Annotated in this window: 50 protein-coding genes and 6 pseudogenes; 34 read left to right on the forward strand and 22 right to left on the reverse strand. The window is 58.7% G+C overall.

Going from position 1 to position 55833, the window contains the following annotated elements:
• The 6 genes from G3O00_RS08985 to G3O00_RS09010 form a co-directional block, all read left to right on the forward strand.
• On the forward strand, window positions 1-262 hold a 262-nt coding region (locus G3O00_RS08985), incomplete at its 5' end, for a DUF3156 family protein (protein WP_206142749.1).
• Window positions 263-325: 63 nt separating this feature from the next.
• Complete coding sequence (locus G3O00_RS08990; protein WP_122949567.1) at window positions 326-1264, forward strand: helix-turn-helix domain-containing protein; 939 nt, start codon at window positions 326-328, stop codon at window positions 1262-1264.
• 166 nt (window positions 1265-1430) lie between these two features.
• Window positions 1431-2639: a porin gene (locus G3O00_RS08995; protein ID WP_011354545.1), complete on the forward strand. Its 1209-nt coding sequence runs from the start codon at window positions 1431-1433 to the stop codon at window positions 2637-2639.
• 339 nt (window positions 2640-2978) lie between these two features.
• On the forward strand, window positions 2979-4217 hold the full coding sequence (locus G3O00_RS09000; RefSeq protein WP_041493231.1) for an ABC transporter substrate-binding protein: 1239 nt from the start codon (window positions 2979-2981) through the stop codon (window positions 4215-4217).
• Window positions 4218-4251: 34 nt separating this feature from the next.
• Window positions 4252-5121 (forward strand): sugar ABC transporter permease, encoded by an 870-nt coding sequence (locus G3O00_RS09005; protein WP_174932658.1) that lies wholly within the window; start codon window positions 4252-4254, stop codon window positions 5119-5121.
• The gene (locus G3O00_RS09010) at window positions 5118-5978 is read left to right on the forward strand and encodes a carbohydrate ABC transporter permease (protein ID WP_041493502.1); all 861 of its coding nucleotides are present in this window, start codon (window positions 5118-5120) and stop codon (window positions 5976-5978) included. Before G3O00_RS09005 ends, G3O00_RS09010 begins: the two co-directional genes overlap by 4 nt.
• Before the next feature lie 32 nt (window positions 5979-6010).
• On the opposite strand, the gene G3O00_RS09015 is transcribed toward G3O00_RS09010, so the two are convergent.
• Window positions 6011-7033 carry a LacI family DNA-binding transcriptional regulator gene (locus G3O00_RS09015; protein ID WP_206142750.1) on the reverse strand — a complete coding sequence of 341 codons (1023 nt, stop codon included), beginning with the start codon at window positions 7031-7033 and terminating at the stop codon, window positions 6011-6013.
• A gap of 6 nt (window positions 7034-7039) precedes the next feature.
• Between G3O00_RS09015 and G3O00_RS09020 the strand changes: the two genes are divergently transcribed.
• Window positions 7040-7960, forward strand: coding sequence for a phosphatidylinositol-specific phospholipase C (locus G3O00_RS09020; RefSeq protein WP_206142751.1), 921 nt, complete (start codon window positions 7040-7042; stop codon window positions 7958-7960).
• 6 nt (window positions 7961-7966) lie between these two features.
• On the opposite strand, the pseudogene G3O00_RS09025 reads toward G3O00_RS09020, so the two are convergent.
• Together G3O00_RS09025 and G3O00_RS09030 are read right to left on the reverse strand one after the other, a co-directional pair.
• Window positions 7967-8923 (reverse strand): annotated as a pseudogene (locus G3O00_RS09025) (alpha/beta fold hydrolase).
• A gap of 56 nt (window positions 8924-8979) precedes the next feature.
• On the reverse strand, window positions 8980-9591 hold the full coding sequence (locus tag G3O00_RS09030; RefSeq protein ID WP_011354552.1) for a LysE family translocator: 612 nt from the start codon (window positions 9589-9591) through the stop codon (window positions 8980-8982).
• 88 nt (window positions 9592-9679) lie between these two features.
• Here G3O00_RS09030 and G3O00_RS09035 point away from each other — a divergent pair, with 88 nt between their 5' ends.
• On the forward strand, window positions 9680-10207 hold the full coding sequence (locus G3O00_RS09035; protein WP_206142752.1) for a GNAT family N-acetyltransferase: 528 nt from the start codon (window positions 9680-9682) through the stop codon (window positions 10205-10207).
• 42 nt (window positions 10208-10249) lie between these two features.
• Here the strand turns inward: G3O00_RS09035 and G3O00_RS09040 are convergent, their stop codons facing one another.
• Complete coding sequence (locus G3O00_RS09040; RefSeq protein WP_011354554.1) at window positions 10250-11167, reverse strand: LysR family transcriptional regulator; 918 nt, start codon at window positions 11165-11167, stop codon at window positions 10250-10252.
• A gap of 118 nt (window positions 11168-11285) precedes the next feature.
• Between G3O00_RS09040 and G3O00_RS09045 the strand changes: the two genes are divergently transcribed.
• From G3O00_RS09045 to G3O00_RS09055, 3 genes are read left to right on the forward strand one after another with little or no spacing between them, the layout of a single operon-like run.
• Window positions 11286-12473, forward strand: a complete 1188-nt coding sequence (locus G3O00_RS09045) for a M20 aminoacylase family protein (RefSeq protein ID WP_206142753.1) — start codon at window positions 11286-11288, stop codon at window positions 12471-12473.
• A gap of 60 nt (window positions 12474-12533) precedes the next feature.
• Complete coding sequence (locus G3O00_RS09050) at window positions 12534-13706, forward strand: porin (protein WP_206142754.1); 1173 nt, start codon at window positions 12534-12536, stop codon at window positions 13704-13706.
• 13 nt (window positions 13707-13719) lie between these two features.
• Window positions 13720-15012 (forward strand): MFS transporter, encoded by a 1293-nt coding sequence (locus tag G3O00_RS09055; protein ID WP_174932639.1) that lies wholly within the window; start codon window positions 13720-13722, stop codon window positions 15010-15012.
• Between the two features lie 100 nt (window positions 15013-15112).
• On the opposite strand, the gene G3O00_RS09060 is transcribed toward G3O00_RS09055, so the two are convergent.
• The 3 genes and pseudogenes from G3O00_RS09060 to G3O00_RS09070 form a co-directional block, all read right to left on the reverse strand.
• The gene (locus G3O00_RS09060) at window positions 15113-16174 is read right to left on the reverse strand and encodes an alkene reductase (RefSeq protein WP_206142755.1); all 1062 of its coding nucleotides are present in this window, start codon (window positions 16172-16174) and stop codon (window positions 15113-15115) included.
• Between the two features lie 82 nt (window positions 16175-16256).
• Window positions 16257-16565, reverse strand: coding sequence for a helix-turn-helix transcriptional regulator (locus tag G3O00_RS09065; RefSeq protein WP_011354559.1), 309 nt, complete (start codon window positions 16563-16565; stop codon window positions 16257-16259).
• Window positions 16566-17346: 781 nt separating this feature from the next.
• Window positions 17347-17685 (reverse strand): annotated as a pseudogene (locus tag G3O00_RS09070) (DDE-type integrase/transposase/recombinase); the annotation flags it as partial.
• 219 nt (window positions 17686-17904) lie between these two features.
• On the opposite strand from G3O00_RS09070, the gene G3O00_RS09075 reads away from it, so the two are divergent.
• Window positions 17905-19365 (forward strand): MFS transporter, encoded by a 1461-nt coding sequence (locus G3O00_RS09075; RefSeq protein WP_206142756.1) that lies wholly within the window; start codon window positions 17905-17907, stop codon window positions 19363-19365.
• A gap of 175 nt (window positions 19366-19540) precedes the next feature.
• Here the strand turns inward: G3O00_RS09075 and G3O00_RS09080 are convergent, their stop codons facing one another.
• Window positions 19541-20035, reverse strand: a complete 495-nt coding sequence (locus tag G3O00_RS09080; protein ID WP_346778960.1) for an AraC family transcriptional regulator — start codon at window positions 20033-20035, stop codon at window positions 19541-19543.
• A 938-nt stretch (window positions 20036-20973) separates the two neighbouring features.
• Here G3O00_RS09080 and G3O00_RS09085 point away from each other — a divergent pair.
• Complete coding sequence (locus tag G3O00_RS09085; RefSeq protein WP_241025052.1) at window positions 20974-21276, forward strand: DUF3331 domain-containing protein; 303 nt, start codon at window positions 20974-20976, stop codon at window positions 21274-21276.
• Between the two features lie 469 nt (window positions 21277-21745).
• On the opposite strand, the gene G3O00_RS09090 is transcribed toward G3O00_RS09085, so the two are convergent.
• Window positions 21746-22045, reverse strand: a complete 300-nt coding sequence (locus G3O00_RS09090; protein ID WP_206142759.1) for a hypothetical protein — start codon at window positions 22043-22045, stop codon at window positions 21746-21748.
• Between the two features lie 478 nt (window positions 22046-22523).
• Here G3O00_RS09090 and G3O00_RS09095 point away from each other — a divergent pair, with 478 nt between their 5' ends.
• The 5 genes from G3O00_RS09095 to G3O00_RS09115 all read left to right on the forward strand — a co-directional run bounded on the left by G3O00_RS09095 (window position 22524) and on the right by G3O00_RS09115 (window position 25562).
• Window positions 22524-22985, forward strand: a complete 462-nt coding sequence (locus tag G3O00_RS09095; protein WP_241025048.1) for a 2,4'-dihydroxyacetophenone dioxygenase family protein — start codon at window positions 22524-22526, stop codon at window positions 22983-22985.
• Between the two features lie 68 nt (window positions 22986-23053).
• Window positions 23054-23386 (forward strand): nuclear transport factor 2 family protein, encoded by a 333-nt coding sequence (locus G3O00_RS09100; RefSeq protein WP_206142760.1) that lies wholly within the window; start codon window positions 23054-23056, stop codon window positions 23384-23386.
• Window positions 23387-23459: 73 nt separating this feature from the next.
• Complete coding sequence (locus G3O00_RS09105; protein WP_206142761.1) at window positions 23460-24275, forward strand: SDR family oxidoreductase; 816 nt, start codon at window positions 23460-23462, stop codon at window positions 24273-24275.
• Between the two features lie 48 nt (window positions 24276-24323).
• Complete coding sequence (locus tag G3O00_RS09110) at window positions 24324-25121, forward strand: SDR family oxidoreductase (protein WP_206142762.1); 798 nt, start codon at window positions 24324-24326, stop codon at window positions 25119-25121.
• 45 nt (window positions 25122-25166) lie between these two features.
• On the forward strand, window positions 25167-25562 hold the full coding sequence (locus tag G3O00_RS09115) for a VOC family protein (protein ID WP_206142763.1): 396 nt from the start codon (window positions 25167-25169) through the stop codon (window positions 25560-25562).
• Here the strand turns inward: G3O00_RS09115 and G3O00_RS09120 are convergent.
• Window positions 25559-25978 carry a transposase gene (locus G3O00_RS09120; RefSeq protein ID WP_206142764.1) on the reverse strand — a complete coding sequence of 140 codons (420 nt, stop codon included), beginning with the start codon at window positions 25976-25978 and terminating at the stop codon, window positions 25559-25561. The two genes, G3O00_RS09115 and G3O00_RS09120, sit on opposite strands and share 4 nt — an antisense overlap.
• A gap of 47 nt (window positions 25979-26025) precedes the next feature.
• Between G3O00_RS09120 and G3O00_RS43285 the strand changes: the two are divergent.
• A pseudogene (locus G3O00_RS43285) lies at window positions 26026-26331 on the forward strand (IS3 family transposase); the annotation flags it as partial.
• Between the two features lie 198 nt (window positions 26332-26529).
• Here the strand turns inward: G3O00_RS43285 and G3O00_RS09125 are convergent.
• Together G3O00_RS09125 and G3O00_RS09130 are read right to left on the reverse strand one after the other, a co-directional pair.
• Window positions 26530-27489 (reverse strand): helix-turn-helix domain-containing protein, encoded by a 960-nt coding sequence (locus G3O00_RS09125; protein WP_206142765.1) that lies wholly within the window; start codon window positions 27487-27489, stop codon window positions 26530-26532.
• Between the two features lie 1002 nt (window positions 27490-28491).
• A pseudogene (locus tag G3O00_RS09130) lies at window positions 28492-28809 on the reverse strand (winged helix-turn-helix transcriptional regulator); the annotation flags it as partial.
• Between the two features lie 196 nt (window positions 28810-29005).
• On the opposite strand from G3O00_RS09130, the gene G3O00_RS09135 reads away from it, so the two are divergent.
• The 7 genes from G3O00_RS09135 to G3O00_RS09165 all read left to right on the forward strand — a co-directional run bounded on the left by G3O00_RS09135 (window position 29006) and on the right by G3O00_RS09165 (window position 37580).
• A complete protein-coding gene (locus tag G3O00_RS09135) occupies window positions 29006-30013 on the forward strand; it encodes an NAD(P)-dependent alcohol dehydrogenase (RefSeq protein ID WP_206142766.1) in 1008 nt (335 codons plus the stop codon).
• Between the two features lie 810 nt (window positions 30014-30823).
• A complete protein-coding gene (locus G3O00_RS09140; protein ID WP_206142767.1) occupies window positions 30824-31303 on the forward strand; it encodes a hypothetical protein in 480 nt (159 codons plus the stop codon).
• A gap of 487 nt (window positions 31304-31790) precedes the next feature.
• Entirely contained in the window at window positions 31791-32393 is a 603-nt protein-coding gene (locus G3O00_RS09145; RefSeq protein ID WP_206142768.1) for a TetR/AcrR family transcriptional regulator, read from the forward strand.
• A gap of 334 nt (window positions 32394-32727) precedes the next feature.
• Complete coding sequence (locus tag G3O00_RS09150) at window positions 32728-33627, forward strand: alpha/beta fold hydrolase (RefSeq protein ID WP_206142769.1); 900 nt, start codon at window positions 32728-32730, stop codon at window positions 33625-33627.
• Between the two features lie 46 nt (window positions 33628-33673).
• Window positions 33674-34543, forward strand: a complete 870-nt coding sequence (locus tag G3O00_RS09155; RefSeq protein ID WP_206142770.1) for an MBL fold metallo-hydrolase — start codon at window positions 33674-33676, stop codon at window positions 34541-34543.
• Window positions 34544-34904: 361 nt separating this feature from the next.
• The gene (locus G3O00_RS09160) at window positions 34905-36245 is read left to right on the forward strand and encodes an MFS transporter (protein ID WP_206142771.1); all 1341 of its coding nucleotides are present in this window, start codon (window positions 34905-34907) and stop codon (window positions 36243-36245) included.
• A 168-nt stretch (window positions 36246-36413) separates the two neighbouring features.
• Window positions 36414-37580, forward strand: a complete 1167-nt coding sequence (locus G3O00_RS09165) for a porin (RefSeq protein ID WP_206142772.1) — start codon at window positions 36414-36416, stop codon at window positions 37578-37580.
• A gap of 1039 nt (window positions 37581-38619) precedes the next feature.
• Here G3O00_RS09165 and G3O00_RS09175 read toward each other — a convergent pair.
• Together G3O00_RS09175 and G3O00_RS09185 are read right to left on the reverse strand one after the other, a co-directional pair.
• Complete coding sequence (locus G3O00_RS09175; protein WP_206142774.1) at window positions 38620-39363, reverse strand: SDR family NAD(P)-dependent oxidoreductase; 744 nt, start codon at window positions 39361-39363, stop codon at window positions 38620-38622.
• Between the two features lie 1020 nt (window positions 39364-40383).
• The gene (locus G3O00_RS09185) at window positions 40384-41115 is read right to left on the reverse strand and encodes an OmpW family outer membrane protein (RefSeq protein ID WP_206142776.1); all 732 of its coding nucleotides are present in this window, start codon (window positions 41113-41115) and stop codon (window positions 40384-40386) included.
• A gap of 270 nt (window positions 41116-41385) precedes the next feature.
• Between G3O00_RS09185 and G3O00_RS44095 the strand changes: the two genes are divergently transcribed.
• Window positions 41386-41649 carry a hypothetical protein gene (locus G3O00_RS44095; protein WP_346778963.1) on the forward strand — a complete coding sequence of 88 codons (264 nt, stop codon included), beginning with the start codon at window positions 41386-41388 and terminating at the stop codon, window positions 41647-41649.
• 203 nt (window positions 41650-41852) lie between these two features.
• Here G3O00_RS44095 and G3O00_RS44100 read toward each other — a convergent pair.
• From G3O00_RS44100 to G3O00_RS09200, 3 genes and pseudogenes are all read right to left on the reverse strand, one after another.
• Window positions 41853-42056, reverse strand: a pseudogene (locus tag G3O00_RS44100) (hypothetical protein); the annotation flags it as partial.
• 134 nt (window positions 42057-42190) lie between these two features.
• Window positions 42191-43192, reverse strand: a complete 1002-nt coding sequence (locus G3O00_RS09195) for an NADP-dependent oxidoreductase (RefSeq protein WP_206142777.1) — start codon at window positions 43190-43192, stop codon at window positions 42191-42193.
• 109 nt (window positions 43193-43301) lie between these two features.
• Complete coding sequence (locus G3O00_RS09200) at window positions 43302-44099, reverse strand: SDR family oxidoreductase (RefSeq protein ID WP_206142778.1); 798 nt, start codon at window positions 44097-44099, stop codon at window positions 43302-43304.
• A 260-nt stretch (window positions 44100-44359) separates the two neighbouring features.
• Between G3O00_RS09200 and G3O00_RS09205 the strand changes: the two genes are divergently transcribed.
• From G3O00_RS09205 to G3O00_RS43920, 4 genes and pseudogenes are all read left to right on the forward strand, one after another.
• Window positions 44360-44947, forward strand: coding sequence for a TetR/AcrR family transcriptional regulator (locus G3O00_RS09205; RefSeq protein WP_206142779.1), 588 nt, complete (start codon window positions 44360-44362; stop codon window positions 44945-44947).
• 34 nt (window positions 44948-44981) lie between these two features.
• Window positions 44982-45074: pseudogene (locus G3O00_RS43910) on the forward strand (AAA family ATPase); the annotation flags it as partial.
• Window positions 45075-45313: 239 nt separating this feature from the next.
• A complete protein-coding gene (locus G3O00_RS44105) occupies window positions 45314-45520 on the forward strand; it encodes an ATP-binding protein (RefSeq protein WP_346778961.1) in 207 nt (68 codons plus the stop codon).
• Window positions 45490-45564, forward strand: a complete 75-nt coding sequence (locus G3O00_RS43920; RefSeq protein WP_346778962.1) for a hypothetical protein — start codon at window positions 45490-45492, stop codon at window positions 45562-45564. The genes G3O00_RS44105 and G3O00_RS43920 overlap by 31 nt, the downstream gene beginning before the upstream one ends.
• A 418-nt stretch (window positions 45565-45982) precedes the next feature.
• Here G3O00_RS43920 and G3O00_RS09215 read toward each other — a convergent pair whose 3' ends face one another.
• The 3 genes from G3O00_RS09215 to G3O00_RS09225 all read right to left on the reverse strand — a co-directional run bounded on the left by G3O00_RS09215 (window position 45983) and on the right by G3O00_RS09225 (window position 48554).
• Window positions 45983-46669 (reverse strand): response regulator transcription factor, encoded by a 687-nt coding sequence (locus tag G3O00_RS09215; RefSeq protein ID WP_206142780.1) that lies wholly within the window; start codon window positions 46667-46669, stop codon window positions 45983-45985.
• A 267-nt stretch (window positions 46670-46936) separates the two neighbouring features.
• On the reverse strand, window positions 46937-47572 hold the full coding sequence (locus G3O00_RS09220; protein WP_206142781.1) for an alpha/beta hydrolase: 636 nt from the start codon (window positions 47570-47572) through the stop codon (window positions 46937-46939).
• 205 nt (window positions 47573-47777) lie between these two features.
• On the reverse strand, window positions 47778-48554 hold the full coding sequence (locus G3O00_RS09225) for a hypothetical protein (RefSeq protein WP_206142782.1): 777 nt from the start codon (window positions 48552-48554) through the stop codon (window positions 47778-47780).
• A gap of 444 nt (window positions 48555-48998) precedes the next feature.
• Here G3O00_RS09225 and G3O00_RS09230 point away from each other — a divergent pair, with 444 nt between their 5' ends.
• A complete protein-coding gene (locus G3O00_RS09230; protein ID WP_206142786.1) occupies window positions 48999-49976 on the forward strand; it encodes a GlxA family transcriptional regulator in 978 nt (325 codons plus the stop codon).
• Between the two features lie 1086 nt (window positions 49977-51062).
• Here the strand turns inward: G3O00_RS09230 and G3O00_RS09235 are convergent.
• The gene (locus G3O00_RS09235) at window positions 51063-51395 is read right to left on the reverse strand and encodes a DUF4148 domain-containing protein (protein ID WP_206142783.1); all 333 of its coding nucleotides are present in this window, start codon (window positions 51393-51395) and stop codon (window positions 51063-51065) included.
• Window positions 51396-51453: 58 nt separating this feature from the next.
• The gene (locus G3O00_RS09240) at window positions 51454-52257 is read right to left on the reverse strand and encodes an alpha/beta hydrolase (RefSeq protein ID WP_206142784.1); all 804 of its coding nucleotides are present in this window, start codon (window positions 52255-52257) and stop codon (window positions 51454-51456) included.
• A 608-nt stretch (window positions 52258-52865) separates the two neighbouring features.
• On the opposite strand from G3O00_RS09240, the gene G3O00_RS09245 reads away from it, so the two are divergent.
• Window positions 52866-53582, forward strand: a complete 717-nt coding sequence (locus G3O00_RS09245; RefSeq protein WP_206142787.1) for an IS6 family transposase — start codon at window positions 52866-52868, stop codon at window positions 53580-53582.
• Window positions 53583-54346: 764 nt separating this feature from the next.
• A partial coding sequence (locus G3O00_RS09250) for an ESPR-type extended signal peptide-containing protein (protein WP_277399263.1) occupies window positions 54347-55833 on the forward strand: 1487 nt, incomplete at its 3' end.

The raw sequence follows: 55833 nt of genomic DNA on the forward strand, positions 1-55833 counted from the left end.
TGGATTCGTCGACACGCTGGCCAGGCTGGTGGCCGAGCCGTCGCTGGCCGACGCGCTGCGACCGCTGCACCTGACCGACTGCACGATCGACGCGCACGATGGCCGCTGGACGCTCGCGATCGTGCCGTTCGGCGGCAGCGAGGTCGTGAACCGGATGCCGTCGTTCCGCCGCTACGTCCGCCTGACGGGCGAGCAGGCCGCCGCGCTGTCGGCGGCCTGTCTTGCGTTCGAAACCGCACTACGCAGGATTTTGCACGGGTAAGCTGTGGCGTTGCGCGCCGGGGAAGCCCGGCGGCCGCGTTTAGGGGTTTTACCGGAGATGCCGATGCTGTTCCAGTCACGCTCACACGAAGACGTGCACGATCACGGGCTCGCGATCGCGGGCTGGCATCAGGTCTACCGCCAGATGACGCCGGGCCGCTTCAAGGGCACCGTCACGCAGGTGCTGTACGACGATTTCCACTTCTTCCGCGAAACGACCAACCGGCGTGTCGCGCAAACCGGGCTCGCGCCGGCCGGGCGCACGTCGCTCGCGGTGCCGCTGTCCGTGCCGCTCGCGGGCACGTTCCAGGGCCAGCCCGTCGACGGCTATGCGCTGCTCGCGCTGCGCGCCGGCGAGGATTTCGAATTCCACACGCCGGAAGGGATGGGGCTCGTCGGGATCAGCGCGGCGTCCGACATGGTCGACGAGCTGTGCGAAGCCGAATTCGGCGCATCCGGCGCACGCAAGCTGCGCCACGTGACGCGGCTGTCCGACGAGCAGGGTGTCGCGCTCGGCGTGCGGCTGTCGGCGCTGATCGACGAGGCGCAGCGCAACCCGGGCCACCTCGAATATGCGGCCACCCGCAAGATGTTCCGCGACGCGATGCTCGGCATGTTCCTCGACGCGCTCGAGCAGGGCATCGGCGTCGAGCGTCGCGACATCACGCACGCCACCTATAGCGACATCGTGAGCCGTTGCGAGAAGCATCTGCGCGACCGGCCCGAAGAACCCGTCACCGTCCTCGAACTGTGCCGCGCGTTGCGTTGCAGCCGCCGCACGCTGCAAACGAGTTTCCAGCGCGTGGCCGACGTCACGCCGGTCGGCTATCTGCGCACGATCCGGCTGAACGCGGTGCGCCGCATGCTGCGCACGACGTCCGTGCAGCAGCTCGGCGTCGGCGAGGCCGCCGCGAGCTGGGGTTTCACGCACCTCGGCTATTTCGCGCGCGAGTATCGCGACCTGTTCGGCGAGCTGCCTTCCCAGACGACGCGCCCCGAATGATGCACGCGCACCGCGACGCTGCCGTCGGGCACCGTCGCGGGCAATGCGCGCCACTGTTTGCCGATTTGCGATAGAGGTCCTGAATTTTCGCTGGATAGAGTCCTGTCACCCATATCGATAACCCCATCGATCTGCACTGCGAATCGATGACAACAGAGGGCGGGACATGAAGATCGGACGACGACTGGCCGCGGCTGCGGCGACGCTGGGCTGCATGCACGCACACGCGCAGACCACGGGCAGCGTGACGCTGTACGGCACCGTGGATACCGGCATCATCTACTCGACGAACCAGCAGTTCACGCGCGCCGACGGCAGCACGGGCGGCGGCCATGCATGGCAGATGGGCGGCGGCAACCTCGTGCCGTCGCGCTTCGGCTTCCAGGGCGCCGAGCCGCTCGGCGGCGGGCTCAATGCGGTGTTCACGCTCGAGCAGCAGTTCCTGTCCGCGAACGGGCAGGCGCTGCAGGGCGGCACGGCGTTCAGCCGGCAGGCGTGGGTCGGGTTGCGCCAGGACGGGATCGGCACGCTCGGCCTTGGCCGTCAATACGACTCGTACACCGACATGCTCGGCGCGTACGTGTCGAGCAACAACTGGGCGACGCCGTACGGCTCGCACCTCGGCGACGTCGACAACCTGAACGCCGCATTCAACTTCAACAACGCGGTGAAGTTCACCAGCGCCGATTTCAACGGCCTCACGTTCGGCGGCACGTTCAGCTTCGGCGGGCAGGCCGGCGATTTTTCCGCGAAGCGCGGCTATGCGGTGGCTGCGACTTATACGCGTGCGCCGGTCGCGTTCTCGGTCGGCTACCTCGACCTGCACCAGCCGCTCGACGCGGCGCTCGGCGGCGCGAGCGGCTACATCGGCGATTTCGCGTGCAGCAACCCGGGCGCGATGTACTGCCTGCTGCAGGACGCCGGCTCGATGCGCGCGTTCGGCGCGGGCGGATCGGTCACGTTCGGCGATGCGACGATCGCGCTCACCTACACGCATACGCGCCTCGGCGACAGCCGCTATTTCTCGACCACCGCGCAGCCGCGCACGCAGGCGTTCACGTTCGACATCGGCGAATTGAACGCCACGTACATGTTCACGCCCGCGCTGCAGGGCGGCGTCGCCTATATCTTCAACGCCGCGCATACCGACGGGCGCGGCACGACGCGATTCCACCAGGTGAACGTCGGCACGAACTACAGCCTGTCGAAGCGCACGGCGCTGTATGCGGTCGCGATCGGCCAGATCGCGAGCGGGAAGGGGCTCGGCACCGACGCGGACGGCAACGCGGTGAACTACGCGCAGATCCCGGTGCTCGCGAACAGCAACTCGAGCCGGCAACTGGCGGTGATGGCCGGGATTCGCGTGAACTTCTGACCGTCTGCGGCGCTGGCGCCGGTCCATCGATGGAAAGCGATGCTTGAAAAAAATCGCCCGTATGCTTAACTGAACGGGCGAGATTGATGGAAACCCAATATCGCGAGCCATGGCGTGGAAGGTCGGGAGCGGCTTTCCCGCCATTTTCATCAGGAGCCGGATCGTTCTGTCCGGCGCACCTTACGCGTGTCCCGGATTGCCCGGCTTGCCGCTTGCCACAATACCTTCACGGTCGACGTGAACAATGGCGACGCTTCAGGCGACCCGACGTGTCGCCCGCGTTGCACACGTGTGCAACGAATGGTTGTCCCGCTACAAACGCCGATCGAGAGAGACCACATGACCCTGCTGAGCCGCCTGCGCGCGCTGTCCGCCGCCCTTGCGCTATCCTTCGCCGCCACGCACGCCGTTGCCGCGGATCTCGTCATCGCAGGCCGCGACGACATCTACGGCAAGGGGCTGGCCGACGCCGTCGCCGGTTTCAACAAGCTGCACCCGGGCACCGAAATCGAGCTGCTCAAGCTGCCGAACGCAAACCTGTACCAGAAGCTCAAGCTGTCGATGCGCGAAGGCACCGGCGCATACGACCTCGTGATGATGGACGACACGTGGGCGCCCGAATTCATCGGCAACGGCTGGCTGAAGCCGCTGCCGGCGTCGCTCGCGGATGCCGATCTCGTGCCGTCCACCGTCGCGCTCGGCCGCAACGCGGCCGGTGCGCTGTACGCGCTGCCGATCGTCGGCAACGTCGAGATGTTCGCGTACCGCAAGGACCTGCTCGCGAAGTACAAGCTGCAGCCGCCGCGCAACTGGGACGACGTGCTGAAGATCGCGCAGACCGTCGGCGGCGCGGACAAGAGCGTGTCGGGCGTCGTGTTCCGCGGCACGAAGGGCAACCCGGTCGTGACGGGCTTCCTGCCGATCCTGTGGGCCTACGGCGGCGACGTGTTCGACCATGCCGGCAACGTGACGATCGATTCGCGCGAGGCGCAGGCCGCGCTGAAGACCTTCCTCGCGCTGAAGGCGTCGGCGCCGAAGGACGTCGACGTGTACGGCGCGGCGGAAGTACGCGATGCGCTGCAGCGCGGCACGGCCGCGCAGTCGATCGAGGTGTGGCCGGCGTGGGTGCCGGCGCTCGACGATCCGAAGCAGTCGCGCGTGGTCGGCCAGATCGCGCTGCAGCCGCCGCCGGGGCAGACGGCCGGCCCGGCGCCGATGCTCGGCATCTGGCAGATGGGCATTCCGAAGGACGCGCCGCACGCGAAGCTCGCGCAGGATTTCCTGGCTTACCTGACTGCACGCGACACGCAGACGCGCCTCGCCGGCATCGGCATTCCGCCGACCCGCCGCAGCGTGTTCAACGATCCGGCGCTGGTGCGCCAGTACCGCTGGTATCCGGATCAGCTGAAGGCGCTCGAAGCCGGCCGTGCGCGGCCGCGCGTGAAGGACTGGCAGCAGGTCGAGAGCATTCTCGGCGACCAGCTGCAACTCGCGCTGACCGGGCAGGCCGCACCTGACGCCGCGCTGCGCCAGGCGCAGCAGAAGATCGCGCAGGCGACGGCCGCGGCCGGCAAGTGACGGCTCGCCTCGAACCCTTGCCGGGAATCAGCGCATGAAACCCTTCGGCCGCAGCCTGCCGTTCGTCGCGCTGCTCGGGCCCGCGCTGCTGGTGCTCGCCGCGCTCGCGCTGTATCCGGTCGCGCAGGTGCTGATCGACTCGTTCTGCCAGGTCGACTATTCGGCCGGTCGCCGCGCGTTTGCCGGGCTCGCGAACTATCGCGCGGTGCTCGGCGACGACGCGTTCACGGCCGGCTTCGGCAATACGCTGCGCTTCACGATCGTGGCATCGCTCGCCGAAGTCGCGCTGGGCTTCGGCCTCGCGCTGCTGTTCGTGCGCGCGTTTCCGGGCCGGCGCATCGCGCTGCCGCTCGCGATTCTGCCGATGATGCTGTCCACGCTGGTGTGCTCGGCGATCTGGCGCAACTGGCTGAATTTCGACGGCTTCCTGAACTCACTGCTCGCCGTGTTCGGCATCGAAGGCGTGCGCTGGCTGTCCGATCCGCATCTCGCGCTGTGGTCGCTCGCGCTCGTCGACGTGTGGCAGTGGACGCCGATGGCGTTCCTGATCGTGCTCGCCGGGCTGCAGTCGATTCCGCAGGAGCTGTACGAAGCCGCGCGCACCGACGGCGCGAGCGAGTGGCAGTGCCTGCGCGACATCACGCTGCCGCTCGCGGCGCCGCAGATCGGCCTCGCCATGCTGCTGCGCTCGATCGACACGTTCAAGCTGTTCGACAAGGTCTATGCGCTGACGGGCGGCGGCCCCGGCAACGCGACGCAGACGCTGTCGACCTATATCTACGACACGGGCTTCCGCTTCTTCAACGTCGGGCCGGCGAGTGCCGCGTCGGTGCTGATGCTCGCGGCGTCCGCGCTGCTGGTCTCGGGGTACGTATGGCAGACGGTTCGCAAGCGGCGCGCATGACGGCGCAACCCGCAGGCATCACGGGCGCACGCATGGGCGCCGCATTCGGTCGCGCGATGCCGTGGGCACTGCGCATCGCCGCGCTCGCGCTGTTGCTGCTGCCGTGTCTGTGGATGGCCGGCGCGGCGTTCATGCCGACGCTCGAACGCCTCGATCATCCGTTGCGGATCTGGCCGGCCGCGCCGACCTTCGAGCATTTCGCATCGGTGTGGTCCAACGGCATCGGCGCGCCGCTGTTCAATTCGCTGCTGGTCGGCTTCGGCACGACGCTGCTCGCGCTGGCGCTCGCGTTTCCGGCTGCGTATGCGCTCGTGAGGCTGCGGTTTCCGGCGCGGCTCGACCTGCTGTTCCTGGTGCTCGTGCTCGCGTTGAAGCTGATGCCGCCGATCACGATCGCGGTGCCGCTGTTCGCGCTCGCGAAGCGGCTGCACCTGCTCGATTCGACGCTCGGCCTGATGCTCGCGTACCAGATCTACGCGCTGCCGATGGCGATCTGGATGCTGCTCGCGTTCGTGCGCGACGTGCCGATCGAATACGAGGAAGCGGCCTGTATCGACGGCGCAGGGCTCGCGCGGCGGCTCGTGCAGATCGTGTTGCCGTTGTGCGCGCCGGGGCTGATCGCGACCGCGATCTTCGTGTTCATCGCCGCGTGGAACGAATTCCTGATCGCGCTGCTGTTCGTGTCGACGCCGAGCCGCTTCACGCTGCCGCTCGCGATTGCCGGCTACGTGACGGAGAACGGTATCGACTGGGGCGACCTGATGAGCGCCGGGTTGATGGCGTCGCTGCCCACGCTGGCCGTGGCCGGCTATGTGCAGCGCTACCTGTTGCGCGGATTCGCGGGCGGGCTGAAGTGACGCGCGGCGACGCCGCGCCCGAATCCCCCTTGTTACGCGCAACTGGCCCGCACCACCTGCGTGACCGGCACGATGCGGGTGCGCGACGGGCCGTCGAACGTCTGCATCCGGTCGGCGAGCAGCTCGACTGCCGCCTGCGCGAGGCCGCGCGTGTCCTGCCGGAGCGTCGTGAGCCGATAGGCGTCGTATTCGGCGGCCGGGATGTCGTCGAAGCCGATCACGCGCACGTCGTCCGGCACGCGCAATCCGAATTCGCTGCGCGCGACGTCGATCACGCCGAGCGCGAGCAGGTCCGACGAGCAGAACACGCCGTCGGGCCGCTTGCCGTTCGCGAACAGGTGCCGTGCGGCTTCGACGCCGCTTGCATGCGTATCGGATGGCGTGTCGAGCACGTGCGCGAGCGTTGCATCGAACGCGTCACCGCGCCCGATCGCGTGCTCGAACGCGGTAGCGCGCGACTGCGCGCTGTAGCTCGCACCGCGCGGCCCGACGAACGCGAGCCGGCGTGCGCCGGCCCGCACGAGCCGCTGCGCCGCATGGACGGCGCCCGCCGCGTTGTCGCTGACGACGATGTCCGCGCCCGGCAGGTTCGCCTCGCGATTGATCATCACGACCGGGATCCGGTGTTCGAGATACTGCTGCGCGACCGACAGCGGCGGCGACGCGGACGTCATCACGAGGCCCGCGATCCGGTAGCTGAGCAACTGTTCGAGCGATTGGCGGACCTGGCGCGGATCTTCCGCGTTGGTCACGAGCGGCGTCAGCGCGCGCTGCCCGAGCGCGGTCATCAGGTCCGACAGCAGCCGCGCGCGAAACGGATTCTCGAACCCGGCCGTCACGACGCCGATCATGCTGCTGCGCTGCGTGATCATGTCACGCGCGATCAGGTTGACCTGATAGCCGAGCGCGCGGGCGGCGACCATCACGCGTTCACGCGTCTGCGGGGCGATGCTCGCCGTCGGCGAGAATGCGCGCGACACCGCGGAGCGCGACACGCCGGCGCGCGCCGCGACATCCGATGCCGTGACCCACGGCTTTCTTTCCTTGTCATTCATCGATTCATGATCCCTTCGAGCCACGATACGTGCATGCCGCTCGCCGACTGGATGTCGGCGCTCGACGATGCGCGGCTGCTGCATACGCTGACCCTACCGGGCAGCCATGACACCTGTGCGTATACCGTCGACGATTTACTCGTGCGCACCCAGCGTGCGCCGCTCGATGCCCAGCTCGCGCATGGCGTGCGGCTGCTCGACATCCGCTGCCGGCACGTGCGCGATGCGTTCGACATCCATCACGGCGGCATCGCGCTCGGCATGACGTTCGACGACGTGCTGGCAACCTGCGCGCGCTTTCTCGACGCGCATCCGCGCGAATGCATCGTAATGTCGGTGAAGGATGAATGGCCGGCGCACGCGTGTACGCGCAGTTTCGATGCGACGTTCGACGCGCATCGCGCGCGGCATCCGCGGCTGCGCTGGCATGCCGGCGGCACGCTGCCTGCGCTCGGCGACGTGCGCGGCGCAATCGTACTGCTGCGCCGCTTTCGCAGCAGCCGGCCGCTCGGCATCGACCTGACCGCGTGGCCCGACAACGCGACGTTCACGATCGATCACCCCGATGGCGCATTCGTGATCCAGGACGAATATCGCGTGCCGGTGGCCGCGTCGATCGGCTGGAAGTGGCGTGCGATCGATGCGCTGCTGACGGACCTGCCGTTGCCGGACAGCGGCCGCTGGGCGATCAACTTCTGCAGCGGGACCGGAATGGGCGCGAATCCGTCGGTGGTCGCGCACGGCGACGGCAGGGTGCGGGGCATTCATGCGCGGCTGGCTGCACGGCTGCGCGAGCAGCCCGGCCCGTATGGCGCGATGCTGCTCGACTTCTGCGATGACGATGACTGGGCGCTGGTGCGCGCGCTGATCGCGTGCAACGACCATGCGCCGGCGCAGGGTGTGTGGCGCAAGACGTTTCGCTGCTAGCGGAGATTAGCGAAGATTGGCGCTGAAGAACGCGAGCGCCTTCGCGTCGAGCGTTTCGTGGAAGGCCGCGCGATCGAACCCCTTCGCATCGGTACAGACCTCAGGCTAGACGCGCGCCAGCTGTTCGGGGCACGGCGCGAGAAACGCGAAATGCGCGGAGTTCGGCACGACGTGGAATTCCGGTCGTTGCGGCAGCATGTCGGCCAGCGCGGGGACCGTTTCCGGCTCCACGCCGTCGCCGCCCGCTTCCGAACCCCACAGCTGGATCGGCGCGTGCACGTTCTTCAGCGTATCGGCGCTCGGGAATTCGTTCATCGGATCGGCGATCACGTAGGCCTTGATCCGCGGATCGTGCGTCAGCGGCTGGCGCGGCAGGTCGTGGTCGCGGATCTGCTTGCAGATCAGCCAGGTCGGATCCGGGCAGGCCACGTGCGCGTGCACGAAATCCGGATTGGCGCCGGCCAGCACGAGGCCCGTATAGCCGCCGCGCGAGAAGCCGAAGAAGCCGATCCGCGCCGGATCGATGTGCGTGGCGTCGGGCGCGTTGGCCAGCATGTAGTCGACCAGGCGCTTGATGTCGTCCGGCCGCTCGACCAGTTCCCTCAGGTCGGCCGCGCGGCTCATATCTGTGTGCGTGTCGCCGGGATGGTTGATCGCCGCGACGACGTAGCCCGCATCGGCGAGCGTTTCGGCGAGGTCGTGATGCCCGAAGTACGTGCCGGCGTGGCCGTGCGAGATCACGACGAGCGGCAGCTTGTCGCCGACGGTCGGGCAGTTGCGTTGCCCTTTCAGCACGAACGGGCCGATCGTGAGCGATTGCGCGGGAGCTGCGCACGGCGTCCAGATGGCCGCGCGCAGCTCGGGGCCGGCCGCGTCGGCCGGGATCGTGACGAACTTGATGCCGGCCGCGTGCGCGACCGTGGTGGACAGGCAGAGCAGGACAGCCGAAAGCCAGGTTTTCATGTCGATTCCCCGGGCAGTGGAGCGGGCGCGGCGCGACGTGCGCCGGACAGATGCGCTCAGCGCGTTGCGATCATCACCGCCGCACCGGCCATCGCGGTCGCGCTCGTGCGGTTGGCGACCCGCTTGGCGCGCGCCGACGTCAGGAACGCCCGTGCGCGTGACGCCAGCAGCGACCAGAAGCAGTCGGCGAGGATCAGGACCGCGAGCATCGTGCCGATCAGCTCGGCCCATGCGGTCACGCCGACGTGCGTGAGGTCGACGATGGTCGGCAGCAGCGCGAGATAGAACACCATGATCTTCGGATTGCCGAGCGTGACGAGCATGCCCGCGACGAACATGCGCCACGGCGACTGGCCGCGCGGCAGGTCGTCGGCGCCTGCTTCGGTCGGCGCGGTCCACATCTTCCACGCGAGGAACAGCAGGTACGCGACGCCGAGCAGCTTCAGCACGATCAGGCCGGCCGCGAACGTGTGCGCGAACGCGGACAGCCCCGCGACCGCGAGCGTGAGCCACAACGCTTCGCCGAGCCACATGGCGGCGAGGAACGGCAGCACGTCCCGCACGCCGTTCGTCAGGACGCGCGCGACCAGCGCGGCGACGCTCGGCCCGGGGGTGCCGGCGGTGACGAGCAGGGTGACAGCGAAGACGGCGAGCGCGGACAACGTCATGACGAACCTCGTGGGTGGGGGCGTTCGAAACGTATGAGGTTTCGATTATAGTGACGACCGTTCCAGACTGCCTGCCTGAATTGCCGTCATGACTGCATCGATCCTGATCCGTCCCGCCACGCGGGCAGACGCGGCCGCAATGGCCGCCGTCGAAGTCGCCGCCGCGCAGCGGTTTCGCGAAATCGGCATGACCCATATCGCCGACGCCGAGCCGACCGATGCGGCGGCCGTGCTCGTCCGTATCGACGACGGCCGCGCGTATGTCGCGATCGATCCGCAGGGCACCTGCGTCGGGTTTGCGTTCTACCGGTTGCTCGATGCGCAGCGGCTTTATCTGGAAGAGCTGGATGTCGCACCGTCGCATGCCGGACAGCGGATCGGCGCGCGCCTGATCGAACAGGTGACGGCGCGGGCGGCGCAGGAAGGGATCGCGGAGGTCGTGCTGTCGACGTTTCGCGAAGCGCCGTGGAATGCGCCGTATTACGCGCGCCTGGGTTTCAGCCTCGTCGACGACGCCACGCTCGACGACACGCTGCGTGCGATCCGCGCACACCACGTGTCGCTCGGGCTCGACGAGACACTGCGCGTGTTCATGCGGATGCGCGTCCCGGGCTGACGCAGTCCCGGCGAGTCGCGGTGCAGGCGGCGCGACCGGGTGTCAGCGCAATGCCGGGCTTCCGGTCGCCGGCAGCGACGCGAACGCAGCCTCCACGTGCGCCAGAAAGTCGGACGCGGGCCGCGTCAGTTGCAGGCCGGGCGGCGTGAGCCGGTACAACTGAAGCGGTGGCGGCGACATCGGCAACGGCAGCGGCGTCAGCTTCTGGCCGAACACGGTTTCCGCGAGCGACAGCCGGGTCCACGAGAAAACCGCATCGTTGGTCATGAGCAGGCTGTAGAACAGCGCATACGACGTGCAGCGCGTGATGCAGCGCGGCGGGGGCAGGCCCGCATGCGCATGCAGGTCGCGGATATACGTGGGGAAGTTGTCGCTTGCGTCGGCGTGGATCCATTCCGCGTCACGCAGCGCCTCGAGCGATGTCGCGCCCGCGAAGCGCCCGTTCTCGCGGGTGACGAACGCGGTGTCGAACGTGCGGATCGCCCTGATGTCGACCGACTCGGCAATGGGGCCCGTGACGGCGACGAAGGCGAGATCGAGCGTGCGATTGCGCAACTGTTCCGTGAGCAGGTTGAACGTCAGTTCCCGAAGTTCGCATTCGACGTTCGGCCAGTGGCGGCGGAAGGCGGCGTAGGCTTCCGCAAAGCCCGTCACCGCGACGATCGGCGTGAAGCCGATCACGAGCCGCCCGTCACGCAACCCCTTCATGTGCGCCATGTCCTCGCTCGCCCGTTCGAGCTCGCGCACGACGGCCTGGGCGCGCCCGAGCAGTGCGTCGCCTTCCGGCGTCGGCACCACGCCCCACGGTTTGCGCTCGAGGAGCGTTACGCCGAACTCGTTTTCCAGTTCCTGGATCGCCTTGCTGATGGCCGGCTGCGTGACGTGCAGGGTCCTGGCCGCGGCCTTGATGCTGCCGGCCGTCGTGACCGCGACGAGTGCGCGCAATTGATGGATTTTCATGATGCGGAAGATATTACCAAAAGTTATCCGCATCAAAATTCGTGAGTTTTTTGACCCGAAACGCGTCTCTATGCTTGGCCGGGACGGTCGCGAGGCGGCCGATTCCACGGAGCCATCCATGACGCAGAACCTTGCTCACGTACTCGCGGCGATTCGCGAGTCGGAGTCCCGATTCGTTGCGATCCGCCGCGATATCCACGCCCATCCCGAACTCGGTTTCGCCGAGACCCGCACCGCGCAGCTCGTCGCCGAACAGTTGACCGCATGGGGCTACGACGTGACGACGGGGGTGGGCGGCACCGGCGTCGTCGGCCAGTTGCGGCGCGGCGCGTCGGTGCGCTCGCTCGGCCTGCGCGCCGACATGGATGCGCTGCCGATCGAGGAGGCGACGGGGCTGCCGTATGCGAGCACGGTTGCGCGCACGATGCACGCATGCGGCCACGACGGTCACACGGCGATCTTGCTGGCCGCGGCCCACTACCTTGCCGAACAGGGCCGTTTCGACGGCACGCTCAACGTGATCTTCCAGCCGGCCGAGGAAGGGCTCGGCGGCGCAAAGCGGATGATCGACGACGGTCTGTTCGAACGTTTCCCGTGCGAACGCGTGTATGCGCTGCACAACGCGCCGGGCGTGCCGGTCGGCCATTTCGCGTTGCGCTACGGGCCGATGATGGCGTCGTCCGATTCGGTGACGATCACCGTGACGGGCAAGGGCGGGCATGGTGCGATGCCGCAGCTCGCGAGCGACCCGATCGTCGCGGGCGCGCACATCGTGACCGCGCTGCAATCGATCGTCTCCCGCAACGTCGACCCGCTGAAGCCGGCCGTCGTGACCGTCGGCACGTTCCATGCGGGCACCGCCCCGAACGTGATCCCGGAAACGGCGACGCTGCAGTTGTCCGTGCGCGCGCTCGACGCGACCACACGCGACGAAGTCGAGGCGCGGATCCGCCGGATCGTCGACGCGCAGGCGCAGGCGTTCGGGATGACCGCGCAGATCGAATACCAGTCGATCTCGCGTGTCGTGGACAACGACCGTGCGGCGTCGGATCTCGCGGTGGAGACGATCGCGGCGCTGGCCGGCGAAGGCGCGCTCACGCTGTTGCCCGATGGCGTGATGGGCAGCGAGGATTTCTCGTGGATGACCGAATGCGCACCGTGTTGCTACGTGCTGATCGGTAACGGCGTCGATTCCAGGGGCGGATGTTCGGTGCACAACCCGCATTACGACTTCAACGACACCGCGCTGAGCTGGGGGGCGGCCTATTTCGCCGGTATTACCGAACGCTTCCTGAAGGCGGACTGACGAAGGCGCAACGGAGACGCGCTGGCCGGACATGGGTTGACTTGACGATAAGGATAACGAATGAAGAAGCGATTTGCACTAGGCGCGGCCTGTCTCGCACTCGGCGCCGGCAACGCGCGCGCCACGCCCTATCAGGACGTGTTGCTGGCGGCGGTGCCCGAGTACAACGGCCGGATGACGGAGGGCGTCGCGCTGTATGGTTCGCTCGACATGGGGATCAACTACCAGACGGTCGGCGGCCGTTCGCTGTGGCAGACGCAGAGCGGCGGCGAGTGGACCTCCAAATTCGGCTTCTTCGGTCGCGAGAACCTCGGTGGCGGCTGGCGCGCCGAGTTCAACCTCGAAAGCGGTTTTCTCGCGAACAGCGGCGCGCAGCAGGATGCGCAATCGACGTACAACCGGCAGTCGTGGGTCGGCCTGTCGTCGGACAGCTACGGGCGGCTGCGTCTCGGCAAGCAGATCGGCACGGCGCTGCCGCTGTTCATCGACGTGTTCGGCACGGTGGGCACGAACTCGGTCTATACGTGGCTGGGCGCGGCAGCCGTGCAGACGAGCCGCGGCGTCGGCTACAACTCGGACCTCGGGCCGGGCGCGACGCAATTGCCGGCGCGCGTCGACAACGCCATCACGTACCGTACGCCGATCGTCGCGGGCACCACGTCGCTGATGTTGATGTACGCGCCGAGCAACGTGGCCGGGCGGGCACCCGCGGCGTCCGCGCAAGGCGCGCTGCTGCAGTGGTACAACGGCACGACCTATCTGGCCGCGAGCTACAACCAGGTGTGGGGCGTCAACGGGGCGAGCACCGTGCGCAACGACCTGTACGGGCTCGGCGCCGTCTATGACACCGGGCGGATCGTGCTGTCCGCATCGTTCAACCAGTACGCGCCGAAGCTGGCCGGCGACGGCATCGCGCGCGTCTACACGCTCGGCGCGATCGTGCCGTTCGGCGTCAATGCGATTCGCGCGTCGGTCGTCTATCGCGATACGTCGGGCGTGCGCGACGCGGCCGGCCAGCCGGCCAGGGATTCGGCCCTCGGTGCGATGCTCGGCTACGACTACTTGCTGTCGAAACGCACGGGCCTCTATGCGCGCGCGGGGTTCATCCGCAACTACGGCATCTCGACCGTGTTGCTGAACGGCAATCCGCTGCCGACCGAACCGGGCGGAACGACCCCGCGTACCGGGACGACACCCGTGACGCTGTCGCTCGGCATGTATCACAACTTCTGAACGGGAATTTCCGATGCATACCCTGAATCGCACGGCCGCTGCGCCGGTCGAAGCCGGGCCGCGCGTAACGCGCCGCACGGTCGTTGCGGCCGCACTCGGCAACGGGCTCGAATTCTTCGACTTCACCGTCTACAGTTTCTTCGCCGCCCTGATCGGCAAGTTGTTCTTTCCCGCGTCGAGCGATGTAGGCGCGCTGATGCTGTCGCTCGCGACGTTCGGTGTCGGGTTCGTCGCACGGCCGCTCGGCAGCGTCGCGATCGGCGCCTATGCGGACCGTGCCGGACGCAAGCCCGCGCTCGTGCTGACGGTCGCATTGATGGCGCTCGGCACCGGGATCATCGGCTTCGCGCCGACCTATGCGCAGATCGGTATCGCCGCGCCGCTGCTGATCGTCGTCGGGCGTCTGCTGCAGGGTTTTTCGGCGGGCGGCGAAGTGGGGGCCGCGACGACCCTGCTGATGGAGTCGGGTGACACCGGCCGGCGCGGCGAGCGGGTGAGCTGGCAGATGGCGAGCCAGGGCGGTGCGACGCTCGTCGGCGCGTTCGTCGCGCTGACGCTGTCGCGCGCACTGCCGCCCGACGCGCTGCACGCGTGGGGGTGGCGCGTCCCGTTCGTGCTCGGTCTGCTGATCGGCCCGGTCGGCTTCTACCTGCGGCGCCATCTGGACGATACGCTGCCGCACGCAGCGGCCGGCGCACCGCGCGAGCGTGCGCGCATTCCGTGGCGGCAGGTCGTGGCCGGCACGCTGCTCGTGATCGGCGGCACGTCGACCACCTATACGATCGTGTTTTTCCTGCCGTCGTTCCTGACGCTGACTGTCGGCATGCCGGCATCGGTGTCACTGCTGTCGGGCTGCGCGGCCGGTGCCGTGCTGCTGATCGGTTCGCCGTTCGCGGGACGGCTCGCGGATCGCGTGCGCCGTCGCAAGCGGCTGGTGGGCGTGACGGGCGTCGCGTCGGCCGTGCTCGTGCTGCCGGCGTTTTATGCGATGAAGATGTGGCCGTCGGTGGGCACCGCGGTTGCGGTCGTGATCGTGCTGATCGGCTTGATGACGCTGTCGAGTCCCGCCGGCTTCGTGATGATCCTCGATGCGTTTCGGCCCGAGGTGCGGGCGATGTCGCTCGGGATGATCTATGCGCTCGGCGTGACGATTTTCGGCGGGTTCGCGCAACTGATCGTCGGCGCGATGTGGCGTGCGACCGGCAGCTTTTACGCGCCTGCGTGGTATGTGCTGGGATGCAGTGCCGCGAGCCTGGTCGGTCTGGCGCTGTTCGCGGAAGCGTCCGGCGTGGAAGGCAGGCGGTGAACGGGCGGGGCGGACACGTGACGGGCCCGCCCGGTGATGGTGTGCGCGACGAACGGACGGGCGGGGCCCCTCCGTTCATCGCGCATGGCGTGCCGTGCGATCAGGCCGCGTCGCTCAGCGCCGGGTAATCGGTATAACCCGTTTCGCCTTCCGCGTAGAACGTTTCCGGCACCGGCTTGTTGAGCGGCGCGCCGAGTTCGAGGCGGCGCGGCAGGTCGGGGTTCGCGATGAACAGCTTGCCCCATGCGATCGCGTCGGCGTTGCCGCTTGCGAGCGTGGCCTGTGCGGTGTCGAGCGTGAACTGCTCGTTCGCGATCAGCGGGCCGCCGAACGCTTCCTTCAGGCGCGGGCTCAAGTGGTCGCCCGAATACGACTCACGCGTGAAGATGAACGCGATCTTGCGACGACCGAGTTCGCGCGCGACATAGCCGAACGTTGCCGCCGGATCGGAATCGCCCATCGTGTGCGCGTCGCCGCGCGGTGCAAGGTGCACGCCGACGCGGCCGGCGCCCCACACGTCGATCGCAGCGTCGACCACTTCGAGCAGCAGGCGTGCGCGGTTCTCGATCGGGCCGCCATACGCATCGGTGCGGCGATTGGTGCTGTCCTGCAGGAACTGGTCGAGCAGGTAGCCGTTCGCGCCGTGGATCTCGACACCGTCGAAGCCGGCCGCCTTCGCGTTCTCCGCGCCTTTGCGGTATGCGGCGACGATGCCCGGGATTTCGTCGAGTTCGAGTGCACGCGGCGTCACGTACGGGCGCTGCGGACGCACGAGGCTCACGTGGCCGCCCGCGGCGATCGCGCTCGGCGCGACCGGCAGGTCGCCGTTCAGGAACACCGGGTCGGAGATCCGGCCGACGTGCCAGAGTTGCAGCACGATGCGCCCACCGGCCGCATGCACGGCCTGCGTCACCTGTTTCCAGCCTTCGACCTGCTCGTCGGACCAGATGCCGGGGGTGTCCGCGTAGCCGACGCCCTGCGGCGTGACCGACGTCGCCTCGGTAATGATCAGGCCGGCCGTTGCGCGCTCGGCGTAGTAGCGGGCCATCAGGGCGTTCGGCACGCGCGTCGCACCGGCACGGGAGCGGGTGAGCGGCGCCATCACGATGCGGTTCGGCAGGGTCAGGTCGCCGAGGGTGACGGGATCGAACAGTGTGGGCATGGCAAATAACCTCTTCACGAAAGGCGGGAAACCGTCGCGTCATGGGCGACAGCGCTCCGCATGGCCGGTTCGGCCGTGTTGACTAGAGTTCGCGGCGCAAGGCGTCGTGAAATGCGTCGATGACGGCCTCGTTGCGCTGAAAGAACGCCCACTGGCCGATCCGTGTCGACGTCACGAGCCCCGCGCGTTGCAGCGTCGCGAGGTGCGCGGAGACGGTCGATTGCGACAGCCCGCAGCGCGCGTCGATCTGGCCCGCGCAGACGCCGTGTTCATACGGCAGCGTCTGGTTCGGGAAATGCTCGCCCGGCGTTTTCAGCCAGTTGAGGATCTCCCGGCGCACGGGGTTCGAGAGCGCTTTCAGGATCGCGTCGATGTCGAGTTCGGTCGGCATGGATAGGTTGGGTGTGTCGGTCGGGCAATAAGGTATCGTCGATGGGCGAATCTTATATCGTTAACTGACGATATGTTTGAAAGCATTGCTGGCAATGGGGTTGATAGCTGTCGACATACAAAAAAGATCGTACTTGGGAGACGTGAGCGGAAATGTGCAAAAAAGGCCGCACTTCACATTTCACAATATGAAAAATTGACGTAACAGATTGATGCTAATGTATTTTATGTCTCGCTGCGTCAGGTGGGCTTGAGTGTCGGCAGGAGGTGTGAAGAAGTTACCCATCGAGGAAGGTGGTAAGTATTTCTAAGTTGATGTGCGCACTAAGTCGATGTGGCAAGGGAAAGCGATATCCTTTCACGATGCTTTCTGATTGGGGTGGGGTGGAAATCGACTCAAGGCGAGCAGGGTGAGCAACCTGGCGTCGGCGCTCTCTCCGCGGGTGACAGCAGACGAAGGGCAGGGCATGGATGAACGGGACCCCGACCGCAGGGAGTGGTTCAACATAGACACCGGTTGGAATGGCGACAGACCTGCAGAGCCGCGTGACACCTCGTAAAAGTTGTGACGCTCAATCGCGAGAACTGAAGGGACGCATAGCAGGGGCTACGTTACCTTTCATTTCGGGACATCGCGCGAGAGTCCTTCGCTCGTGGTGCGCTTCCTATGGTATTGGGTGCTACCGCCTGCTGCGATGGTGCACCTGGCGAGCGCATCGCTCCTCACCTCGTCAACTGTTGTATCCACTTCGACGGACGACCCATGAAACACCTCCTGGATCAAGGTGTTGCGACGACCGGTTGAATTCGCCTTGACTGCCCCCATCCGAATGCAACAGTAATCCGGGCCCGGGTTTACGTTGCCAGTATGCGTTGCGTAATGCCTGGCAGACCGGATAGGCATTGATTCGCTCCGACATTGACCAACCGAAGATACGCCTGCTTGCGAGAACGAGGATCGCAGCGAGAAACGACTAGCCTTCGTCGGTGGCTACGAACGTGATGTCACTCACCCACGCGTGGTTCAACTGCCGGCCATTGAAGCGCCGACCCAGCAGGTTCGGCGCCACGGGCAGTCGATGTGTCGAGTCCGTCGTGACGCGATACGGCTTCTTGCTGACCGATGCTCTCCGACAAGCGCACCGCCTCCACCTTGAATTCCCGCGTGTTTTGTCTTCTCGGCACCGCTTTCTCTGCCGTCCCGTCCTCCTACAGCCAAAGAGTCATCAAGCTTCTTGCTGTACGTGGAATCGAGGCACGGTCACATCCATATTTGTTCGTTTAACTAACTGAAATGTCATTAATTTGGAACGATAAAGGGTATTCCAGTAGTGTCTCAAATGACGCTGCGATTGTCCTTCTTGGCGTTGCTCTGGTACGTCGGTCAAGGTGAATATCGCTACGCCGCCCGCAAGCGGGAGACACATACAGGCACGACGCGAAGCGGCTTCAGAGGTTGGTTCGACACCGAAAACCAAATAAGCGGAAAGACTCAAGGAGTTGATATGACATTCGCAATGGGGTCCAGCAGCGACGTCTCGATGCGTACCCAAGCAAGATCGTTACACGCCACTGTGATTGGAAACGTGCTCGAATGGTTTGACTGGACCATTTACGCCACCTTTTTGCCGTACATTGCGAAGGCTCTTTTTGCTCCAGGCGAGCAAACGACTGCCTTGCTGCAGACACTCGCGATATTTGCGGCAGGTTTTCTGGCAAGGCCAATTGGCGGAATCGTTTGTGGCCGTCTTGCCAATAAATCCGGCCGGCGAATTAGTTTGGTGGTCAGCATGACGCTGATGGCTCTCGGCAGCCTGTTACTTGCCGCGACACCGTCATTTTCCAGAATCGGCGTCCTCGCTTCCGTTTGGCTACTCATTGCCCGCCTGATTCAAGGTTTTGCTCATGGCGGTGAGACTTCGGCGTCGTACACATACGTCAGCGAACTGGCTCCGTCGAGTCGAAGGGGGCTGTGGTCGAGCAGTGTGTTCGCTAGCTCGACCCTCGGCGTCATCATTGGAAGCCTGTTTGGCGTTCTTCTGACTCAAAATCTGCGTGCTGACGAGATGGCCACGTGGGGCTGGAGAGTGCCGTTCGTGCTTGGCGCATTTTTGGGTCTGTATGCTTACTATCTGCGCCGAAATTCGATCGAAACGCATACTGTCAAAGATGTCGTTGCGCGACTCGCGCAGCCCGCTATCAAGGATCGTAAAAGAGCTTATATCAGTACCTTTAAGCTCTTCATTCTGTTGGGTGCGAGCAGTGTCGCCTACTACACTTGGCTCAGTTTTGCGACTGCGTATGCGATTACATCCAAAGGCATTCCGGCAACTGATGCGTTCATTGCGAGCCTTTGTGCGCAAACGATATGCATGCTTTCCATGCCATTTTATGGAATCCTGTCCGACCGTTTCGGCCGCAAGCCGTTTGCGTTATTGTCGACCGTTGGGTTTGTCGCTTTGTCGTTTCCGCTCGACGCATGGTTCGCGAGTAGTGCATGGTCATTGTTCATTGTTCAGACCGTCGCCCTGCTGCTGTGGGCGAGTATCGGTGCGATCTATCCTGCTCTTATGGCGGAGCAGTTCACGACGGGGCCTCGCGCACTGGGTATCGGTGTTTCGGTTTCATTCGCTGCAGTGGTGTTCGGCGGCACAGCGCCGTACATCAATACCTGGCTCACCTCAATCGGCAAGCATGGGATTTTCACGGGTTATACAGTGATATTCTCAGCAATCGCATCGGTCGTCGTGCTGACAATGCGGGAGACGAATGGGATCGACCTGAGGACGACAGGAAAATAATAAATTACCAAGATCTTCTGGGTTTCCAAATTGCGAAAGACGGATTCATTCATGAAACAATCGACTTTGGATCAAGTGTATTGCACAGCACCCCTCGACAGTTGTCCCGCGGCCCATCGCAACTCAGCAGGAATATCGTCAGTTGATCGGCGCACAAACGCCAGCGAGTCTGGTGTCAGGGCAAAGTCTGACGACCGAGAGTCGAAGATCTGGCGAAATATGTGCTAGGCGTCGCGCCAAGGATGCGTCGAAACACTTCGGCAAATGCACCTTGCGTTTCATAGCCGAGATCAGTCGCAACGACGGTAACGGGTTCGCCCGCTGCCAGTCGCGGCACGGCAGCGAGCACGCGTAGTTGTTGTCGCCAGGTGATGAACGACACGCCGATCTCGGCTTGAAACAGCCGCGCCAGGGTTCGAGTTGACGCGCCAACGATGTTGGCCCACTCGGCAAGATTCTTGTCGTCGCCTGGGTTTGCGAGCAACGCCTCACATATCTTGGCGAGTCTTGGGTCTTTGCCGGTTGGAAGATGTAGCGCTTGTTCAGGGGTGAATTCAAGTTCGTCCACCAACAATTGCAGCAGGCGTGCGTTGCGAGGCTCGAACTCTGTTCCTGCCGCGATTTCAGAACCACGCAGTATGAGCTCGCGTAAGAGAGCTGATACTTGCACGGACCGCGGCTCGGCTGGGAGGTGGCGGGGGCACTGATCGGTCCAGATGTAGACTGTCCGGAGCGCGATATGGCCCCGAGCGCGCATCTGGTGCATGGTTCCGCTCGGCACCCAGACAGCACGCTGAGGCGGTACGAGGAACATACCGTCCGCAACTGTCACTTCCATTACACCGGACGCGGCAAAAACCAATTGGGCGCGGCGATGCTGATGAAGAGTAACCACGTGACCATCTGCGTATTCCAGCGAGCACACGACGATCGGCGGGCACACTGCGGGAGCGTTGGCGGGTTGACTATGAGATGAGCGCATAACTTTCAAGTGTAGCAGGCTGTCAGATTGCTGCACGCGGGAACTGGTTAAGTAACATCATCTACACAGCATGATTGAAAGTAACGCGACTGCGAGAATGTTGTTGTTGACGTTCCTATTCAGCTACTTTTTAATAAGTGACGCCTAAATCTATATATTTGATAGCGCTGGCGATAATTTTTCCTTCTTATGGTTATTGGTGTTAAATCAGAAAGTCCAGGTATCGTCTGGGGTTTTATAATGCTTTATTGGTGCTGTAAATGCAGATAATTCGCACCATGAATATGAATGATTATAAATATTAAGACTGCATAAAAATTGTTTGAGATGGGATTTTGTTGGATGGCGTGGAGTTTAGGAGTATAGGTATTTGCCAGCGACGCCGGCTGCATAGTCGCAGGTCTTTTCTAATCGTTCCGTGACGTGGAATTCTCTTCGCCACGACTTCCTGTTTAATTGAGTTACAGATGCGATCTTCGCTGCCCCTCGTTATCTCGAATTCTAAACCAGACGCTGACGATATTGTCGAGCGGGCTCTGCTGCGGCTGCTATGCCCTGGTAATACTCCTTCGGTGGAATCAGTTGAAACGACATTCGAGAAGAAGTTGCGTCGCCAGAAAGGTTCGATGACGCGCAGAGTACACGAAGCCGAATGGATTCCGCAGCCGGTCCGGGTCGTTCTACGAGAAGTGCGTTCTACGCATACTGTTAGCATCTGCTGGAGCGATTCTCAGACGGGGCACTACGATGAGCAAATCTGGCGTCTCGGTTTCGCACGGAACGATGGTTTATGCGTGATTTCTGGTCAGCGTATAGTGGCAGGCGACAAAGTGTGGAGCCCTCGGCGCAGTGCTGCGTCCGCTCCCGCAAACTGGAATCGAATGATTCTGGCTTCGGAAATATCGTTAAAGAGAGACGCGTTAGACTAACATTCTTTTAAAAATTATGATTTACTCGAGCCAGTACGATCGGTTGGCGAAAAGTGTTTTCTGGTCGAGCTTATTTTGCTCTCGTTGCAAGTGACGAAATACAACGACGCAGGTCACCAGATGCACGCTACAAATGCCGATTTTACGAAGGGCGTAGAGCGTCAACGTATTCCAGAAGCTGCCGATGACTGAAAGCGTGACTTCCGTAGCGCAGCCCGCCTTGATGGGTGTTGTCGACCCATGTCGAGAAGGCCAAAGCTTGCCTCGAAATGCAGCAGTCGTTTTAATGCTGTAGCGCCGGGAAGGAATGCTTCAGAAGAGGACTCCCGGCGGGCCGGGAGTCTGGGGGAAATGCGCCCTGCGGTTATCACGCGTGCGCGGCTTCCCCGATTTGGCCGACGGTGAAGCCAAGACGCACGAGAATCTCGCGCAAGGCCCTGAGGTCCATGCGGGACCTATCGCTCTTGAGTCAAACGCCGTTATGCGCAACATCGAGACGATATTCCTCGAGCGGCTCGCTCCGGCGGAGAGCGAGCGCGATTTCGCCTCGAGATACCGGCTGGGAGGGGCGCATAGCCTGTCGGCTGGCGGCGCAGCAGATCATCGCCGAGTAATGCGTGACCTGCCCGGCCTCGTCGGTGTACTGCACCGTGTGAAATCCCGGCAGGATAAGCGTCCGCATGACAAGAGACTCCAACTCCTCGAGGGTTTCGAGGTCGACGATACCGTATGTCACGCCGTCCAGCGCAATCGTCAGGCGGTCGGACATCTGAGTGCTCTCGGCCACTTCAATTGCAGCGGACGGGCCGTTCCTCGAAAGGGTTCATGAGGGGATCTGGTTGTTCGCCCCTGAATGTGCGTGTTAGCACTTGGGTCGGTGCATCCCGCGCTTATATATACCCTGATGTCACTGGTAGCACGGTTTGCAGATCTCGAGGGTAGGTCCGCATTATTCCCTTAGCCCGCAAAACTGCCCCACTTGGACGTGGGAAATTCTGAGCAGGGGGAGGTGACCCTGAACGAGAATTAATTCTGATTCAGGGTCACGTCGACTGCACGTCTGCTGTCATCTCGTCCGCCCAGAGGCTTCGGATTCCAGCCCTCGGCGCACGCAATCTAGACCCACTGCACTCAAATTCAACTAGTCTTGCACTGCCATGCAATCGGTGGTGTAGCGTCGGCCTATTCTCTAGCTACAACGAGCACCCAACCGGATGCTCGGTTCCGCTAGAACCTAGGAGACAAGCATGCAGAATCCAGTCAAGATCGCAATGCATATCAAATCACACATTGCCGAAGAAGCAGTGCATCTTAACGACATCCCCTGGAAGCCCTTTCCCGACGCTCTTTCGGTCGGCGGGATCCGTTGGAAACTTCTACACACCTCCCCGGAAATGGGGGCCTGGACGGCCATCTTCGATTGTCCGGCGGGCTCGTCGTTTAATGCGCATCTCCACACCGGTCCGGGTGAATATCTCCTGACCAAGGGCCGCATGGATGTGCGTGGAGGAGCCGAACTAGGGGGCGACACTGCAATCGCACCGGCGTACGGATATGAGTCGGCAAATGCCCGCCATGACAAGACGTACTTCCCGGTCGACTCGGAGTTTTATATGACGTTTCTCGGGCCACTCCAGTTCATCAACGAGGATGGCTCACCCATCGTGGTCGTAACCTGGGACGAAGCACAACACGCATACATCAACTAGGCATCTCGAAATAGCAAGAGTTTTGGACAGGTTCATCAAAAGCTAGCCTTTTTATGGAAGGACATAACATGTCTGCTGTTGACCTTGTTTTCGATCATCACCTCGGTGCATGCGCAATTGGCCTAGATGAAGTTCTCAAAGACTACAGTGAAATCTCGGTCATCGTTACACCGGAAAAGACGTATCGCGGCATCGCGGAGATTCGTGCCTTCTATAGGGCGTTTCTTGACAGTATTCGGCCTGAATTTTGGGATGCGTTCAACGTAACCAGTAGGTGTACGGAGGGTGAGATCGCATACCTGACGTGGGAGGCAAAACCGTTCGTCACGTCGGCTACCGATACGCTCTACATCAAGGGTGACAAGATCCTAGTCCAAACGTTTACCTCACTCACTGCTTGACACCGGCGTCGCTTCTTCTGAGAAGTGTCTTGTGTGCCTAGATTCGCGCAAAGAATTTCAATCGGAGATAGTCATGGCAGGAAAGCTTGAAGGGCGCGTCGCGGTAGTTACGGGGTCAAGCTCCGGCAACGGGCGCGCGATCGCAATTGCTTTGGCACGAGAAGGTGCACATCTCGTATGTTCGGATCTAAAACGAGCCGCATTGGCTGATGGCTACGAGGCGAACCTCCAGATTGACACCGATACTGCAATCATTGAGGAGGGTGGCAAAGCAACGTTTATTTCAGCTGACGCAAGCAAAGCAGCGGACGTAGAAAAAATCATTGACCATGCCGTTCAGAGTTACGGCAGGCTGGACATCGTGGTGAACAACGCAGGCGTGTTTACTGGATTGCACAACATCATCGATGAAACTGAAGAGCAATACGATTTCACGATGAATGTGAACGCCAAGGGGGTCTGGCTCGGATGCAAGTATGCGATCACGCAGTTCATGAAGCAGCATCCGATTCGAAGCACGACGGGCGCGGAACTACGCGGCCGCATCGTGAACATTGCGTCGATCGGAGGATTGATCGGTCTTGCACTCGAACCGGCGTATTGCGCGTCTAAGGGGGCGGTGGTCAATCTCACGCGAGAGCTGGCCATCGACTTCGCACAGAGCCATATCAACGTGAACGCCATTTGCCCAGGGTTTCTGGCGACAGCGATGGTTCGGTCGTTCCTGGAAGAGAAAGACACGAACAAGATGCTGCACGACCTGACACCATGGCCTCGTGTCGGAACGCCGGAAGACGTAGCCCGTATTGCAGTCTTTCTTGCGTCTGACGACGCCGAATGGATAACTGGGTCGATGATGACCGTCGACGGTGGTTTCTCAGCGCGCTGACGAATTTCTCAAATATTGGGTTGACGAAACTTTGCAAGGAGATATTCAATGGGTAGGTTGAATGGAAAGATAGCAATTGTTACGGGCGCGAGTTCCGGCTTTGGCCGTGGAATTGCACTTGCATACGCCGCTGAGGGCGCCAAAGTTGTTGTGAGCGATGTCCACGAGGTGCCCAATAAAGGTGGCTTCGAGGACAACTCCCAGCTCACGACGGTGGCAGCGATCAGAGAGGGTAAAGGTGAGGCGACGTACGTGTCGTGCAATGTCACTAAGCAAAGTGAAGTTGAAAATCTCGTGCGGGAAGCGGTGCGCTTGTACGGTGGTCTTGACATCATCGTCAACAATGCTGGCATCTACCGCGCGGGCAAGCTTGCCCACGAATTTGGCGTTGAAGACCTTGACGCATGCTTCGACGTCAACGTTAGAGGCGTGTGGTTTGGTTGCCAGGAAGCCATTAAAGTATTCCTGAAGCAACCTACGGGTGGCAACATTATCAACGTCGTATCGACGGCAGGGCTGCAGGGTCATCCGAACCAATCCGTGTACAACATTTCAAAGGGAGCTGCGGCGAACCTGACCCGGTGCCTTGCCATCGAATACGGCCGCAATAAAATTCGTGTCAACGGAATCTGTCCAACCTATGCGAAAACTTCACTCACGCGTGCGCTATTCGACGATAAGAATTTCGATCAGACCTTCAAGGAAATGATTCCTCTGAAACGTTGGGGGGAAGTCGAGGATATTGCCAATCTTGCTATTTTCTTGGGGTCGGACGAATCGAGCTATATTCACGGCGATCTCATTCGCATCGATGGCGGAGAAACGCTTTGCCGCTTTTCCGTCTAGATGAACTCGAGTGCACTAACCGTTATATTTCTGGATTTTTTGAAAATGGCGAAATTAATTCATTCTATGATTCGCGTCTTGAATCTCGATGTTTCATTGAGATTTTATAAGGATGCGCTGGGGTTGTCGGTGAGCAATCGGCTCGACTTTTCTGATTTTGTGCTGGTGTATCTAAAAAATGAAAAAAGCAATTTCGAAATAGAGTTAACGTGGAACAGAGGTCGCGAGCAAGCATATGCGCACGGAGATGGATACGGGCATATTGCGGTTGCAGTCGACGATCTCGAGGCGGAGCGAGAGCGTATGTTGAAGCTGAACATCGGCTCGACGCCAATCAAGGAATTCAAACGCGGAGACGAGATGCTTGCGCGCTTCTTTTTCGTCCAGGACCCAGATGGTTACAAGATCGAAGTTCTGGAGCGGTTTGGTCACTATGTCTAAGGGGAGTTTCGGACCTGAATGATCGCGTTGAATGTCAATCCGTGAAGGATTGATTTGGAGCATTCCGGTGGTGACGGACGCTGGTATTTAGGTGTGTCGAGCGTGCGCATACGGGTGGTCAAGGAGGCCTTCTTGAGTCTGCCAGCTGCCGCCAAACGGTCGTAGAAAGCGCGACCGACCGGATTTAAACGAGACGCGGTGAGGGTTGCTGGATATAGCGCGCACCGGACTTCGGAGCGCGCGGCGGCGATGCGCATACTGCCCTTGATGGAGCCGAGGTCTTTCACATAGGGTCTCACGCGAGGCAGGGTACCGCTTCGACGTTGATTGAGTTGACCCGGCTTAGGCAATTCGGCAATCGAGCTCGTCGCGGCGAGGCGACCGATGCCGGACGCGTCTTGCAATTCCTTGGGCATAACGGCGCCGTGCCGCTCAATATAATTGTATGGCCACGAACTGGCGTCGCCGGGTGTCAGCCTGGTTGGTGCTGGGTGAGTCAAGCGCGCCGCGAATGTGGCGAGCTTCGCAACTCACACTCCGCGGCGACTTTTTCGTTGTTGTGGTAACGACATTCGCTTGCCCTGCGCGACTCAACCCAATTCAATATGGAGTTGAGACTTTGCATACGTCCAACTGGTGAACGGGTGCGCGTTGAAGATGCTTTGCCCAAAACAATCAATAAAGCAGCGAGTGCTTGTTGATCGAGGCCGACATGAGCCTGCGTTCGCAGGATGTGATCCTGGTGTTGTCGCTACCGATTCGGCTATACGTATAGCTATCCAATACTCGGTCAGGCGATAGCGTCGAACTTATCTTGGTCAATGTCATGCAGCCGGATGTGAGTTGCGGAAATCGTTCGTGCCTTTATTATGACAGGTAGTCCGTAGCAAACGCGATCGTCGAGCTTAGTTGGACTCCGATAGTATCGACGCGAGACTCATTGCCTGATTGGCCACAAAATTCCACATCAGGTCACTGGGCGGGCCTGGCGAGCTTCGCCGGGCGATTGCCCGAACTTTTCTTTGAAAACTCGGCAGAAGTGGCTGGTCGAGTTGAATCCCCAGCGGAAAGCAATCTCGCCGATCTGGAATCTGTCGTAAGACGGATCTACCAGCGCGCGATGGCAAGCGTGGAGCCTGCTATCGAGTACGTAGTTCGAAACAGTCACGTCGCAGCGTTGGAAGATCATGTGCAAATACCGCAGGGAAATACCGTTTGCAGCCGCGATTCGCATCGGTGTTAGATCATCTTCCTGAAGATGTTGACGGATGTAATCTTGAATCTTGCGCAACATGACCGAGGCCGCATCGAAAGTTTGAGACTGCTGTTGATTGGACAGAGCAGCACCTAGCAGTTCCAAAGTCGATCGACTAACCGAGCCATGTACACTTGAATCGAGCATCGATATCTGTTTTGACAGCGTGAGCAGCTGCACGGCGAGCAGCGACCCGACACCTTTCTTGGCGTCAAGTCGACCACCGGAAGGCGGGCGTCTGCGATCAATGACGTGCTCACTCATAAGCGTCCATGGAACCATAAGCGTCACTTTGTGTAGTCGTTCGGTCACCTCAAACTGTACGATCTGATCGGTCGTCCAGACTACGAGGTCACCGGAGTTCACTTCCACACCGCTTTCGCCAATCAAGAAGCGCTCACGACCTCGGCTTGTGAGTTGGACGCCTATGTATAGCTCATCGTCACGGCGAACGAGTTCTTGGGTTCGTTCGCCGGTGCAGGGGTCAGAAATCGTTTCGACCAGTTCGGCGCCAACAAAGTCATGCCGACGAACAGTTGCACAGAACGTCGTCGGCAGGCGTTGCGGTACTCGCCATTCACGATAACTGCGACTCAAAATCTGTTGCCATGCATCTGTCCTGTCGCCTGCCGGAATACCGGCGGAGGACCAGCAATTGAAATGAACCGACAAAGTGCGTCTCCTAAGTCACCAGGCCTTGTCGAGCGCCAGCCAGACGATCAATTTTGGAATCTACTCGGAGTCGAGGTTCGCAATCAATAAGGCCTTTCCCAGGTGAACAAAGACAGACGTACGTAGCCTAATAGTCCATCAGTTTAGCGTTTGTCGCGCCGAGCCTTTGCGAGACTTGCTCTGACGTTAACGACGCCCAATGATCACAGATTGATTTCGCGCGCACGGGGCATGCTGCAATTGCGGGGTGCCAACTGAGTAAAAGGTCTGAACAAATACGAAGCGGGAGGCAGGGCGAGTCCCAGAGTTCGAGATAGGCGCGATGTACTTATGCCTGGACGTATCGAGCTGCGCAACTAGTAGCCGCAAGCGGCAGATTTCGGCTTCGTCAGGTTCGATTGGCGTCAAATCCTACGATCGCATGATCGACATGATCAATGATCTTGTCGCTAGGTGCCGTAAGGTAATCCGAAGACGGATTGCGCGGGGAACATACGCTACAACGCTCGAAGCTAGATAGCAACTGACCGTCCATTCCACTCGCCGCCCACCCTCCGCGAACGGAGAGGGTAGTTACGGTTCAGCGCTATCCGTTGCGCAAAGTGTCGTGGGCTCAACAGGAGCTTGCAGTAGCTTTGGTTGAGATCGACGTGGCGTCGAGGTACATCGGCCGGACTGCGTATCTGCTTTCAAATTTTCGGAAAGCATCTTTCGCGATTTGTCGGGCGCTGCAACGTCTACGCTCCAGCGTTTGTTGACAACAGTCGGCAATCTCACTGTCGAACTGACGCAATGGTCGGATCAGGACGTGCTTTTCGTCTCGCCCCTGCTTGCCTACCAGTGAGCCCGACGGGTCTGGCAAAGCAGGGGCGCTGCACGTCAACAATGTCCCGAGCTTGTCTGATTTTGCTCCAGTCCGCACCGACTAGGTGGTTTGCTTTGGGTGCCCCCTTCATTCCCGAGAGGTTCCTCGGCGTACGCAACGTCTGTAGCTCCTCGCACTTGGTAGGACTCGCCCCATTCTCTGAGGCTGAGAAGCACGGGGGCGAGTGTCGTGCCGAAGGGTGTTAGCCCATATTCGACTTTGGGTGGAACTTGGGGAAATACAACGCGTGCAACGATGCCGTCCGCTTCAAGCTCACGAAGTTGTAGGGTCAACATGCGTTGCGTGGTGTTCGGCATCAGGCGCGTGAGCTCCATGAAGCGTTTTTTCCCATGCAGCAGATGGAAGAGGATCAGTGGTTTCCATAGGCCTCCGATAACGGAGAGTGTTACTTCGACGGCGCAGCCGCTCTTGCTGTCCAGGCGTTTAGGTCGCATAACGTTAGACATACATAATTGATAGTACCGGTCTTAATTGTACCTTCTTGCGACTATCGATGCGCAATCGGACAATGGCCTCGAGGTCAAGGAAACTTCAGACCTGGCGCACCGATTACTTGGGTGCGATCCATATTTTGACGCCGAATCGAACTCGAACGTTTGGCGTTGCTCAATCCATATAGGAACCACAGTGATGAAAGCCATTACGTTGCACAGCCCCGCCGGACTGGACAACCTCCGACGCGTGGAACTTCCCGATCCGGGCGAGCCGGCGCGGGGCGAGATCCGCGTACGCATCCATGCTAGCTCGCTGAACTTTCACGACTTGCTCGTCGTTCTTGGTCGCATACCCACAGCTGACGGGCGTATTCCCATGTCGGACGGTGCAGGTGTCGTCGAAGCAGTAGGTGAGGGTGTGACTGAATTCGCGGTAGGGGACTCGGTAGTTTCGACGTTCTTCCCTCACTGGATCAACGACGCTCCGACAGTTTCCGGTTTTTCCACTACGCCGGGCGATGGTGTCGACGGTTACGCGCGTGAGAGTGTTGTGCTCCCTACGCATTGGTTCACGCGTGCGCCGCGTGGATACAGTCATGCAGAGGCAGCAACGTTGACTACTGCGGGTTTGACCGCCTGGCGCGCACTAGTCGTCGACGGTGCGCTGAAGGCGGGCGACACCGTACTCGTACAAGGAACTGGCGGAGTTTCGATTTTTGCGCTGCAGTTCGCAAAGCTGATGGGTGCAACGGTCATCGCGACGTCCTCTTCTGACGAGAAATTGGCGAAGGTTTCCGGGATGGGGGCGGATCATCTGATCAACTATAAGCGTGATACCGAATGGTCTTCGAAAGTGCTCGAGTTCACTAACGGTCGCGGTGTCGACCATGTTGTCGAGGTTGGTGGACCGGACACGCTTACCCAATCGATTCGGTCTTGCCGGATCGGGGGGCACATCGCATTGATCGGAGTGTTGACCGGGGCAGCCGGGCAAGTGCCGACGATTGAGTTGATGGCTCGTCAGCAGAAGCTGCAGGGGTTGGTTGTCGGAAGTCGTCGACATCAGATCGATATGATCAGCGCGATCGACGCGAACGGAACTAAGCCTGCAATCGATTCGAGCTTCCCGCTTGACGAACTTGCCGGCGCGTTCCGTCACCAGGCCGCTGGCAATCATTTCGGAAAGATCTCCGTTACGATCTAAAGGTCGGGGGCGACCGTCGGTCTGTCGCACGATCATACAGAAGTAAGCGAATACGCGACTCGCCGGAAACACGGCCTTCAGCACGAGTCTATAAGGTCGCCGAGCGGAGTCGCGCCAACCCACGGGCCCGTTTCGGCCGACCTCTTTGTTCTCCGATGGTGTCGCCGGCGACGTTGTGTTGATAGCAGCGCATCACCGTCCGGCTCGCCGTGGCCGCCGCGGGCCAAAATGAACCTGATAGAGTTTCGCAACCTCGATCAGTGGCGTGGGCATACGACTCGACGAGTTGCAAAGCATTACCCGCCGCGCAGTCTATGACTTTTCATCCGTGCGTGAACGATTTTTCAGGTTCAGCCTGAGACAGCGCGAGGTCTGATTCTTGCTGCGCGGAGCAACGCGTATCTTCTGGGCATCTGCGGCGCGATCGCTCTTTAAACCATCTGCTTCGAGACTGCCGGGACTCGGCGAGCGATTTGTCCGATAACTTCACGGCCACCACGTCATTCTCGCGCAATTCGTGACCGCCACGATGTGGTGCAGGCCCATAGCGCCGAACATTTCTGTCACGTTGGCGTATTCGACCCGCCAGGCCCCATCAGTTCAAACACCAGGGGTGACAATCTTGCGCTTGCAAACTAAGACGACCGGTCATATTATTGTCGGGCGGTCGCTGAAGTCTGATGTCGTAGTCGACCGTCGAGCATGTACGTCGGCGCGTATGGAGCCCGTTTGTAGGCGGGAGGGTGAGAGGCGAGGCTCGGTGCCTGGACTCACCACGCGTCGCTATCGATAACGTAAGGAGACTCCCTCATGGTACAAACCACAGGTCAATTTGACGAACAGCGCGTGCTCGCTGAGGTATGGCATTGGTTCTTTGATGACTATCTTCCACGTTGGGCCGCTGCGGGAGAACGAGGCGAAGATTCTTCGTTCGTCACTGAGTACTGGGGCGCCCCATTGTGGGTGAGCATCGACGACATGCCGGTCATCTTGGCGGCAACGGAAGCTGAAGTGGCGGAAATTCTCCGACCAATTCACGGGCGGTTGAAGGCTGCGGGGTATAGCCACACCTCCGTGCCAGACCGTCGGGTCGTCGTTTTCAACAGCAATAGCGCTCAGGTGAGCGCAATCTGGTCCCGTCGACGGCCGGATGAGTCGGAAATCGAACGCTGCGCAGTGAACTTCAGCCTGATGAGGCGCCAAGACGGGTGGCGCGTTTTGCATATCCAGCAGAAGACTACGGATGCTTCCGATCTAACCGACGTCTGGTCCGCGCATAAGACCCTCTAGTCGCCGCAGTAGGTGTTTGCACGGGAGGCGTCTGTTTGTTCTGACAAATGTGTAGGGTTTGTGGCGCGGGGGGGGGGGGCGCTGTTGCTGAGGGAATGTATCGGCCAATGGTTTTTCCGGTAGTGGTTCATTCGTTTTCGGATCTACCTAGCCCTCGCAACTTATCTTGCGTTGTTGCGTTTGTGTTTTACCACTTAGCACGCGATCGATGCAGTCTGCCCGGGTTCACTTGGAACTGCTCCGGTGGCAATCGGGTTGGCGCGACATCTAAAGGAAGGCTGGGATTCTGCAGAATCGATGGGTTGCGGCGCTGTCGTGAGTTCGATCGGCAGCGGGCCTCCTCACTGACTACTTGACACGAAAAGTCAATCGGTCTAATTTTGGGGCTTCGGGTGACGTCTCTTCATTGGAGTTCCATGACGAGATCCGGATCATGCGCAGTGTGTGCGCGCGGTAACCCTAACGATTTCTTCGAGGATGACCAGGATTGGCTAATGCAGCTCCTAACAAACGAGGGATTGAAACACGGTTGAAGTTATTGGCTGCGGGAGTCTCAGAGTTCCATGTCAACGGATTTAATGGCGTGGGAGTGGATCAGATTGCCAAAACAGCCGGTGTTCCAAAGGGATCGTTCTACAACCTTTTCGAAAGCAAGGAAGCTTTCGCGGCTGAGGTCATCGATCAATATTTCCAATCTGGCCAGAGCAGGCTCAATGAGTTTTTTGGCAACAAGGATCTGAGCCCACTGGATCGGTTACGCGGATATTTCCATGAGCTCATTAGCCACTACATCAAGCTTGGCTTTCGTCGAGGCTGTATGTTGGGAAACCTCACATTGGAGGCGGCCGATCAGAGCGACATCATGCGCGACCGGCTCGCGCAGAACCTCCGCCTGTGGAGCGCGACACTCGCCTCGGCAATCGAAGAGGCCCAACAGCGTGGTGAGGTAACGAACCGAATTCTGCCTTCCACTCTCGCAGACTTCACACTGAATTGTTGGGAAGGGGCGTTGTTACGCATGAAGGCTGAAAAAAGCATTGCACCACTTGAGCAGGCATGTGATGTCATTTTTCGAGTGATCCTTGTGTGAGCGGGAAGCAGAGGTGGCTTCGCAGCGGACACTTCGAAGCCCGTGATGCGCTGGATGTGTACAAACGACGGCAGAAGTAAGGGCTCGGAATAGTCATCGCTTCTGCTTGAGAAAAGGGGGCTGCCCCGTCCCTGCCGCTAGGAGATGGCTTCGCTATTAATAAGATGACTGGACAAATTGTTTTGGTTTGCCGTTCGTTTGTCGATCATGCTCTACCTCTCGCAACAGAGCGTAGTCGTGCCCTGTCGTATCGGTCGAGCATGTCAACGGCACCGCTACTGACATTGATCCAGGCGCATGTTGCTGCGCCCGTTTGCACCGGAGATTCTAGGAAATGATTTCAAGGAACGACGTCACCTTTCCCGCCGAAGGCGGGATCGAACTTGCTGCATGGCTGTATCTGCCGGAGTCCGCCGGGCCTCGTCCGGCAATTACAATGGCTCACGGCTATGGTGGTACGCGGTACCACGCACTCGACCAATTCGCCCAAGCCTTCGCGGCAGCCGGCTTCGTTGTTCTCGTTCACGAACATCGTGGGTTCGGAGCGAGTGGCGGAGAGCCACGTCAGGACATCAACCCCTGGCAGCAGATCGCTGACTGGCGCCGAGCAATCTCGTATCTTGAGGCGCATCCTGCAGTCGATTCGTCGCGAATTGGCCTCTGGGGAGCGAGTTACGCTGGCGGCCATGCAATCGTACTCGGTGCGACCGACCGCAGATTGAAGGCGGTGGTGTCTCAGGTGCCCACAATTAGCGGCTATCAGCAAGGCCTCAGGCGAGTGTCGCCCGACGCGTTGCCGGCACTCGAAGAGTTGCTGAACGAGGACGAGCGCGCCCAGCTTCGCGGCGAACCGCCCAGGTACCAAGCGCTGGTTAGCGCCGATCCTGCGATTCCTGCTGCTTACCGGTCCCAAGATGCCATCGATTTCAATCAACAGCCAATGCCGGAAGGCGTTTGGGAAAACAAAGTAACGATCCGCTCCACTCGCTGGGCACGAATGTACGAGCCGGGGATGTGGATCTCGCGGATCTCGCCCACGCCACTGTTGATGGTTGTCGCTCGCGAGGACAAGGCCACTCCAACCGACCTCGCGCTTGCCGCTTATGAGCAGGCACTTCAACCAAAAAAGCTTGTGCTGATTCCCGGCGGACACTACGACCTTTACCAAAGTCAAGGGGACGCCGCGCGCTCTGCCGCGCTCGCTTGGTTCAAGGAACACCTCGTCCAGTCGTAAGTTACGACAATTGCTACTGCAATAATTCAATCATCGGGAGTACATCATGAGTAAGCCGAATTCAGTCTCCGCGCCTCTCAACTGGGAGTTGCTAATCAAACGTCGACCAAGTGCCACGCAAGGAGTGCCGCCGGGCAAGGAGGATTTGACTTGGGTCGCAAACACGGTGACGCTAATCTACGGCGAGCGTAACGCTGTGCTTGTTGATACGTTTCTTAGCGATGAACATACGCTCGAGATGATCGACTGGATCAAGGCGCACGACCGCAACCTCGAAACCGTCTATGTCACGCATGGGCACCCCGATCACTTCTTCGGGCTCGAGCAGGTGCGTAAGCACTTTCCTCACGCGAGGGCAATCGCCCCGCGGCCGGTGGTCGAGACGATGCATGAGTCGATTGCCAGCGAAGAACGAGAAGGGGCGTGGAGCAAACGATTTCCGGGACAAGTCCCGCCCAAACTCATCCCTGCGCAAGTTCTCGTTGGAGACACATTTGAACTGGAAGGGCATGAACTGCGTGTGGTCGACATTGGCCACACGGACACGGACAACACAACAGCGTTGCACGTGCCGTCTATTGGTCTCGTGGTTTCTGGAGACGCCATTTACAACAATACACACCCTTATCTAGCAGAGTCTGACGCAGATGGTCGTCGCGCGTGGCTTGCCGCGATTGACAAAATCGAGGCCCTAAACCCGAAAGCAGTTGTGGCTGGCCATGGCCCGCTCGATGCTGACAGTAGCCCCAGCCACATCGAAGCGACGCGCCAGTACATTCGAGACTTTGAGCGGGTAAACAGTGAAACCACGACAGCACTCGAACTGTACGATCGAATGCTTGAACTGTATCCCAACCGGATCAACCCGGGTTCCTTGTGGGGGGCATCGCACGCAGCAAAGAAGACCGCGAAGTAAATGCGGGACAATTGAAGTAGCGTGCATCGGGGTGGGCTGGTAGAGCGGGGAGACAGTCAACCTATGAATCAAGCTCGGGTCCTCCACTTTTAGGAAAATTTCCCTCGGGGTCGTCGCTGATCCCGAGCCCGAGTTTGTGCAGTACTTGAAGTGTGGCGATGCCGCAGTCACGTGGATTCGTCAAGGCCAGCCCTTCAGGTTGGCCTTCTATTTTTGTGAAATAGATATGTGGTTGCTGCATTAGTTCGAACTGCAGAATTAATAAATATTAATCAAGGGAGGTGATCAAGCTGAAAAATTGAAATTAGTATTTAACGAAAGATATATTTTGTAGTACATAATATAAATTAGGAGACGAACTTTGAGCATCCCTGTCGAAAACATCTCTTCCTTACGGAAAGATGAGGACGAGCGCGAGCGAACTCGGGCTTACTCTTCAGCCACATGGCGGATCATTCCGCTGTTGTCTTTGATTTGGCTCATGGCCTGGGTCGACCGTGCAAACATCGCGTTTGCAAAGCTCCAAATGCTTGACGATCTCGGATTCAGCGAGGCGGTCTTTGGGTTCGGCGCTGGAATCTTCTTCGTCGGCTATGTCTTGTTCGCTATGCCGGGTACCCTCCTGCTAAAAAAGCTTGGGGCGAAGCGTACAATTTCATCAATAGTGATTGGATGGGGGGGCGTCAGCCTGGCGATGACATTCATCCATACTCCAATCGAGTTTTACGTCTTGAGAATTTTACTCGGAGTTTTCGAGGCTGCATTTTATCCCGGGGTTATTCTCTATTTGACATATTGGTTTCCGGAGAGAATTCGGACGAGAAACTTCGGGATTTTTCAATCGTTTGCGTCCTTGTCTCCGGTTGTGGTTGGCCTCTCCGGCGCATGGGTCTTCAACCACACCGGGGGGCTATTAGGCCTCTCCGCCTGGCGTTGGATGTTCCTTGTCCAAGCTATTCCAACAATGATTCTTGGGTTGGCTGCCGTCTTCGTTCTGACGGATCAACCGTCATCTGCTCGGTGGCTTTCTGACAGGCAGAAGAAGTTGGTCGGCGCAGATCTGAGAAGTGGCGATGAACTTGAAAAACCCAGAATTGGCACTTTTAACCTATTCTCAACGGGCGCTGTATGGCTCCTTATTGCAGTTTATTTTTGTACTCTCTATGCAAATGCGGCATTGGTTTTTTTTATGCCGACAATTCTAAAATTTTCTGGATTTGCTAGCTATAGTGGAATCGGTGCGGCATCGGCAATTATATGCGTAATTGGAGCTCTGCTCACGATTGTGATATCGGCTAGTGCATCGAGGAAAAATTCGATAAAGAGGCATTTTGTTTTTTGTTCTCTCTGCATCTCTATATCATTTGTGTCACTCCCATTCTCGTCGCACGGCCATCCGTATTTGACCACTGCCCTGCTGGCATTGGCGCTAGGCGCAATGGGGGCCGCGATTTCTCTATTTTGGCAGTTTCCTCCACGAATTCTTGCACCCACAACGGTGGCCGTCGCAATCGGTTTTATCAGCAGTGTCGCGAATCTCGGAGGATTTGTCTCTCCATGGTTGATCGGTCTGGCAAAGACCATCACTGGAGACTATTCAGGGAGTTTCGTTGCTGTCGCGGTTGTTCAAATGATTGGTGCTGTTCTGCTTCTTGTGGTGATGTCCCTTTCGAATCGCTCGAATAATATCCTGAAAAAATAAGGTTGGTTGCTGTTCCATTCTGGCTTCGCAAACTAAGCGACGTTCGCATGATATTGGATTTGACTCGATTGAGTGAGTGGCATTGATGGGGAGGGTGGAAATTTATGAATTGATGTGATCGTTTAAATATTTTTAATTAAAATTAAATAATGTGAAGGAATTGGAGACATGAAAAAGACCTTGGTGGCTCTCGGTGTGTTTGGCAGCATCGGATCGGTTAACGCCCAGAGCAGTATTACTCTTTATGGCATCATTGACAACGGAATCGGCTGGGTGAGCAACGAAGCACCGAAAGTTGGTGCGGTGGGGCATAGCGCCTTCAAGGCGCTGACGAGCGTAGGAAGCGGTGACCGATGGGGCCTTACTGGATCGGAAGACCTCGGAGGTGGTCTCCGAGCAATCTTCACCCTCGAGAATGGATTCAACGCGCAAAATGGAAGCGCGAGTCAAGGCGGACGGCTATTTGGGCGTCAGGCTTTTGTTGGACTATCCAGTGACCGATTTGGGACAATCACGTTAGGACGGCAGTATGATTTTGGATTCGAATACGTAGCGCCTCTAACGGGTTGGTTGCAATTCGGAAGCATCTATGGGGCACACGTGGGAGATTCAGACAACTTGTTGGCCACCTTCCGATTGAACAACACTGTTAAATATCAGTCTGTAAACTACGGCGGACTTGTACTCGGTGGGCTGTATTCGTTTAGCAACGCTGCAGGCGGATTTGCGCAGAACGATGCGTTCGGTATTGGAGCTCGGTACTCGAATGGCCCTCTTTCTCTCGCCGCCACTTATCTCCATCTTAGAAATCCGTCATCTGGTCAGTCGACAAATCCCACTGGCGCGGTTGGAGGGGAGTACACTGCCGGCGCATCCAGCATATTCTACAACGCTGGCTTCGTGACGAAAGACGAAATACTAACCGCTGGGGCTGGATATAAATTCGGTCCAGCATTAATCGATTTTGTTTTCAGCAATGTTCGATTCCGATACATTGACGGAACGCATTTGCGGCTCAACAACTACGAGGTGAATGCGAGCTACTATGTCACTCCGGCTTTCGTTGCGGGCGTCGGCTATACGTACACAGACGGGGATGGGGAAGGTGGCATGAGTACCAACCAATATGCAACTGGCAACCGTCCACGGTGGCATCAACTTGACTTGGGGGCTGTCTACCTGCTTTCCAAGCGCACGGACGTACACGCATCCGTCATTTGGCAAAGGTCGGCCGGGGACGCCGCGGTGTCAGTGCTCACGCTCAATACTGGTGTCGCGGGCGCAGGGCAAAGCAAGCAGATTGGAGTGAACTTCGGTTTGAGGCATAAATTCTGAGGTTGCACTCAGCGGGCTCGAGAGTGAACGGCAGAGTCGCTGTCGGGCCCGTGTGCGAGCTATCTGCCGTTCGATAGCCTCGAGGTTGTGCGATCAATGATGACGTTCTCCGGACGAAGGTTCGGAGGCTAGAAGTGGGGTGTTCTGGACACCTGCGGTCACCTGCTGAATGACGGAGCAACCCTAGAATATTGGGTGTGAGGCATGTGCTGATGGTCAAGGAACCACTTTTTGACATGCAAACGCAAGGAATATCTGAGTGTTGAGCCGGGCCACGGCTTGAACCTCGACCCGAAACTGGTCAAGTAGCTGGTGACCTGCACGGAATTTTTCCCACTCAGGCAGCGAGGCTGGTGTCGATATTGTTGAAGTCCAGCTGGGGTTGGCGGGCGGTAGCCGAAGGTTGAAAGCGATTCGCGGTTTGGAAGTGACGCTCGACGTAAAACTGTCGCCAGAATTCGATGAGTCCCTTGCCTTTGTCAGGTTGCGGAACCTTTCGCGAATCATCAATTCGTCGCGTAACTTGCGATTGAACCTTCCAACGAAGTTGTTTTGCCACCGACTGCCAGGTGCGACGACGGCCGGGTCGCTAATCGCGGCTCGCACCAGCGCATGACCTTGGCCGCGGTAAATACGACGCCGGTGTTCGAACGCGCGAGCGCTGGCTTGCTATACGGGCGCGTCAGTCACGACGGCGCGTAAGACACATTGTGCGGGCGCATGCTAGCACCAAGCTTGATTCCCAGGCGCGCGCGGATGTATTCATCGATCGCGCAGAACATCGTCAACGCCAGTCGACCACCGGTTGGTCGTGTACAAAGTCGTAGCTGCAGACCGAATCGGGCTGCATCGCCATGTGCAGGTGTATGTCGTTGCCGCAACGACGTCGGTAAGGACGCCGTCGCGGAATAATCAACTGCAGGGCTCGGTACTCCACCGACGACGCAGGCATCAAATTCATGGTCGTCGTCCGCATGCAGCTTGGCCGGTCTCTTGCGCGCCAGGATGGTCAAGTCCAACGTTGGCACGCAATGACCGGCTACCAGACCTCCTTGTAGGGGCGTAGGTCCAGTTCCTGTGTCCAGGCCGATCTGTGCTGTGTATGCAGCAACCAGTAGTTATCGGCAATGGCATCGACGTCCAGCAACCCGTCCGCACCCAAGCGTTCAATCCTTTGCGGGAAAGCACGTTCGAGGCGATCGCCAAGCACGCCACCGTCAACTAAAACGTGGGCCACGTGCAATCCCAGAGGCCCGTACTCGCGGGCCATGCTCTGGGAGATCATGCGCAATCCGGCCTTGGCTGCCGCAAAGTGGGCAAAGCCAGGTTTTCCGCGCAGGCTTCCGGATGCACCAGTGAAGATCAACGTACCATGCCCAAGCGGCACCAGCCTTCGTGCGGCTTCCCGGCCGACAAGGAAGCCTGCGAAGCAGCCTACACGCCAGAAGTCTTCGAATTGTGCTGCTGTAAGTTGCGTAAAGTCGATGTGGGCATTGTTGCCTGCGTTGGATACTACAAGATCGACGGGGGCACGATTAGCACCTGGATTCATCGCGTGGTCGAATGCCGCGGTTACTTGCAATTCATCGGTTGCATCCACTTGTAGTGCTTCGGCGCTACCTGTGTTCGAAGCATTGATTTGCGTCACGACAGGTTCAATTTTCGACAACGTTTTTCCCGAAACAATCACATGGTAGCCCTCACGGGCGAAACGCCGGCTGACCGCCGCGCCAATACCGCGCGCCGAACCAGCACCAAAAACAATAGCCGTGGGTTGACTCATTACTTTCCTCCATATAGCGTCGACGCGTGAAGGTGCCTTGGGGATTCCCAAGGGCATCCTGATTGTCCATTCGTACACTGGTGCCTTCAAGAAGGCACAATTAACACCAGTACTACCATTTATGTATACCTGACTGTCATGAGGTCAAGGCGCCTGGACAGAAGTGGCGGGTATCCCATCGACGGCACGCGTTCCGTTATTAGTGGTTTGTGGCGTTCATTGATCGATTCTCATCTTTTACAGTAGGTGAGGCGATTCGTGGCGTTCACCCGACTGATTCCGAATACGACAAAACGCCTGTTAATCTTGCCGCCTTGCGAGCTAGTAGCCGACGGATCTGTTGTCAGTCATGTTTATTCCGAAGTTCCATCCAAGTTGTATTACTCAATCACACCGCTCGTAGGACGCTCGCCGATGTGCCGGTTGATCTTAAGCAATAGGCGAGTCATATCAAGTGCGTCAAACGAATAACCTCGCGCTGCGGGGACTTCGTCAGAAGAGGGCATGGAGAGCTTCCAATCGTTCTCCCAGACACGTCAGCTAAGCAGATGTAGTCCCAAGCTGACGAAATGAGCAGAATAAGAGGACACTTCATTGGCGAATTCAAGCGGGACGCCGTGTGACTGTGCAACGAATCTGGCGCGTCGGGAGCGCAGATTACCCAAGAGCTGAGCGTCCGCGGCAGCACATCCTGCCTGGCTGCCAGATACCCAGCGCTCCCGACGCTTTTGATTTTCAATCCGACGCGGCTGATCGTTGCCACAACCGTTCAGGTAACGCCTGTCCCTTCTTCCCACATTGCGACGCTGCTGTGTCGGTTCCGCACAGCCACAGGTTTGCTTGCTGTCGTATGAAATTTTGCTTTGATGCGAGCAGGGACAAGCTTGGCGACCTCGTGTAGAAACACCCTCGAGAATTCAGGTGCGTCATGGAGTGGAAGAGTTCGGACATGCGGCGACCGTAATGGTTGGCAAAAAATATCGCTGAGATGACGAAACAGGGTTGACTAGCGCTTTGCGTTTAAAAGCGGTAGCCGATGTTCAGGTACGTCACGATCGGATTCAGTGTGATGTGCGCCTTCGACGTTTCCGTCAGCGTACCGACCGGCGTCCGACGGGCCGTAGTGAAGGTCGCGGTCACGCTGACCGGGATGTACGACATCGAGAAGCCAGCAAACCAGTGCTTCGTGAAGTTGTACATGAAGCCGGCGTTGAACACGGGCGCCCATTGATTGGAGGTCGTTGCACTGGTCGGGCCGCCGAACACGCCGTTCTCGAACACGCTGTTCGTGATTTTTGCGCCGGTGAACCACACGTACGTAGTGCCGACGCCAACATACGGACGAAACGTCGCGCTGGCGTCATTGAAGTAGTACTTGAGAAGGAGCGTAGGGCTCCATTGGTACGCGCGGCCGAGCGTACCGAATTTCGAGAATTGGCCCTTACCGGTAATGTCGAACTTCGGCGGGATGCCGGCGATGAACTCGGTGGCGATGTGGTCGGTCATGAAATAACCGGTCGTCAGTGCGATCGTATCGGCGTCATTCATGCCGGCGCCAGTGTTCGGAATCGACTGGTTGACGGGTGTACCGCCTACGCGATACACGAAGAACGGGTCGCTGCTGTCCTGCGGCGCAAGGTGCAGCCAGCCGGTGCTGACGTAGAAATCACCAGCGGATTGTGCGTGTGCAGTACCGCACGCAAATGTGAATGCAAGCGCTGCTGCCCCCGTGACGGTCAGTTTTCGTTTCATTGTGTCTCCTCCGAGTTAAGTCGTGCTAATTATGATGACCATACTCAAAACAAAACAAGCTTATAGGTTAGAGTTGTTGCCCTAGAATTAGTACGACCGTGCGCTTTGATGCTGCGGCAAGCTAGGCGGCCTACGCGGGTGCACACATTTCGATCTCGAGGTGTTACCTATGGCGTTCAAACGGGTGTTCAGCATGGCCGGCGCGTCCGTCATCTCAAGTGCAAAACGTGGGGGAATCTAGAGGAGCACGCAGTCAAATCGAGCGACAACGTGTTCGCCGATCTGGGTTTCGACACGGTCGCGTCCGATCCACCAACCGGCGAGTTGTGGGTCATGCAGGAAGTGGTCGAGATATTCGGCGCAATCCATCGCCTTCAGCGACGACAGCGGTTTGCCTTTCACACCGATCACCCACAGCAGCCGCCGTTCTGCTTCGCGCCGGTACGCGCGGTGGACCGCTTCGCTGCATGCACTGTGGTTCGCGATCCGGGCGCGGACTGCCTGCAGATTGATTCAGCCCGGTCGAGTGGTTGAGTCCGGCCTGTACGCGCAGCGCCTCGAGCGGCACCACGTCGGCAAGTGCGCCCGATCTCAGCCATGACCATGGGTGGCCGGCGGCCAGTTGCCGGCTCGCCGTGACCGCGAGCGGCGACGAGTAACCCAGGGTGCTCAAATGCTGCCCGAAAAGCCTCGGCGATGCGCTGCGCGCCGATCGCGTCCAGGCGCGGCACTGCCCGATACCAGCACAAGCGTCGCGCACGGATAACTGCGAGTAGCTTAGCGAAGGGTATAACGACGGCGGTCGCGAGCCGCGCGACCAACCGTGCGTCGAACCGGTGCTCTAGCTGTAGCGCCTCGACAAGACTCGCCTCCATGCGCACGAGCGCCGCGCCTTGCAGGGTGTGGGGGCTCCGATTGCGGGGCGCCTTGCGCTCGAGCATGTCACTTGGGGCGATGCGACCAACTTCATGGGCACCAATACGTTGTAACCCGTTCTTGGTGGCCCGTCATCGACCGAGTCGCTCGTCGGCGGCTGCAAAAGGTCATCCTGTCGGGCTGGCGGAGCGGCCGGAGGCTATTGGATCTTGATCGTCACCTTGCCTCGCGATCGTCCCTTTTCGATGTAGCGCAATGCATCAGCGACCGCATCGAAACCAAACGATCGATCGATCACAGGTTTGACGGTGCCGGATTCGATGGCGGTCGAGATGGTTTCAAGCTGCGTTCCGTTGGGTTGGACGAACACGAACGCATAGCGAATGTCGCGTTTGCGCGCTTGCCTTCTGATTCCATGGCTCATCAGTCGAACCAGTTGCCTCGCTAGCCAGGGCAGGTTCCGCTGGCGTGCAAATTCCGGATCCGGCGGGCCGGAAATGGAGATGAGATGGCCGCCGGGTTTCAGCACCTGCAGTGATTTCTCGAGAATATCGCGGCCGAGGGTGTGCAGGACCACGTCATAATCACTGAGCTCATTCTCGAAGTGCTGTGTCTTGTAGTCGATGACGATGTCGGCGCCGAGAGATTTCACCAGATCGATGTTGCCGGTGCTCGTGGTGGCGGCCACAATGGCGCCGAGATGCTTCGCCAGTTGGATGGCGAACGTACCGACTCCGCCAGAGCCTGCGTGGATCAGGACTTTTTGCCCCTTTCTAATTTGTGCGACGTCGACGAGCACTTGCCATGCGGTCAACCCGACCAGGGGAACCGACGCGGCCTGCTCCATGTCGACATTGCCGGGTTTAAGCGCCAGTGAATCCTCTCTCACGGAAATCAGTTCGGCAAAGGTGCCGATGCGGTCTCGGCCGGGATAGCCATACACGTTGTCGCCGACCTTGAAGCGGCGGACCTCCGGCCCGACTGCCACGACGACACCGGCCAGATCGTTGCCAAGGATCAGCGGAAACTTGTACGGAAGGATCCGCTTGAAATCACCTCTCAATATTTTGTAATCCAGAACATTGACGCTTGCTGCATGGACCTTCACGAGAACATCGTTGCCTCGCGCCGCCGGATCGGGGAGGTCGCTGATTCGCCCAGCGACGTCTGTGCCATATCGATCGATGTGAAATGCTTTCATGAATCCTTGATCTCGCGGGTTAGGATGCTAGTTGGAAAACTGGGAAAGGGAATCCGGCGCGATCCTGACGCGATCGATCGCATCGGGGCCGGTTGCCCGGTTGTGCCGGTCAGGCCGTTTGCCCCGGCGTGCGGTAACGTGCAGCGCTTTCCGATTGCTTGACGTTCTGGAGCAGTGCGCGCCGCGCCACTTCCAGCCCGTCCCAGTTCGCTGCGTCCTGCAGCGGTGGAATCGTTACCGATTCGCGGCGATCAAAGCCGACCAGTGCGGCATCGACCAGTTCGCCCACTTCCATGACGGCCGGCAGTTTATCGACGTCGATGCCTGCCCGTTCCCACAGCTCGGTGCGCGTTGCCGCTGGCAGTACGGCCTGTACGTAGACGCCCTTGGGCGTTAGTTCCAGGCTGAGTCCTTGCGACAGAAACAGGACGAAGGCCTTGGTTGCGCCGTAGACGGCCATTCCGAATTCGGGTGCCAGCCCCACGATCGAGCCGATATTGACGATGGCGCCGTGCCCTGCTTGCGCGAGTCGAGGCGCAATGGCGCTAGCGAGTTTCGTGAGGACCGTCGTATTGAGCGTCACGAGTCGGTCGATGTCCTCGCTCTTCTGTTCGACAAAGCTTCCTGATTGGGCGATGCCGGCGTTGTTGATGAGCATGTCGATTCGAGCGTCGTCGGCAAGACGCTTCTCGACCACGGCAAGCTCGTTCGGATCCGTGAGGTCGGCGGGAAGGACGTCGACCGAAACGCCGTGTTTGTCGCGTAGTGTGGTGGCGAGCGCTTCCAGCCGTTTCTGATCGCGTGCGACGATCACGAGATCGTGGCCGCGGGCGGCAAAGCGTTCAGCGTAGGTTGCACCGATGCCGGTGGACGCGCCGGTTATCAGCACAGTTGAAGGTGTCGTCATGGATGAACTCCTCAGGAAAAATTAAAATGCGGAATCCAGCTCTCGCGGCTGAAATCAAGCTGGGAGCCGCGAGCACGCACGGGTTTCGCCATATCGGGCGGAACGACGGTTCGTGGATGGCCAGTAGGCGAAACATCCGCGCGAAAGCTCGGGTTGCACGCGTCAATGATGACGAAGATAATCATTGGCGTCAAAGACTTTGATGTTGGTCGTCATCTAAAGTATTCATTGGATGCTTACTTAAATCGGGAGTGGCGGTTGTGAAAGTTTCGAGGACGCAGTCCGTGAAAAACCGGAGTCACATTGTTGAGACGGCTTCCGTGCTGTTCAGGGAGCGTGGCTATGACGGTGTCGGAGTGGCGGAGCTAATGGCGGCCGCGGGGTTTACGCATGGCGGGTTCTATCGGCACTTTCAGTCCAAGGGGGACTTGATGACCGAGGCCGTGACGTGCGGCATTGCGCAGACCGTGGCGGCGAGCGACGGGCTTGACATTGCGGGGTTTGTACAGCGCTATGTGTCGCGCGAGCATCGCGACGGGCGCAGCACGGGCTGCACGATGGCCGCACTGAGCGGGGATGCCGCGCGGCAGCCGGCGGCCGTCAAGGCCGCATTTGCTGATGGCATCGAAAGTGCGGTGGCGGCCATTCTGGAGCACGACGGCGTGGTAGGGGTCGGGGCTGCTGATCAGCCAGAGGCGCGCGCAAAGATCGTCGACACGCTTGCCCACCTGGTGGGCGCGATCGTCCTGTCGCGCGCGTGCCCTGATGATTCGCCGCTGGCCGACGAGATTCTGGCGGCCAGCCGCAACGCGATTCTTGCGTCGCTAGCGCCCGCAGACACGCGTTGACGAGGCAAGTTCGTCGCGCCAAACACTGGTGCGCATGGCCGGGATCCTCGCCATCAAGACGCTCGATGACGACGATTACAGTTTCAGCGTCGGAGCGCCGCGCAAGACGATCGACGAACTTGCCACCCTGTGCTTCATTGAGCGGGTTGAGAACGCCGTGTTGTTAGGTCTGTCAGGCGTGGGCAGGTCACCACCTCGTGATCGCCATCAGGTATGCCGCGACACGGGCCGGCATCAAGACGAAGTTCATCACGGCAGCGGATCTGATGTTGCGGCTCGAGGCCGCGTTGACAGCAGCGATACGACGCGCTTCTTCGGTACAACATTGTCGGCCCGAGGTAACTCTTCGTCGATGAGGTCGGCTGTCTGCCGCTCTCGAGAGATCAGGCTAGCCACTTCTCCCAGATCGTCGTCAAGCGCTATGGGCCCGGGTCGACGATCAGGACCAGAAACTTTCCGTTTGCGCAATGGGCAGAAACCTTCGGCGGCCACACCCCGCGACTGCCGCGATGCTCAACCGCATCATGCACCACGCCGATATTATCCAAATCAACGGGGACAGCGACAGACTGAAACAGCAACGCCAAGCCGGCCACGGTTCGTCATCGAAGAGGTAGCGACTGGCTCAGATCTCAAATGCGTTTGATAGCATGATGCTAGCCCGCTAGGAGGCGCTCGATATAGCGTGCCAGGTGCTCCTGAAGGATATCCGCGAATAGGCTGCGGAGCGACGTCGAACCACATTTGAAGCACTCTGAAGGATGGGGTAGGGTAGCTCGTGGTTAGTGTCATTACCCGACGATAGGTTGGTTGCGGAGAGGTTCCTTCTAATCGATTTCAGATCCGATAGAAGAGGGTGATTAATCTATGGGCGACTTGAATTTCAAGAGGTTGCTGCGTTGCGATTTGAGAATTTCATTGTGAGCGCTAATGATGGTATTGTGGGCGACATTTCGTATGATTTTAAGTTAAAATGCACTGTGATTTAATGAGTGATTATGTGGGGTGGGCTATATTTCTCCTTGGTGTTTAAATTCACGCACTCTCCAGTCTGTATCCATATCCATAAATGGAAATCAGCTTATATCCATTCTGCGCGTGAAGCTTCGCTTTTGTGCGAATGACGGAGATGTGAGTGTCAATTGTGCGAGATGGGATGTTGTCGCTTTGGTTCCATATTCTATCTCTGATGTAGTCTCTGCTGATTGGTTGATTTATTCGCCTAAAGAATAAATGGATTAGATCAAACTCCTTTTGAGTTAGGGCTATCGCCTCATCTTTAAAATAAAGACTTCGGTGTGCGAGATCAAATCGGTAGTGGCCGAAGCTCTGAGAAAGGGGGTTGCTCCCGGTTTGGTATGATCTCCTTAGAAGTGAGCTAATTCGTGCTTGCAAGAGAATTTCCCCTGCTGGCTTTACGATATAATCATCGGCGCCTGCGTTCAGTATTTGGGCAATTCCAATTTCGTCGCTTCGACTAGCCACAAAAATAATTGGAACGCGGATTTCGCTTTCGCGCTCACGAATCCATCTCAATATCAATTCACCGGATAAATCGGGGATGCGCCAGTCCATTAATATTAGATCGTAACTTTCCCTTTGAAGGGCTCGTTTAAATGCTTTTCCTTCGAAAAATTTAAAGCATGTATAGTTGAGTTTTGTGAGGGAGAATACGACATAGTCAACCCATTCTTCGTCGTCATCGAGGATTGCAACTCTCATAGTGTATATCGTCAGGCAAAAGTGTGATTTTCATGATCTCGTGTTTTGTGGTGGCCATATTTTTTGATTTTGTCTGGTTTATTGTGGTGTGCGTACTTTAAGGGTGCTTTGAGGTAGTCGGTGCGCTGCTAAAGCGGTATATCGTAGATGGGCGATCCCCATGTAAATTGGGGGCGAGGATTGCGCGTCACATTTGGGTCGATCATCTTTTATTGGAATCTGGTGTGTGGTGAAAGTCGGTATTGAAATATGTGATGATTGTGAATCTCAGGGGTGCTTCATGTCTTTTGAGATTTTTCGAATTGTTTTCGCTGTATCACGGAAGTCGCCTGCGCCTGGGATGCGTAGTCGACGTGCGAGTTGAATGAGGCGCGGGCGGAATTGACCGAACGCTGCACACGATGACTTATGGGAACAGTGCGCCTTCGCCGTCTTCATGCACCTAGAAGATGTGCTCGTTCCAACAGCAGGAACGCAATCAGTCCGCATTGATCTTGGCGGCATTGGTCGTGCTAGTCCGGTGTGACCCACCGGCATAGATTTCGGCCTGGTGTTCTTCGCGATCTTGGTCGACAAACGACCCGAGTCTTCGATTGGTGCAATCTGAACGTCGTCACCGTGCAGAATCAAAGTCTGCGCATCGATTCTCTCGGGATCGTCCGTGAAATCCGCTTCCGAGAACTCGCGGACGCACTCGTACTGGCCGTGAATGCCGCTAGTCACACCCTGCTGGCAGAACGTGGCGACGATGCCTAACGATTCCTTCACGTCCGACCGGTTGAAGCCGGAGAAAAGTATCGCTAGTACGCGGTAGGACTGTGAGCGGCTTTCTTCCACGCTCTTGCGAACCGCGTCAAACACCTCGAGAGGGAGTCCTTCGGCTCCTTCTATGTTGGATTTCATGGCTTGCTCCTAACAAGAAATGCGAGCGATGCATGCATACCTACCAAAAACGTTCTCACTAGATTCGAGTGCCTGGACGCTATCAATGCTGATCAGAAATTTCGTAATCCTAATCTAAATAAAGATTGCGACGAGATCGTTTCGCATTGTCACACTTCGACTGCGTGTACAAAAAACGTGCGAACCATGGCGACCGAATCGTGAATTAGTGCGCTACAAAACCCTGTCGACGAATGCTGCGCGCAAGCATGCGCACGTTTGAGATGTGAGCCGTGACTGGCTCGCGGGAACATTTCGAGGTGGATAGTCGGAAGTTGTTCGTCGAGCACGCACCAGTTTTCAATCGGAAAAACTGTATCGTGATCCCTGCCAATATGTAGAACCAGGATCGATTTTGACTTTGGTGCGTTGCGCACGGCATCTTCTGGAAACGTAAGATTCCTTGGGCCTTCGCGGAGTTGCGTCCCAGCCCACTCGAACGGCGCCAATGGGGTGACACCAGCACGCGGCTGAGTCGGCTTACCGATGACAAGGGCTCGAAGAGCCAGGGTACGTAGACTTCGAAGTTGTGTTCGCGCTCCACCGCTTCGTAGAACGGCGGATCACCTGCCTTTGGCAACTGACCGGGAGGCGTCATTGCGATTAGCGCCGCTTGACTCATCAATTGAGGCGCTTTGGTCAGTACAATTTGTGCGACCATTCCAGCTATTGTCCGCCTCCCAACTACTACTTTGGCTAGCGTCAATGCCGTGATCAAACCGATTGCATCCATGGCACGCGACGCAGGGCTATAAGTCGGGGCAACGGTTGGTTGTCCGAGGCAGCCGCAGCCGGATGTCGTGACTTGGAACGGTTGTTCTTCCAAGCTGTCGAGGAACAGCGGGTTCCAAGAATCGATTGTGCCCCGAAACCGCATGCAAAGCAGCGTGGGGGCACCGCTGCCGAACGTGCGACCAAGCGCGCTTGGAGAAACGTGTTCCATATGTGAGTCTGCGGTCGGAGCCAACTATCAGATGAATCAGTGACCAACTACAAGTCAGGGCTATTCGTCAGCATGCTCGGATGCCGGATTCACAACTCGGCGCCATTTGCGCTCGCTGCGGCAAGGCTCACGATTCAGCCACGACCGACAAGACGACCTCGACGGCGCGACGACTGCATGCTGTGAGTTCTACAACTGCCAAGTTGAGAAGCGGGCGAATCTGATCGAGCAAAGTTAGGTCGTAGCCGTTCGCTTCAAGGCGGTCAACATTCGCCGAGCCTTGGGCTGAGGGATGCTGCTAACAACCGCGGTTCCGCGATGCGGTGGCATGGCGTTATGCATGGTCGACAGTTCGTTGAACGAGTCCCTATCATCCACGCGGCAAGCGGATTCTTCCAACGACATTTATAATCACAATTTCGGACATCACGAGTGGTGCCATTGATGCATCGAATAGGCTTTTTCCTAACCGAGAAATTCCAGGTCATGGCCATCGGCGTGCAGTCTGTGTTTGAGCTCGCGAACGTCGTGGCGCGGGAGCATGTCTATCGTGTGACGAATTATTCGATCGAGGGAGGGGCAGTTCGCTCGTCGCTAGGCGTCTCGGTAGTGACCGAAGCGGTGAGCGCTCGGACTCGGGCTGACACGTGGATGATCAGTGGTGTGGTCAATCCACTCAATCACATCACGAGCGCCGACGAACTGGAATTTATTGCCGATGCCTCAGCGCGCTCGCGGCGTACCGCAGGACTGTGTACCGGCGCGTTCGCACTGGGCGAAGCAGGACTTCTCAATGGGCGACACGCGACCACGCATTGGGCATACATAGACGCGTTGAAGGTGCGCTTTCCCCTGGTGCAAGTGAAGTCCGATCGTATTTTTGTCGTTGATGGGGGCATTTGGACGTCGGCAGGATTAACTGCGGTGATGGATCTTGCGCTTGGTATGGTGGAGAAGGATCTCGGCTCGGACGTCGCTACTTCGGTCGCGCGTGCGCTAGTGATGGACCATAGACGTTCCGGCGGGCATTCGCAGCAATCGCAATTGCTGGAACTCGCACCGAAGTCGGACAGAATCCAGTTGGCGTTGACGTATGCCCGCCAGAATTTGTCCAAGCCGTTGCGTGTCGACGATCTGGCAAAGGCTGTCCACCTCAGCACAAGGCAGTTTGGGCGTATTTTTCTATCCGAAACTGGCGAGTCGCCCGCCAAAGCAATCGAACGACTCCGTCTCGAAGTTGCAAGAAATATGGTCGAGCGCAGTCGACATTCCTTAGAAATTATTGCCCGGGAGACTGGATTCCGCGATAGACGCCATCTTCGTGATGTATTTGTACGGGAATACGGCGAGAGTCCCCAATCGTTAAGGAGAGATAGTCGCGCTCCAGCTCTCGACGTAACCGATCCGGACCAGCTTGATTAGCTAAAGAGCATTTCTAGGGAAGATGCGGTTGTGATGGGGAATTTTATTTTGTCTCCGCAGTGATTCGGGTCGAGTGGGTTTCGCTGACCCGGAACTTGCCACGCTGAGTGCGCCATTCGTAAGTTTGCGGATTCAGCGGTTTTCGGTTGACGAAGCAACCGGAATTGGTCCGGCGCCAGTTTCCCCAAGGCGCTATGTGGGCGAACGGAGTGGTAATCGATTCGCCATACCTTGATGTGCTTGCGATGCATCGTCGAAACTGTCGAACGCATGCGGATTTCAGTGCTCTTCGCAGTGTCAGTCGCCCGTTAAAGCTCTCAATGTTATGGATTTTCCTCCAGTTTTCCGGGATGGATGAACTGCAGTTTGAACTGTGTTCATGTGCCCAAGCGTCGAGTGTCTTGCTGACGAACCCCGGGCCATTATCTACCTGGATCAAGTTGCGATGTTGCCGGTGACGCCGCAACTGATTGAGTACACGAGCCACTCGGAGAGGTGTTAGCGAGAAGTCGACTTCAATGTGCGGACGCGCCCGTTTTTACGTATCGGTGATTGTCAATATTCGGACGCGCCGGCCGTTTACAAGTGTATGCGCGACGAAATCCAACGTCCTGCTCTCGTCCGCGTCGTTGTGTGGGAATTACGATGCGCAGATGGCTCGGACGCCTCTTTCGCCGTTTCGGACGAAGCGATAGGTCTTCTTCGCGATACAGCCGTTCAGTGCACGGGTGTTGGTGGTTCCGAACCGGACCTTCCTGGCGTAGCAAGACGCGCAGGCGGGATGAGTCAAACTGCGGCCGATGCTGCGCCAGTTCGCGTAGCCGTTGCCGCACCTCGTGGTTGGCCTCAAGCGAGACTGGCCGCTGGTACGTCTGGCAATTTAGACCAACGAGCGCGCCCGCCCGGCGCTCCGAATAGTTGTGCTGTTCAATCACTTGCTGCACGACCTCCCGGCGCTGCACGGGCGAACTCACTATTTTCCGAGAAACATCCTTCAGAACCTGGATGTCAAACGCCTAGTCTGCAACCCGCCGCAGCTCAGAGCTGACACATGGGCCGGCCCTTGTTGAGCAAACGTAACATCCGCTATTGATTCCCGCCAGATGCTGCGCCTGCCTTTTTCTGTGCATCTTGAAGATTCTGCGGATAGTTTGAGTCAACCTGTACCGGCTTATATCCGTTCTCCTCAAGCCTCTTCAGTTCCGCATTCTTCTTTGCTCGCGCGGCCTTTCGCTCCGCTTTGCGTTGCGCTTTGAGTTGCTGCTTCGCATCTGCGGTGGTGGGGGGAGACGAGGTTGTCGATTCAGCGCCGACCAGTGCGCCAGCTTTGGCGTGGGCCAACGATGGCACAGCGGTACAGATTAGAAAAATCGCAGCACCCACTACGGCAAGAGACGACGTTGTTTTGGTGAAATTCATGAAAGCCCCTTAATAAGGATTTCTTATAATGACACGAGATGATATGATTGAATCGGCGTCAGAGACCGGAAATGAAGCCGTTGATCACTTTTGCAACTTCCTCTGGCTGTTCAAGATGAGGAAAGTGTCCCGCGCCGTGTATCTTTTCGACTAGGATATTTGCAAAGCGAGGAGCAACCTGTTCACGGAGCATTTGCTCGGGAAATGCCTGATCCTCCGTCACCAGCAACAAGGTGGGGGCCTCTACAGGCGACGGCTGCTGACCAGCAGGATGACCGCCGATCCATGAGGCCAGTGTTTGCAGCGTGGAGCGTTCAGACTCAGCGGGCGTTGCAAGGATCATCCGTAATTGGGCGTCTGCAGTGATGTTAACGGCTAGGCCGACGCGACCGAGCCCCGCGTTGACGCGATCAAGGTCACGCGCTCCTAGTTCAAATGCATCTCGTGTTTCCGGTGGCATAGGGCTTCCAGCCAACGGAGCCGGTGTAATAAGCACGAGGCCCTGAAGTCGATCAGCAAGCTGTATTGCCGCCAGTTCGGCAATAGCAGCCCCCATTGACTGACCAACTAATACGATTTCGCTTTCAGGGCCCGTTGCATCGGCTATCGCGTCTAAAACTTGAGATGCATAGTCATCCAAAAGAGCAGCGGAATCTGAATCATTTCGTTCTACAGCGTGACGCTGCACTGCGACGATCTTCCATTCTCCGTTGGAGTTCAATCCGTTGATTACCCATTGCCAACCAGACGCGCTGTCGCGCCAACCATGAACGAATACGAGCAGTCGATGGTCGTTACCATTTTCGGCGAAATACTCTACACCATATTGAGTAGTCATCCTTACTACATCATGTTTGTGCATTGTTCAACTCAGGCGAAATTCTACGAAATCATTGTAAGCGTGTGTCACGCATAACCGGAGTTTGGTCAGTACAGCGAGCTGGCTGTCCTCCGACGAATTTGCGGTCTGGACCCACCTTCTTCGTAACTCATGAGGTCGAATAGCGTCATGCGTCCCCGGTGGAGATCCGTTGCGGATCTAGGATCAAATCCGGCCCACTTGATAATATGACCAGTCGTCTTAAAAGGCAAGCAAAGACGTGGTATGGCCTTCGGATTGAAGGGGGCTGATAGAGGCCGGGAGAAGGGGATATGTGCGATGTGCTGCGACGCACAAACGCCTACTTTGTTGACACACAACCTTGTCTCGCCGACGGCGAGCAGAAAAGGCGTCGCGAATTGTTGCGTCACAATAGGGCGGGGTCGCCAGCTGGTCCCCCAAAGACTGGTGCAAACAGGCAACGTGCAAAAGTCGACGTTCAGGGTCTGGGGGAACCGGGGAATTCATCGCTTGCCAGCAAGAACTGCCCGTAGTCTCGGACATCGAGTGTTCACGTGATGTGTGCAGAGGGCGTTGTCACGTTGACTGATGCGGTCGGTTAGGATACTGGAACGACGAAAGCCAAATCGCTGTACCACGGGCACCGCTTTCCCGCGGCGGTCATCAGCTGCGCGGTGCGCTGGTATTTCCGCTTTCAACTGAGCCTGCGCGACATCGAGGAACTCCTGTTCGAGCGCGGGATGGTGGTCAGCCACGAGACGATCCGTCGATGGTGCGACAAATTCGGCGCGGGCTTCGCTCGTCGCACGAAGGCCACCCGGCGTCAGCCGGGCAGCATCTGGCACTTGGACGAAATGGTCGTGATGCTACGCGGCGAGCCCCACCTGCTGTGGCGAGCCGTCGACCAACATGGTGCCGAACTGGACATCCTTCTGCAGCAGTGGCGCGACAAAAGCGCAGCAAAACGCTTCTTCGAACGCCTGCTGTGCGCGGGTCCGGTGCCGCACACGATCGTCACCGATCAGTTGCGCAGCTATCCGGCGGCCATCGCCGAGATCCCGGAGCTGGCGCACGTCAAGCACGTGTTCGTCAAAGCCAGTGCGCGCATCAATAACCGGGCCGAGAACAGCCATCAACCCACTCGGGAACGTGAGCGGCGCATGCGTGGATTTCGGCCGCCTGAACGTACGCAGGCTTTCCTCTCGAGCTTTGGCCCGATCCGGCAGCACTTCGCGTTGAAACGGCACCTGCTGCGCGCATCGCTCTTTGGCAAGCAGCTCGCCGCTCGATTCACGGCTTGGCGCGATTTCACCGAAGTCACCCAAAATCCGTTCACTGCCTTCTGAGCGGTGGCCCTGCCAGCCGCCGCCTTGTCCTGAAATTGACAAGTTGACAGAGCCTTGCGCATGTCTCCGACGATGCGAAGCCTTTGATCGGTCATTCTGCGATTTGTCGGACAAGAGGCGGTTTGAGATCCACGTCGGTTGGATACATCAGGATCGTCGAGGCCTGGGGCTCCCAAAAAATCTGGTTTTCTGCGTGCAGCCAATGGGTCGTCGCCAGAAATAGCCACGCCTGTGCGCCTGTGACATCCCAGGCGGACAACTGTCACCTGCGACAAGAGAAGGGCGCGCCGACTTCTTAGGGGGCCAGTTTTCGCATTCCTGTTAGCCCGTCAACCACCACGAAGTTCTGGGTAGATCTGGGCATCGTGTGCAGTACACGATGCTACTTTTACAATTCTTAACACTCAATTGTTAAATTTATTTTGGTTTTTTGCGGAAAAGCGATTACTCGAAATCGTAATGTGAAACGTTTGCTCGTGATGTATTGAGGGGCTGCGTTTCATTATGCGATGAAAATGCAAAAATAAAATAACAATGATGACATTGCTTGAGTAATTTGAATGAATAGAATGCGATCTGTGTGGAGTAGCTTTATTTTGAGTTTAATTCATATCAAATTGATATTTTCGCCTTTCTTTGATTTCTGCAAATTTGCTGAGATCTAATTCTTGCGTCCATTTACCTTGATTTTTGGGAAGTTTTTCTGAAAGTTAATGGCGTATTTGCCGGAAAGCGGCCGACCCTCATTTCAACGGGTGAGTAAAATGAATAAGTCTTATAAAACTGTTTGGAATGAGGCGCGTGGCACTTGGGTGGCAGCGTCGGAGTTGACGAAGTCCTGCGGAAAACCTTCTAAAAATGGTCTCAACAAGGCTCGGATTTCTGAAGGCGAGAAAAATGAGTCGAATGATGGCGCGGTGAAAATTTGGCGCAATTGGATCGCCGTATCGGCTGGACTGTTGTTCTCTACCGTACCGATCGCAACCCAAGCGGCCGGAGGTGTCTATATCAATGATGGCACTGACCTCGGATGTTACGCGATAGTGGACGGCTTACCGTCCGCAACCGGACCGAGTGGTGGCACTTTTTGTACCGCAAATCCAACCACTCAAACGACGGAAAGTTTGTTCTTTGGCGCGACGGGACTCACAGGCAATGCAAATGGCGCCTCAATGAATCTGAGCTTAGGAGGCTATTTGTATGTCAATTCCGGGCGGATCGGAGTGACTGATGTCTCGGGAGGTACTTATTCGCTCCGAATGGGGAGTACGGCGACGCTCGGTGCTACTGCAGGTCAAAACGCGATCGCCATCGGCTCGTCTCAAACGACCTCGAATGTTGGTAATGCGACGGTCGCTGGCGGGGCCAGTGCGATAGCGGTTGGTAGTGGCGCAACGGCATCGAGCTCGAACGCAAATGCGATTGGCAGTAGCGCTACGGCTTCAGGTACGGATTCGAACGCGATTGGTAACAGCGCGATTGCTTCGGGAGCCAGTTCGAATGCGATTGGTCTTAATGCCGTCGCCTCGCAGTCAGGGGCGGTCGCATTGGGGAGCGGGGCAGTAACTGCAGCTGCCAATCCGACGGCGACGGGGACGATCGGTGGGGTCACCTACAACTACGCAGGTGCGTCACCGTCCAGCGTGGTGAGTGTGGGTGCCGTTGGCGCCGAACGTCAGATTACGAATGTTGCTGCTGGACAGGTCACGTCGACCAGTACTGATGCAATCAACGGGTCGCAGCTCTATGCCGCGACCACAGCGATCAATAGTTTGTCGACGTCGGCTTCTACTGGACTCTCGTCAGCTAACAGCTCGATCGGGTCGCTGTCCACCGGCCTCTCATCGACGAACAGCTCGGTAAAGTCGTTGTCGACGGGTCTCTCGTCGACGAACAGCTCGGTTACGTCGCTGTCGACGGGTCTTTCGTCGACCAATAGCTCGGTCACTTCGCTGTCGACCGGCCTCTCGTCGACCAATAGCTCGGTTACTTCGCTGTCGAGCTCCACGTCGACAGGTTTGTCGTCGGCCACCAGTTCGATTACGTCGCTCTCGACCGGCCTCTCGTCGACCAACAGCTCGGTTACGTCGTTGTCGACTTCCTCGTCGACAGGTTTGTCGTCGGCCACCAGCTCGATCACGTCGCTGTCGACCGGCCTTTCGTCGACCAACAGCTCGGTCACATCGCTGTCGACTTCCACGTCGACCGGTCTGTCGTCGGCCACCAGTTCGATCACGTCGCTCTCGACCGG

The organism is Burkholderia sp. Ac-20384 (genome assembly GCF_017104605.1).
Taxonomy (GTDB): domain Bacteria; phylum Pseudomonadota; class Gammaproteobacteria; order Burkholderiales; family Burkholderiaceae; genus Burkholderia; species Burkholderia lata.

Bases quoted from the DNA above. Each gene is read 5' to 3' on its own strand.
- G3O00_RS09065 (WP_011354559.1), bottom strand. From the start codon at position 16,565: ATGCCGACCGAACTCGACATCGACGCGATCCTGAAAGCGCTCTCGAAC.
- G3O00_RS09035 (WP_206142752.1), top strand. From the start codon at position 9,680: ATGACTGCATCGATCCTGATCCGTCCCGCCACGCGGGCAGACGCGGCC.
- G3O00_RS08995 (WP_011354545.1), top strand. From the start codon at position 1,431: ATGAAGATCGGACGACGACTGGCCGCGGCTGCGGCGACGCTGGGCTGC.
- G3O00_RS09150 (WP_206142769.1), top strand. From the start codon at position 32,728: ATGATTTCAAGGAACGACGTCACCTTTCCCGCCGAAGGCGGGATCGAA.
- G3O00_RS09175 (WP_206142774.1), bottom strand. From the start codon at position 39,363: ATGAGTCAACCCACGGCTATTGTTTTTGGTGCTGGTTCGGCGCGCGGT.
- G3O00_RS09055 (WP_174932639.1), top strand. From the start codon at position 13,720: ATGCATACCCTGAATCGCACGGCCGCTGCGCCGGTCGAAGCCGGGCCG.
- G3O00_RS09015 (WP_206142750.1), bottom strand. From the start codon at position 7,033: ATGAATGACAAGGAAAGAAAGCCGTGGGTCACGGCATCGGATGTCGCG.
- G3O00_RS09220 (WP_206142781.1), bottom strand. From the start codon at position 47,572: ATGAAATCCAACATAGAAGGAGCCGAAGGACTCCCTCTCGAGGTGTTT.
- G3O00_RS09120 (WP_206142764.1), bottom strand. From the start codon at position 25,978: ATGCCCAAGGAATTGCAAGACGCGTCCGGCATCGGTCGCCTCGCCGCG.
- G3O00_RS09155 (WP_206142770.1), top strand. From the start codon at position 33,674: ATGAGTAAGCCGAATTCAGTCTCCGCGCCTCTCAACTGGGAGTTGCTA.
- G3O00_RS09115 (WP_206142763.1), top strand. From the start codon at position 25,167: ATGGCGAAATTAATTCATTCTATGATTCGCGTCTTGAATCTCGATGTT.
- G3O00_RS09100 (WP_206142760.1), top strand. From the start codon at position 23,054: ATGTCTGCTGTTGACCTTGTTTTCGATCATCACCTCGGTGCATGCGCA.
- G3O00_RS09225 (WP_206142782.1), bottom strand. From the start codon at position 48,554: ATGGAACACGTTTCTCCAAGCGCGCTTGGTCGCACGTTCGGCAGCGGT.
- G3O00_RS09165 (WP_206142772.1), top strand. From the start codon at position 36,414: ATGAAAAAGACCTTGGTGGCTCTCGGTGTGTTTGGCAGCATCGGATCG.
- G3O00_RS09090 (WP_206142759.1), bottom strand. From the start codon at position 22,045: ATGTCCGACCGCCTGACGATTGCGCTGGACGGCGTGACATACGGTATC.
- G3O00_RS09020 (WP_206142751.1), top strand. From the start codon at position 7,040: ATGATCCCTTCGAGCCACGATACGTGCATGCCGCTCGCCGACTGGATG.
- G3O00_RS09000 (WP_041493231.1), top strand. From the start codon at position 2,979: ATGACCCTGCTGAGCCGCCTGCGCGCGCTGTCCGCCGCCCTTGCGCTA.
- G3O00_RS09040 (WP_011354554.1), bottom strand. From the start codon at position 11,167: ATGAAAATCCATCAATTGCGCGCACTCGTCGCGGTCACGACGGCCGGC.
- G3O00_RS09185 (WP_206142776.1), bottom strand. From the start codon at position 41,115: ATGAAACGAAAACTGACCGTCACGGGGGCAGCAGCGCTTGCATTCACA.
- G3O00_RS09235 (WP_206142783.1), bottom strand. From the start codon at position 51,395: ATGAATTTCACCAAAACAACGTCGTCTCTTGCCGTAGTGGGTGCTGCG.
- G3O00_RS09045 (WP_206142753.1), top strand. From the start codon at position 11,286: ATGACGCAGAACCTTGCTCACGTACTCGCGGCGATTCGCGAGTCGGAG.
- G3O00_RS09095 (WP_241025048.1), top strand. From the start codon at position 22,524: ATGCAGAATCCAGTCAAGATCGCAATGCATATCAAATCACACATTGCC.
- G3O00_RS09200 (WP_206142778.1), bottom strand. From the start codon at position 44,099: ATGACGACACCTTCAACTGTGCTGATAACCGGCGCGTCCACCGGCATC.
- G3O00_RS09010 (WP_041493502.1), top strand. From the start codon at position 5,118: ATGACGGCGCAACCCGCAGGCATCACGGGCGCACGCATGGGCGCCGCA.
- G3O00_RS09085 (WP_241025052.1), top strand. From the start codon at position 20,974: ATGACGCGCAGAGTACACGAAGCCGAATGGATTCCGCAGCCGGTCCGG.
- G3O00_RS09240 (WP_206142784.1), bottom strand. From the start codon at position 52,257: ATGCACAAACATGATGTAGTAAGGATGACTACTCAATATGGTGTAGAG.
- G3O00_RS09105 (WP_206142761.1), top strand. From the start codon at position 23,460: ATGGCAGGAAAGCTTGAAGGGCGCGTCGCGGTAGTTACGGGGTCAAGC.
- G3O00_RS09215 (WP_206142780.1), bottom strand. From the start codon at position 46,669: ATGAGAGTTGCAATCCTCGATGACGACGAAGAATGGGTTGACTATGTC.
- G3O00_RS09030 (WP_011354552.1), bottom strand. From the start codon at position 9,591: ATGACGTTGTCCGCGCTCGCCGTCTTCGCTGTCACCCTGCTCGTCACC.
- G3O00_RS09230 (WP_206142786.1), top strand. From the start codon at position 48,999: ATGCATCGAATAGGCTTTTTCCTAACCGAGAAATTCCAGGTCATGGCC.
- G3O00_RS09135 (WP_206142766.1), top strand. From the start codon at position 29,006: ATGAAAGCCATTACGTTGCACAGCCCCGCCGGACTGGACAACCTCCGA.
- G3O00_RS09005 (WP_174932658.1), top strand. From the start codon at position 4,252: ATGAAACCCTTCGGCCGCAGCCTGCCGTTCGTCGCGCTGCTCGGGCCC.
- G3O00_RS09110 (WP_206142762.1), top strand. From the start codon at position 24,324: ATGGGTAGGTTGAATGGAAAGATAGCAATTGTTACGGGCGCGAGTTCC.
- G3O00_RS09050 (WP_206142754.1), top strand. From the start codon at position 12,534: ATGAAGAAGCGATTTGCACTAGGCGCGGCCTGTCTCGCACTCGGCGCC.
- G3O00_RS09075 (WP_206142756.1), top strand. From the start codon at position 17,905: ATGACGCTGCGATTGTCCTTCTTGGCGTTGCTCTGGTACGTCGGTCAA.
- G3O00_RS09060 (WP_206142755.1), bottom strand. From the start codon at position 16,174: ATGCCCACACTGTTCGATCCCGTCACCCTCGGCGACCTGACCCTGCCG.
- G3O00_RS09195 (WP_206142777.1), bottom strand. From the start codon at position 43,192: ATGAAAGCATTTCACATCGATCGATATGGCACAGACGTCGCTGGGCGA.
- G3O00_RS08990 (WP_122949567.1), top strand. From the start codon at position 326: ATGCTGTTCCAGTCACGCTCACACGAAGACGTGCACGATCACGGGCTC.
- G3O00_RS09140 (WP_206142767.1), top strand. From the start codon at position 30,824: ATGGTACAAACCACAGGTCAATTTGACGAACAGCGCGTGCTCGCTGAG.